At 70.7% G+C, this 56,461-nt stretch carries 51 protein-coding genes (2 of these 51 running past the window's edge); 28 read left to right on the top strand and 23 right to left on the bottom strand.

The genetic code is table 11. The features are described 5' to 3' along the window. Window positions 1–998, bottom strand: partial view of a hypothetical protein gene (locus AC3EO4_RS14110; RefSeq protein ID WP_431895857.1) — the 5' portion only. The gene continues 316 nt to the left of window position 1, outside the view; the window shows 998 of its 1,314 coding nt (coding positions 1–998); it begins with the start codon at window positions 996–998; the stop codon falls past the left edge of the window. A gap of 28 nt (window positions 999–1,026) precedes the next feature. Between AC3EO4_RS14110 and AC3EO4_RS14105 the strand changes: the two genes are divergently transcribed. The 3 genes from AC3EO4_RS14105 (at window position 1,027) to AC3EO4_RS14095 (ending at window position 3,001) form a co-directional block, all read left to right on the top strand. Further along, window positions 1,027–1,308 (top strand): hypothetical protein, encoded by a 282-nt coding sequence (locus tag AC3EO4_RS14105; protein ID WP_431895855.1) that lies wholly within the window; start codon window positions 1,027–1,029, stop codon window positions 1,306–1,308. Between the two features lie 848 nt (window positions 1,309–2,156). Beyond that, on the top strand, window positions 2,157–2,573 hold the full coding sequence (locus AC3EO4_RS14100) for an SRPBCC family protein (RefSeq protein WP_431895853.1): 417 nt from the start codon (window positions 2,157–2,159) through the stop codon (window positions 2,571–2,573). Further along, on the top strand, window positions 2,573–3,001 hold the full coding sequence (locus AC3EO4_RS14095) for a MarR family winged helix-turn-helix transcriptional regulator (RefSeq protein ID WP_431895851.1): 429 nt from the start codon (window positions 2,573–2,575) through the stop codon (window positions 2,999–3,001). The genes AC3EO4_RS14100 and AC3EO4_RS14095 overlap by 1 nt, the downstream gene beginning before the upstream one ends. 161 nt (window positions 3,002–3,162) lie before the next feature. On the opposite strand, the gene AC3EO4_RS14090 is transcribed toward AC3EO4_RS14095, so the two are convergent. The 4 genes from AC3EO4_RS14090 to AC3EO4_RS14075 form a co-directional block, all read right to left on the bottom strand. Beyond that, window positions 3,163–3,750 (bottom strand): LOG family protein, encoded by a 588-nt coding sequence (locus tag AC3EO4_RS14090; RefSeq protein WP_379583226.1) that lies wholly within the window; start codon window positions 3,748–3,750, stop codon window positions 3,163–3,165. An 11-nt stretch (window positions 3,751–3,761) separates the two neighbouring features. Further along, window positions 3,762–4,556, bottom strand: coding sequence for an LOG family protein (locus tag AC3EO4_RS14085; RefSeq protein ID WP_379583224.1), 795 nt, complete (start codon window positions 4,554–4,556; stop codon window positions 3,762–3,764). Between the two features lie 159 nt (window positions 4,557–4,715). Further along, window positions 4,716–5,777 carry a succinyl-diaminopimelate desuccinylase gene (dapE, locus tag AC3EO4_RS14080; RefSeq protein WP_431895848.1) on the bottom strand — a complete coding sequence of 354 codons (1,062 nt, stop codon included), beginning with the start codon at window positions 5,775–5,777 and terminating at the stop codon, window positions 4,716–4,718. 137 nt (window positions 5,778–5,914) lie between these two features. Beyond that, window positions 5,915–6,748, bottom strand: a complete 834-nt coding sequence (locus AC3EO4_RS14075; RefSeq protein ID WP_431895846.1) for a 2,3,4,5-tetrahydropyridine-2,6-dicarboxylate N-succinyltransferase — start codon at window positions 6,746–6,748, stop codon at window positions 5,915–5,917. A gap of 37 nt (window positions 6,749–6,785) precedes the next feature. On the opposite strand from AC3EO4_RS14075, the gene AC3EO4_RS14070 reads away from it, so the two are divergent. Continuing rightward, window positions 6,786–7,586 (top strand): hypothetical protein, encoded by an 801-nt coding sequence (locus AC3EO4_RS14070; protein WP_379583218.1) that lies wholly within the window; start codon window positions 6,786–6,788, stop codon window positions 7,584–7,586. 1 nt (window position 7,587) lies between these two features. Here the strand turns inward: AC3EO4_RS14070 and AC3EO4_RS14065 are convergent, their stop codons facing one another. Genes AC3EO4_RS14065 through fdxA form a run of 3 tightly spaced genes read right to left on the bottom strand, consistent with a single transcriptional unit; the run spans window position 7,588 to window position 9,629 of the window. Beyond that, complete coding sequence (locus AC3EO4_RS14065) at window positions 7,588–8,217, bottom strand: DUF4178 domain-containing protein (RefSeq protein ID WP_431895844.1); 630 nt, start codon at window positions 8,215–8,217, stop codon at window positions 7,588–7,590. A gap of 11 nt (window positions 8,218–8,228) precedes the next feature. Continuing rightward, window positions 8,229–9,299, bottom strand: coding sequence for a succinyldiaminopimelate transaminase (gene dapC, locus AC3EO4_RS14060; RefSeq protein WP_431895842.1), 1,071 nt, complete (start codon window positions 9,297–9,299; stop codon window positions 8,229–8,231). A 3-nt stretch (window positions 9,300–9,302) separates the two neighbouring features. Next, window positions 9,303–9,629: a ferredoxin gene (gene fdxA / locus AC3EO4_RS14055; protein ID WP_354905819.1), complete on the bottom strand. Its 327-nt coding sequence runs from the start codon at window positions 9,627–9,629 to the stop codon at window positions 9,303–9,305. Between the two features lie 57 nt (window positions 9,630–9,686). On the opposite strand from fdxA, the gene AC3EO4_RS14050 reads away from it, so the two are divergent. The 6 genes from AC3EO4_RS14050 (at window position 9,687) to AC3EO4_RS14025 (ending at window position 18,585) form a co-directional block, all read left to right on the top strand. Next, window positions 9,687–9,935 (top strand): putative acetyltransferase, encoded by a 249-nt coding sequence (locus tag AC3EO4_RS14050; protein ID WP_431895840.1) that lies wholly within the window; start codon window positions 9,687–9,689, stop codon window positions 9,933–9,935. A gap of 17 nt (window positions 9,936–9,952) precedes the next feature. Beyond that, the gene (locus AC3EO4_RS14045; protein WP_379583211.1) at window positions 9,953–10,999 is read left to right on the top strand and encodes an ABC transporter substrate-binding protein; all 1,047 of its coding nucleotides are present in this window, start codon (window positions 9,953–9,955) and stop codon (window positions 10,997–10,999) included. A gap of 106 nt (window positions 11,000–11,105) precedes the next feature. Next, entirely contained in the window at window positions 11,106–11,861 is a 756-nt protein-coding gene (locus AC3EO4_RS14040) for a class I SAM-dependent methyltransferase (protein WP_431895837.1), read from the top strand. Between the two features lie 111 nt (window positions 11,862–11,972). Continuing rightward, window positions 11,973–14,909, top strand: a complete 2,937-nt coding sequence (locus AC3EO4_RS14035; protein WP_431895835.1) for a hypothetical protein — start codon at window positions 11,973–11,975, stop codon at window positions 14,907–14,909. A 4-nt stretch (window positions 14,910–14,913) separates the two neighbouring features. Then, on the top strand, window positions 14,914–16,719 hold the full coding sequence (locus tag AC3EO4_RS14030; protein ID WP_431895833.1) for a UvrD-helicase domain-containing protein: 1,806 nt from the start codon (window positions 14,914–14,916) through the stop codon (window positions 16,717–16,719). Window positions 16,720–16,770: 51 nt separating this feature from the next. Beyond that, the gene (locus AC3EO4_RS14025; protein ID WP_379583203.1) at window positions 16,771–18,585 is read left to right on the top strand and encodes a sigma factor-like helix-turn-helix DNA-binding protein; all 1,815 of its coding nucleotides are present in this window, start codon (window positions 16,771–16,773) and stop codon (window positions 18,583–18,585) included. Between the two features lie 62 nt (window positions 18,586–18,647). Here the strand turns inward: AC3EO4_RS14025 and AC3EO4_RS14020 are convergent, their stop codons facing one another. Beyond that, window positions 18,648–19,310, bottom strand: coding sequence for a GntR family transcriptional regulator (locus AC3EO4_RS14020; RefSeq protein ID WP_431895831.1), 663 nt, complete (start codon window positions 19,308–19,310; stop codon window positions 18,648–18,650). Window positions 19,311–19,409: 99 nt separating this feature from the next. Between AC3EO4_RS14020 and AC3EO4_RS14015 the strand changes: the two genes are divergently transcribed. The 7 genes from AC3EO4_RS14015 to AC3EO4_RS13985 all read left to right on the top strand — a co-directional run bounded on the left by AC3EO4_RS14015 (window position 19,410) and on the right by AC3EO4_RS13985 (window position 28,523). Continuing rightward, window positions 19,410–20,159 carry a sulfite exporter TauE/SafE family protein gene (locus AC3EO4_RS14015; protein WP_431895829.1) on the top strand — a complete coding sequence of 250 codons (750 nt, stop codon included), beginning with the start codon at window positions 19,410–19,412 and terminating at the stop codon, window positions 20,157–20,159. A gap of 2 nt (window positions 20,160–20,161) precedes the next feature. Further along, window positions 20,162–21,574 (top strand): amidohydrolase family protein, encoded by a 1,413-nt coding sequence (locus AC3EO4_RS14010; RefSeq protein ID WP_431895827.1) that lies wholly within the window; start codon window positions 20,162–20,164, stop codon window positions 21,572–21,574. Continuing rightward, complete coding sequence (locus tag AC3EO4_RS14005) at window positions 21,571–22,818, top strand: MFS transporter (protein WP_379583195.1); 1,248 nt, start codon at window positions 21,571–21,573, stop codon at window positions 22,816–22,818. The genes AC3EO4_RS14010 and AC3EO4_RS14005 overlap by 4 nt, the downstream gene beginning before the upstream one ends. 2 nt (window positions 22,819–22,820) lie before the next feature. Further along, a complete protein-coding gene (locus tag AC3EO4_RS14000; protein ID WP_379583193.1) occupies window positions 22,821–23,543 on the top strand; it encodes a fumarylacetoacetate hydrolase family protein in 723 nt (240 codons plus the stop codon). Continuing rightward, a complete protein-coding gene (locus AC3EO4_RS13995) occupies window positions 23,521–24,432 on the top strand; it encodes a polysaccharide deacetylase family protein (RefSeq protein ID WP_431895824.1) in 912 nt (303 codons plus the stop codon). The genes AC3EO4_RS14000 and AC3EO4_RS13995 overlap by 23 nt, the downstream gene beginning before the upstream one ends. A 79-nt stretch (window positions 24,433–24,511) precedes the next feature. Continuing rightward, the gene (gene cysS / locus AC3EO4_RS13990; protein WP_431895822.1) at window positions 24,512–25,879 is read left to right on the top strand and encodes a cysteine--tRNA ligase; all 1,368 of its coding nucleotides are present in this window, start codon (window positions 24,512–24,514) and stop codon (window positions 25,877–25,879) included. 133 nt (window positions 25,880–26,012) lie between these two features. Continuing rightward, the gene (locus AC3EO4_RS13985) at window positions 26,013–28,523 is read left to right on the top strand and encodes a penicillin acylase family protein (RefSeq protein ID WP_431895820.1); all 2,511 of its coding nucleotides are present in this window, start codon (window positions 26,013–26,015) and stop codon (window positions 28,521–28,523) included. Here the strand turns inward: AC3EO4_RS13985 and AC3EO4_RS13980 are convergent. Further along, a complete protein-coding gene (locus tag AC3EO4_RS13980; protein WP_379583186.1) occupies window positions 28,513–29,448 on the bottom strand; it encodes an MBL fold metallo-hydrolase in 936 nt (311 codons plus the stop codon). The genes AC3EO4_RS13985 and AC3EO4_RS13980 overlap by 11 nt on opposite strands. Before the next feature lie 22 nt (window positions 29,449–29,470). Next, complete coding sequence (locus AC3EO4_RS13975; protein ID WP_379583184.1) at window positions 29,471–29,923, bottom strand: hypothetical protein; 453 nt, start codon at window positions 29,921–29,923, stop codon at window positions 29,471–29,473. A gap of 75 nt (window positions 29,924–29,998) precedes the next feature. On the opposite strand from AC3EO4_RS13975, the gene AC3EO4_RS13970 reads away from it, so the two are divergent. After that, a complete protein-coding gene (locus AC3EO4_RS13970; RefSeq protein WP_431895817.1) occupies window positions 29,999–30,931 on the top strand; it encodes a hypothetical protein in 933 nt (310 codons plus the stop codon). Window positions 30,932–30,943: 12 nt separating this feature from the next. Here the strand turns inward: AC3EO4_RS13970 and AC3EO4_RS13965 are convergent, their stop codons facing one another. After that, on the bottom strand, window positions 30,944–31,447 hold the full coding sequence (locus AC3EO4_RS13965; RefSeq protein WP_431895815.1) for a DUF6113 family protein: 504 nt from the start codon (window positions 31,445–31,447) through the stop codon (window positions 30,944–30,946). Window positions 31,448–31,458: 11 nt separating this feature from the next. Further along, window positions 31,459–32,364 (bottom strand): N-acetyl-1-D-myo-inositol-2-amino-2-deoxy-alpha-D-glucopyranoside deacetylase, encoded by a 906-nt coding sequence (mshB, locus tag AC3EO4_RS13960; RefSeq protein ID WP_431895813.1) that lies wholly within the window; start codon window positions 32,362–32,364, stop codon window positions 31,459–31,461. 174 nt (window positions 32,365–32,538) lie between these two features. Between mshB and AC3EO4_RS13955 the strand changes: the two genes are divergently transcribed. Further along, window positions 32,539–34,608, top strand: a complete 2,070-nt coding sequence (locus tag AC3EO4_RS13955) for a S9 family peptidase (RefSeq protein WP_379583176.1) — start codon at window positions 32,539–32,541, stop codon at window positions 34,606–34,608. Between the two features lie 60 nt (window positions 34,609–34,668). Here the strand turns inward: AC3EO4_RS13955 and AC3EO4_RS13950 are convergent, their stop codons facing one another. Further along, window positions 34,669–35,319 carry a response regulator gene (locus AC3EO4_RS13950; RefSeq protein WP_431895810.1) on the bottom strand — a complete coding sequence of 217 codons (651 nt, stop codon included), beginning with the start codon at window positions 35,317–35,319 and terminating at the stop codon, window positions 34,669–34,671. After that, window positions 35,316–36,419 (bottom strand): sensor histidine kinase, encoded by a 1,104-nt coding sequence (locus AC3EO4_RS13945; RefSeq protein WP_431895808.1) that lies wholly within the window; start codon window positions 36,417–36,419, stop codon window positions 35,316–35,318. Before AC3EO4_RS13945 ends, AC3EO4_RS13950 begins: the two co-directional genes overlap by 4 nt. Window positions 36,420–36,527: 108 nt before the next feature. Between AC3EO4_RS13945 and AC3EO4_RS13940 the strand changes: the two genes are divergently transcribed. Continuing rightward, a complete protein-coding gene (locus AC3EO4_RS13940; RefSeq protein ID WP_431895806.1) occupies window positions 36,528–37,757 on the top strand; it encodes an alpha/beta hydrolase family protein in 1,230 nt (409 codons plus the stop codon). Here AC3EO4_RS13940 and AC3EO4_RS13935 read toward each other — a convergent pair whose 3' ends face one another. The 3 genes from AC3EO4_RS13935 to AC3EO4_RS13925 all read right to left on the bottom strand — a co-directional run bounded on the left by AC3EO4_RS13935 (window position 37,758) and on the right by AC3EO4_RS13925 (window position 42,001). Further along, the gene (locus AC3EO4_RS13935; protein ID WP_431895804.1) at window positions 37,758–39,515 is read right to left on the bottom strand and encodes an ABC transporter ATP-binding protein; all 1,758 of its coding nucleotides are present in this window, start codon (window positions 39,513–39,515) and stop codon (window positions 37,758–37,760) included. A 1-nt stretch (window position 39,516) separates the two neighbouring features. Next, window positions 39,517–41,205 (bottom strand): ABC transporter ATP-binding protein, encoded by a 1,689-nt coding sequence (locus AC3EO4_RS13930; RefSeq protein WP_379583166.1) that lies wholly within the window; start codon window positions 41,203–41,205, stop codon window positions 39,517–39,519. 427 nt (window positions 41,206–41,632) lie between these two features. After that, on the bottom strand, window positions 41,633–42,001 hold the full coding sequence (locus AC3EO4_RS13925) for a nuclear transport factor 2 family protein (RefSeq protein ID WP_431895802.1): 369 nt from the start codon (window positions 41,999–42,001) through the stop codon (window positions 41,633–41,635). 118 nt (window positions 42,002–42,119) lie between these two features. On the opposite strand from AC3EO4_RS13925, the gene AC3EO4_RS13920 reads away from it, so the two are divergent. Continuing rightward, the gene (locus tag AC3EO4_RS13920) at window positions 42,120–43,838 is read left to right on the top strand and encodes a sensor histidine kinase (protein WP_431895800.1); all 1,719 of its coding nucleotides are present in this window, start codon (window positions 42,120–42,122) and stop codon (window positions 43,836–43,838) included. Between the two features lie 2 nt (window positions 43,839–43,840). Here the strand turns inward: AC3EO4_RS13920 and AC3EO4_RS13915 are convergent, their stop codons facing one another. The 4 genes from AC3EO4_RS13915 to AC3EO4_RS13900 all read right to left on the bottom strand — a co-directional run bounded on the left by AC3EO4_RS13915 (window position 43,841) and on the right by AC3EO4_RS13900 (window position 47,999). Beyond that, window positions 43,841–44,446 carry a response regulator transcription factor gene (locus AC3EO4_RS13915; protein ID WP_379583161.1) on the bottom strand — a complete coding sequence of 202 codons (606 nt, stop codon included), beginning with the start codon at window positions 44,444–44,446 and terminating at the stop codon, window positions 43,841–43,843. Window positions 44,447–44,572: 126 nt separating this feature from the next. Continuing rightward, window positions 44,573–45,313, bottom strand: a complete 741-nt coding sequence (locus AC3EO4_RS13910) for a succinate dehydrogenase/fumarate reductase iron-sulfur subunit (protein WP_379583159.1) — start codon at window positions 45,311–45,313, stop codon at window positions 44,573–44,575. Then, window positions 45,310–47,232, bottom strand: coding sequence for a fumarate reductase/succinate dehydrogenase flavoprotein subunit (locus AC3EO4_RS13905; RefSeq protein WP_379583157.1), 1,923 nt, complete (start codon window positions 47,230–47,232; stop codon window positions 45,310–45,312). Before AC3EO4_RS13905 ends, AC3EO4_RS13910 begins: the two co-directional genes overlap by 4 nt. After that, on the bottom strand, window positions 47,229–47,999 hold the full coding sequence (locus AC3EO4_RS13900) for a succinate dehydrogenase cytochrome b subunit (protein WP_379583155.1): 771 nt from the start codon (window positions 47,997–47,999) through the stop codon (window positions 47,229–47,231). Before AC3EO4_RS13900 ends, AC3EO4_RS13905 begins: the two co-directional genes overlap by 4 nt. A gap of 143 nt (window positions 48,000–48,142) precedes the next feature. Between AC3EO4_RS13900 and AC3EO4_RS13895 the strand changes: the two genes are divergently transcribed. The 7 genes from AC3EO4_RS13895 (at window position 48,143) to AC3EO4_RS13865 (ending at window position 55,758) form a co-directional block, all read left to right on the top strand. After that, a complete protein-coding gene (locus AC3EO4_RS13895; RefSeq protein WP_379583153.1) occupies window positions 48,143–49,096 on the top strand; it encodes a LysR family transcriptional regulator in 954 nt (317 codons plus the stop codon). A gap of 1 nt (window position 49,097) precedes the next feature. Next, window positions 49,098–50,225 (top strand): PP2C family protein-serine/threonine phosphatase, encoded by a 1,128-nt coding sequence (locus tag AC3EO4_RS13890; RefSeq protein ID WP_431895796.1) that lies wholly within the window; start codon window positions 49,098–49,100, stop codon window positions 50,223–50,225. Between the two features lie 5 nt (window positions 50,226–50,230). After that, the gene (locus AC3EO4_RS13885) at window positions 50,231–51,745 is read left to right on the top strand and encodes a sensor histidine kinase (RefSeq protein WP_379583149.1); all 1,515 of its coding nucleotides are present in this window, start codon (window positions 50,231–50,233) and stop codon (window positions 51,743–51,745) included. Then, the gene (locus tag AC3EO4_RS13880; RefSeq protein ID WP_379583147.1) at window positions 51,742–52,170 is read left to right on the top strand and encodes a response regulator; all 429 of its coding nucleotides are present in this window, start codon (window positions 51,742–51,744) and stop codon (window positions 52,168–52,170) included. Before AC3EO4_RS13885 ends, AC3EO4_RS13880 begins: the two co-directional genes overlap by 4 nt. Window positions 52,171–52,320: 150 nt before the next feature. Further along, a complete protein-coding gene (locus AC3EO4_RS13875) occupies window positions 52,321–53,106 on the top strand; it encodes a hypothetical protein (protein ID WP_379583145.1) in 786 nt (261 codons plus the stop codon). A gap of 25 nt (window positions 53,107–53,131) precedes the next feature. Continuing rightward, window positions 53,132–55,009, top strand: coding sequence for a fumarate reductase/succinate dehydrogenase flavoprotein subunit (locus AC3EO4_RS13870; protein WP_379583143.1), 1,878 nt, complete (start codon window positions 53,132–53,134; stop codon window positions 55,007–55,009). After that, entirely contained in the window at window positions 55,006–55,758 is a 753-nt protein-coding gene (locus AC3EO4_RS13865; RefSeq protein WP_431895792.1) for a succinate dehydrogenase/fumarate reductase iron-sulfur subunit, read from the top strand. Before AC3EO4_RS13870 ends, AC3EO4_RS13865 begins: the two co-directional genes overlap by 4 nt. 279 nt (window positions 55,759–56,037) lie before the next feature. Here the strand turns inward: AC3EO4_RS13865 and AC3EO4_RS13860 are convergent, their stop codons facing one another. Beyond that, window positions 56,038–56,461, bottom strand: partial view of a hypothetical protein gene (locus AC3EO4_RS13860; RefSeq protein WP_431895790.1) — the 3' portion only. 902 nt of this gene lie beyond the right edge of the window; 424 of the gene's 1,326 nt are visible here — the last part of the coding sequence; its start codon lies off the right edge, out of view — the gene reads right to left on this strand; its stop codon occupies window positions 56,038–56,040.

The raw sequence follows: 56,461 nt of genomic DNA, 5'->3' as shown, positions 1-56,461 counted from the left end.
GGGCCGGCGCTGCCGTCCTGGTGCTCGTCGACCTCCCTGGGGGTGGTCTTCTCGGCCTGGAGTCGTTCGGCGTCGGCAGTGTCGCCGACGGGGTGGTGACCCACGCGGGCTGCCCCCGGAGCTGCGCCGTTCGGGTCGGCCGTCGCGCCGTTCGGGTCGGACGCCGTCACACGCGAGTCGGACGCGCTGTCCGCGCCGGACGCCGTCACACGCGGGTCGGACGCCTTGGCTGCGGGGGCAGGTACCGCCACGTGCGGGTGGGGTGCCGGGCCGTCCGGGTCGGACGCCGTGGCGACGTGCGGGTCGGACGCCGTGGCGGCGTGCGGGTCGGATGCCATGGCGGCGTGCGGGTCGGATGCCATGGCGGCGTGCGGGTCGGATGCGGCCACGTGCGGTTCGGCGGCCGCGGCATGCGAGTCGAAGGCTCTGGCGTCAGGGTCAGCGGACGACTCGCCGTGTGGGTGATCCAGGACGAACTCATCGTCAGGTACAGCCGGGGCGCTGTTCTCGCGCTCGTCGAGCGGGGACGCGTTCACGACTTCCCCGTGATCACCGAATCGGGCGATCAAGGCACCTTCGGCGTGCGCGGCGGACGAGGCTGCGCCTTCGTCCTCGGGAAGCGCGACGGACGGGGCGTCGGGGCGGTGTTCGGTGCGGGGCGCGGTGCCGGGACCGGCGTACGCCTCCTGGCGCGCGTGCAACCGGCTGGCCAGCAGCTCCGCCACGCGCTGCTCCAGAACAGCGATGCGGGTGTCGCGGGCGCTGATCGCGTTGGCGGCCCGGCGCAGGGTCTCGTCGACGCTCTGCGTGTGATAGCCGACCAGGTTCACCGGCAGTTGGAGCGCCATGAAATCGACCGCCGTGAGCTGCCCGGCCTGGGGAAGGCCGAGCGGCGGAACGTCAGGCGGGAACTCGGTCAGCTCACCGCCCCTGCCAAGGGAGACCACGACGACGCAGGCGAGTATCGCCAGCGCGGCGATGGCGAGTACGACCAGCACATTGGAATCGTACTCGTACGATCGAGACATGAGGCCTGTAGTGCTGACGCCAGGCGCGCCTGAACGACCCGGTTGGACGCCTGTGCGCATCCCCGACGAGGTGCGGGAGCTCGTGCGGAGCGGGGGTATCGCGCTGGTCAGGCTGCCTGGGCAGCTCGACGCGGCGCTCGCCGCGGCGGCCGTCTTTCGATGGGCAGGCGCGGGCGTGTTCGTGACCGAGCATGCCGATCAGGTACGGCTGGCGCTGGACATGACCGACTCCCTCGCAGGGACTCGCGCCCCCGCCGTCACCCGCCGCGGCCTGGCCTGATCCCCTCCGATGGCACGCCTGCCCCCTGCGGACGGCCTCCAGCCCGCGAGCGTCGGCGCAACCTGATGACCGGCCCGACCGGCGAGCGCGAATGCCGGTCCGGTCGCCTGTGATCCCGGGCGTGTCGGCATACGTCCAACACCCCGGCGCGCGGGCAGGCCGACCGTCGTTCGACCGCGGGCTTCGTCGTCGGTTGAGGCCTGCTCGAACCCTTTCGTCCGACCGTACCGACGAGCGAACGGGCTCGGTTCCGGTGGGCCAGGCGTGCACTCCTCCGTTCGAGACCACGCCTGAACGGCCGACCACGCCGTGCGAGCGAACGACAGGCACGGGGCGAGCGTGCCGGAGGCCATCGACACGGGAGCGAGGGCACGCCGAGAGGCGATGGCGCAGGCCCAGCGCACGAGGAACCGAAGCCGCGGGAACCGGTCGCGCGAGGAACCCGGACCCACGACTGCCCGGGATACCGCTCCAGAGGCGCGGGATGCCGGGTCCGGGAGCAGGAGATCCGGGACCAGGGCAGGAGATCCAGGACCAGGGCAGGAGATCCAGGACCGGGGCAGGAGATCCGGGACCAGGGACGGGAGAACCGGGACCAGGGACGGGAGAACCGGGACCGGGGGCGGGAGATGTGAGCCGGGGGGCACGAGGGCCGGACGCACGGAGGTCCGAAGCCGCCAAGGTCCGAAGATCTGGCGGCGCGGAGGTCGAACGCGCCTGAGTGGTCGGCTGCGGAAGTCCTTCGGGGGTTGGTGCGTGGGCGGCGGTTCGAGGATTCGCGTGGACAGATAGTCTTCGCATAGATAATCTTCGCGTTGACTATCTGTCGAGAGCGGGGAGGACCCCTGATGTGGACGTACGAGCACAGCGTCGAGACCGATGCCACGCCCGAGGCGATCTGGCGCCTGTGGGCCGATGTCGAGAGGTGGAGAGCCTGGAACGCCGACATCGAGAGCATCCAGATCAGCGGTCCGTTCGCGGCGGGCGCTGAGATCGTGATGACTCCGGCCGGGCAGGACCCGGTGCACCTGCGCGTCGCCGAGGCGACTGTCGACGAGCTGTTCGTGGACGAGGCTCGTATCAACGGCCTGCTCCTGCGCACTGTCCACCGGCTTGACCGGGGCGAGCGACTCTGCACTCGGGTGGTGTACCGGATGGAGATCACGGGTGCCGCGGCCGATGAACTCGGGCCACAGATCGGCCCGGCGGTCACCGCCGACTGGCCTGCCACCATGGCCGCCCTCGTCGAGCGGGCGCGCGGCTGATGGCTCTCAGCCCTGGCGAGAGCCCAGGCTTCCTGCTCTGGCATGCCACGCTGCGTTGGCAGCGCGACATCGCCGCCGCCCTGACCCCCCTCGATCTCACGCACGTCCAGTTCGTACTGCTGGCCTGCACCTGGTGGCTCAACACCCACGGGGAGCACCCCAACCAGCTGGCTCTCGCCCGCCAGGCCGGCACCGACGTCAAGATGACCTCGCAGGTCCTGCGCGCGCTGGAGACCAAAGGACTGGTCGAGCGCGAGGTCGATCCCGCCGACACCCGCGCCAAACGGCTGCGGGTCACCGCTGCCGGCGCCGAGCTGGCACCCCGCGCGATCGCCGCCGTCGAACAGGTCGACGCGCGCTTCTTCGAGCCGGTGGCCCTCGATGACGCGGTCACCCTGCTCGCCCGCCTGGCCCATCCCGAATCCTGAGGCGCTCCACGGTGTTTCGCGGGCGCCGTCACTCCGGCACCTGACGGCTGACGGCGCCCGCACGGTTCCTACAGGAACGCCCGGCCGGCCGGGCGTGCGAGGGGCCGGAGCCATGCGGGTGACGGAGGCGAAGGAGAACGGCTGAGCCTCAGGGTCCCCGGTCAGGCGCCTGTCGACTCGCCGAGTTCCTCCACGCTCGGCGACAGTGGCCGGCCCGGGGACTCCAGGAGGGTGAACGCCTCCTCCACCGACTTCGTCCACGAGATGGCGTCGAAGACGTTCGCCCGCGTGAACCCCTCGTCGTACATGTGCTCCACGAGCGACCGCAGCGGCTCGTACAGCCCCCACGGGTCGAGGATCACCAGCGGCTTGGCGTGGACGCCGAGGACGCGGGCCGTCCAGATCTCGAACAGCTCCTCCAGCGTCCCGATGCCCCCGGGGAGCACCAGGAACGCGTCGGAGCGGGCGTCCATGACGCCCTTGCGTTCGCGCATGTCCGCGGTGATGATCAGCTCGTCCGACCCGTCGTCGGCGACCTCGATGTCGACCAGCACCTGCGGGATGACGCCGACGGTGCGCCCCCCGGCGGCGCGGGCGGCGCTGGTCACCGCGCCCATGCAGGAGACCGTGGCGCCGCCGCTCACCAGGGTGTGGCCCCGGAGGGCGAGTTCGGTGCCTACCTCCGTGGCGAGCTCCACGTACTTGGGGTCGATCTTCTGACTGGAGGCACAGAAAACGCAGATGTTCACGAAAGGGGAGTCTATTGAGGCTCTGCCGTCTGGCTCGCGACCGCCTCCAGCTCCTCCTCCCTCCGCTTGGACCGGTTGTGCTCGGACTCGACGATGATGTTCACCGCCTCGTCGACGTCGTCGGTGATCTGGATCAGGTCGAGGTCGTGAGCCGAGATCTTCCCTGTGGCCAGCAGCGACCCCTTGATCCATTCGATGAGCCCGCCCCAGAACCGCGAGCCCATGAGCACCACGGGGAACGAGGTGACCTTGTGGGTCTGCACGAGCGTGAGCGCCTCGAACAGCTCGTCCAGCGTGCCGAACCCGCCGGGCAGGGCGATGAACCCGCACGAGTACTTCACGAACATCGTCTTGCGCACGAAGAAGTAGCGGAACTCGATGCCGAGATCGACGTAGTCGTTCATGCGCTGTTCGAAGGGGAGCTCGATGCCGAGTCCGACGGAGATGCCTCCGGCGTCGGACGCGCCCTTGTTGGCCGCTTCCATGGCGCCGGGCCCGCCGCCGGTGATGACCGCGTATCCGGCCTTGGCGAGCTTGAGTCCCAACTCGACGCCCGTCTTGTACTCGGGGGAGTCGTCGGGGGTGCGCGCCGAACCGAACACGGTGACCGCGGTGGGGAGCTCGGCCAGCTGGCCGAAGCCTTCGACGAACTCGGCCTGGATGCGCAGCACCCGCCATGGATCCATGTGGACCCAGTCCGCCGGGCCCTGGCGGTCGAGAAGGCGCTGGTCGTGGGTGGAATCGGTAACCAGCTGGCCGCGGACGAGCGCGGGCCCCTGACGGCGTTCGGGACGTGTCCGTTTCATACGGATCACGCTAGCGCGCCCGACTAAAAAATCTTGAAAAAAGGAGGGAACCAGATTTCGAAGGTCCTGCGTCTAACTGCCGAGGGTGCTGCTCGGGACTGAAAGTGGCTTTCCCCGCCAAATGGCCGGCGAGGAAAGCCACTTTCACGTTGTGGGGTCCTAAGCGCCGGGTGAGAGCCAGTTCAGCATCGCGATCTCGCTGTCCCTGATCTGGCTGAGAGAGGCGTATTCGCCCTGCTGGTGGGCGAGGTTCGGGTCGCCGGGGCCGTAGTTGACGGCGGGGACGCCGAGGGCGGAGAAGCGCGCGACATCGGTCCAGCCCAGCTTGGCCCGTGGCGTACCGCCGACGGCGGCGACGAACGCGGCGGCCACCGGATGCGTCAGCCCAGGGCGTGCGGCGGGGGCGCCGTCGGTGAAGGCCACCTCGAACCCGTCGAACAGCTCGCGCACGTGCGACTCCGCCTCCGCCAGTGACAGGTCGGGAGCGAAGCGGTAGTTGACGGTGACCACGGCCTGGTCGGGGATCACGTTGCCGGCCACGCCGCCGTGGACCGTCACCGCGTTGAGCCCCTCGTGGTATTCGAGGCCGTCGACGACGGGTCGTCGGGCCTCGTAGGCGTTGAGCGTGGCCAGGATCGGCTCCACGGCGTGGATGGCGTTGACGCCGAGCCACGACCTGGCGCTGTGGGCGCGCTTGCCCCGGGTGGTGATCTCCGCGCGGAGCGTGCCCTGGCAGCCGCCCTCGATCACGCCGTCGGTCGGCTCCATGAGGACGGCGAAGTCGGCGGCCAGCCAGTCGGCGTGGTCGCGGCTCACCCTGGTCAGGCCGTTGCGCTCGGCCTCGACCTCCTCGCAGTCGTAGAAGACGTAGGTGACGTCGCGGTTCGGCTCGGGAAGGAGGGCGGCGAGCTTGAGGGCGACGGCGACGCCCGCCTTCATGTCGGAGGTGCCGCAGCCGTAGAGGAGATCGCCTTCGACCCGGCTGGGAAGGTTGCCCGCGAGGGGGACCGTGTCGAGGTGGCCGGCGATGAGCACGCGCTCGGGACGGCCGATGTTCGTGCGGGCGACGACGGTCTCGCCGGACCTGTCGACGGTCAGGTGCGGAAGCCTTCTGAGCGTCTCTTCGACCGCGTCGGCGAGCACCTTCTCGTTGCCGCTGACCGATTCGATGTCCACGATGGCGGCGGTCAGCGCGCCTACGTCCTGCGTCAAGTCCAGCATGACAACCCACCCTAATGCCGGGGTCCCACGGGGCCGCGCGGGCGCCGTCGACCTGGCGTCCCACCCTCCGGTACGGCACGCCGCACGCGAAGCAGGCCCGCCGATCCGCTGCAGCGCGCCGCACCTGAGGCAGGCGGTCAGGCGTGGACGCCGTGCTCCCTCAGCACCTCGTTCAGCGCCGCCTTGTCATGCCGCTGCCCCGCCTCCAGCCGCTTCAGCACCAGCACGCACGGCAACCCGAACGTCCCCCCTGCGAACTCCTTCGGCCTCGTCCCGCCCACCGCCACGCACCAGTCGGGGATCCGCCCGCGCCCGAGCTCCTCCCCCGTCTGCACGTCGATCACCGGCATCGAGGCGGACAGGATCGTCCCCGCCCCGACGACCGCCCCGCGTCCCACGCGCGCCCCCTCGACCAGCATCGCCCTGCTGCCGATCAGCGCGTCGTCCTCCACGACGACGGGCAGCGCGTTCGGCGGCTCGAGGACGCCGCCGATGCCCACCCCGCCGGACAGGTGGACGTTCTCCCCGATCTGCGCGCATGACCCGACGGTGACCCAGGTGTCAACCATGGTGCCGCTGCCGACGAACGCGCCGATGTTCGTGAAGGAGGGCATGAGCACCACGCCGGGCGCCAGGTAGGAACCCCAGCGGGCGATCGCGCCCGGCACGACCCTGACCCCGTCGAACGTGGTCTTCAACGGCAGCCGGTCGTGGTGCTGGAAGTCGCCCACCTGCGACCTCGCCATGCCGAGCACCTTGAAGCTGAGCAGGATGGCGCGCTTGGCCCGCTCGTCGACCACCACCTCGCCGTCGGCGGTGACGGTGGCCACGCGCGCCCTGCCGGTGTCGAGCTGGTCGATCGCGCCGACGACGACGCCCCTGGCGGCGGTGTCGGAAGGAGAAAGCTCCGCGCGGTTGGCCCACAGTTCGTCGATGGCCGCCGGCAACGGGCTCGAATGCCTGTTGGTCATGGCCACGGAGCCTATCTGTCCGGGTAGGTTTTTCAGGGTGCGGCGTAGCTTCTCCCGAGCGGTCCTGACCATCGGGATCATCGTGGTCGCGCTCGCGGTGGCGATCGCCGTGGGCGTCTATGTCCTGCTCAGAAAGGCCGACCCGCTCGCCGAGCCCGTCGAGAGCTGCGTGGTGAAGACGCCGAAGGGCGAGCTGGAGCTCGACATCGAGCAGGCGCGCATCGCGGCCACGATCGCGGCGGTGGCCGAGCGGAGGCGGCTGCCCGAGCAGGCGGTCGTGATCGCGTACGCCACGGCGATCCAGGAGTCGAAGCTCTACAACCTCTCGTACGGCGACCGCGACTCGGTGGGGGTGTTCCAGCAGCGGCCCTCGCAGGGCTGGGGCAAGAAGAAGCAGATCATGGACCCGGTCTATGCGACCAACCGCTTCTTCGCCGCGCTGGTGAAGGTGAAGGGATACCGGAAGCTGCCGGTCGCCGAGGCGGCGCAGGCCGTACAGCGATCGGCCGGGGGTTACGCCTACGCGCCGCACGAGGGCAACGCGCGGATCCTGTCGGCGGCGTTCACGGGCAGGGTGCCGCGGGCCGTTCACTGCACCTATCCCGTGAAGGCGACACCGTCGCCGTCGCGGCCCGCGGACGCGCGGCGGGAGCTGACCAGGGCCCTCGGCGCCGTCAGCGTGCCGAGCACCAGGCGCGGATGGCTGATCGCCGCCTGGTCGGTCGCGCACGCCCAGCAGTACGGCCTGCGCAGCGTCGGCTACGACGGGATCGTCTGGTCGTCGGAGGGCTGGAAGAACGGCGGCAAGGCGGGCGACCGCGACGTCGAGCTGACGTGAGTCAGGCGGCGCGGCTCACGATGGTGATCGAGCCCGGCGGCAGCGGCTGGGCGTAGCTGGCGGTCCATCCCTCGCCCTGCACGCGTTCGAACGACAGCAGCCGCCCGTCGGCGGCCCGGTAGTCGGCGAAGTCGAGCAGCCCGCGCTCGGGCCGCCCCGTCTCGCCCTCCGACCTGAAAGCGGCGGTGCCCCTGTCGATGGGGTGGAACTCCACGCCTTCCATGATCAGCATGGTTCTGGCGGGGATCATGCCCTGGGTGGGCACGTTGGTCCAGAGCAGGACCTCCAGGTGGGGCGGATCGGTGGAGACGAGGCCGTGCCGCACCTGGACGGACAGCCACACCGGCCGTCGCGAGCCGTCATCGAGCAGGTACTCGGTCCACTGCTGCCCCTGGCATGCCACGTGGACGGCACCGCGCACCTTGGCGGCCGTGCCGTGGGTCTCGATCTTGTCCCCCACCTTGATCGTGCGGGGGTCGTCGTAGTCGGAGCCGATCGTGCCCTGCCCTCCCGAGGGAAGGGGCGACACCGAGCCCGCGGCCGGGCGACCCTTGCGCATGGTGGCGAGCAGGGCGCCCAGCAGGAGGACTATCGTCACGACGCTCAGTCCGATTACGACCATGGAGGTCATGCCGCCGGATCCTACTGGAGACGACGCACCGCCGCACTGATGCGTTCGTCGGTGGCCGTCATGGCGATCCGGATGTGGCTGCTACCTGCGGCTCCGTAGAAATCACCGGGAGCGACCAAAATCCCGGTTTCGGAAAGGCGGCGTACCTGATCCCAGCAGTCGCCGCCGTCCGAGGCCCACAGGTACAGGCCGGCGGTGGAGTGATCGATGCGCCAGCCCGCCTTCTCCAGCGCGGGACGCAGCAGCAGCCGCCTGGCGGCGTAGCGCTCACGCTGCTCGTCGGCGTGGGCGTCGTCGCCCAGCGCGACCGCCATCGCCGTCTGGACCGGCTCCGGCATGATCATGCCCGCGTGTTTGCGGATCTCCAGCAGCCTGGCGACCAGGGTGGGGTCGCCCGCGACGAACCCGGCCCGGTATCCGGCCAGGTTGGAGCGCTTGGACAGCGAGTGCACGGCCAGCAGCCCCTCGTGGGAGCCGCCGCACACGTCGGGATGAAGGATCGAGATCGGCTCCGCTTCCCAGCCGAGCTCGATGTAGCACTCGTCGGAGGCGACGATCGCGCCGCGCTCGCGCGCCCAGTCCACCACCTTGCGCAGGTGCTCGGCGGGCAGCACCTTGCCCGTCGGGTTGGACGGCGAGTTGACCCAGACGAGGTCGACGTCGGCCGGGCCGAGCGCCAGCAGCCCGTCGGCCGCGATCGGCTCGGCGCCCGCGATCCTGGCCCCCACGTCGTAGGTGGGATAGGCCAGTTCGGGGATGACGACCCGCTTGGCGCCGAGCAGCGTCGGCAGCCAGGCCACGAACTCCTTCGACCCGATGAGCGGCAGCACGGCCCGCTCCTCGACGGTCACGCCGTGCCTGCGGCGCAACCAGCCCGCCGCCGCGGCGCGCAGCTCCTGCGTGCCGTACGTCAGCGGATAGCCGGGGCTGTCAGCGGCCCCGGCGAGCGCCTCCTGCACGACCCGCGGCACGGGATCGACCGGAGTGCCGACCGACAGGTCGACGATGCCGTCGGGGTGCGCCTGCGCGCGCTCCTTGTACGGCGCCAGCCGGTCCCAGGGAAAGTCCGGCAGATTGTGCACCGGTCAGTGCTCCTCGGCCTGCGGTGGCAGAGCGGCGACGACGGGGTGATCCTTGTCGATCTTGCCGACCTTCGAGGCGCCCCCGGGCGAGCCCAGGTCCTCGAAGAAGTCGACGTTGGCCTTGTAGAAGTCCTTCCACTGCTCGGGAAGGTCATCTTCGTAGAAGATCGCCTCTACGGGACAGACAGGCTCACACGCGCCGCAGTCCACGCACTCGTCAGGGTGGATGTAAAGCATGCGCTCGCCCTCGTAGATGCAATCGACGGGGCACTCCTCGATGCACGCCTTGTCCAGGACGTCCACGCAAGGCTGCGCGATGACGTACGTCACGTCGAGCTCCTTCTTAGACCGCGGTTTGCTACGCCCTAGTATTGCCGGGTCAGCCAAGTGTCGGGAACGGAGGGTGGCAAACTTGTGGCCGCTCGCCTCGTCATCGCCGTGACAAGCTCGGACATTGGGGCCAGGGTCACCACTCGAAGAAGGGTTCCGGGCGGGTTCAGCGACGCGGTAGGCGTTCTCGAATCGTGGGACGGCGGCATCCTCCGCGTCCGCAAGCGCGACGGCACTCTCGTGGAGATCCGGGAGGAGCATTTGGTGGCCGCCAAGGTCGTGCCTCCTCGACCTGGACGGATGTAACGGCGAGTATCTCTTGCGTGACTGTTCGTACCTGTGCCGCCATAGCCGCCGTTCTCATCAGCGCCGGATGTGGTGCTGCGACCACGGAAGAGAAGCCGCTCCCGCCGGTCAACGTGAAGGCCGCCTCCATGAAGGCCGGGTTCACGACGGTGGAGCGACTCGCTGAGGCCGCCAAGAAGGAGGGCGGGCTGAACGTCATCGCCCTGCCCCGTGACTGGGTCAACTACGGCGAGATCATCGACACCTTCGCCGAAAAATACGACATCAAGGTCAACCAACTCGAACCAACCGCCAGCAGCCAGCGCGCCATCGAGGCCGCGGGACTCCTCAAGCCGGACGTCTTCGATCTGAGCCTCGAGGTGGCGGTCGCCAACGCCGCGCGCTTCGCGCCGTACAAGGTGGCGGGCTGGCAGGACCTGCCCGACCACGTGAAGGACAGGGGCGGCGCCTGGTACGCCGGCTACGGCGGCTACATGTCGCTCGGCTACGACTCGCGCAAGGTCCAGGCCCCGGCCTCCTACGCCGACCTGCTCAAGCCCGGCTACACCGTGGCGCTCCCCGGCGACCCCCGGCAGAGCGCCGCCGCCTTCAACGGCGTCATGGCCGCCTCGATGGTGAACGGCGTGCCCCAGGTGAAGCGCGGTGTCGAGCTGTTCGCCAAGCTCAGGAAGGCAGGGCAGTTCATCCAGCAGAACACCGCCAACGTCTTCATCGACTGGGACTACCTCAACGCCGACCGCGCCGCCCAGCAGGGCGAGGGGTGGAAGGTCACGATCCCCAAGGACGCGCCGCTCGGCGCCTACTACGTGCAGGCGATCAACAAGGACGCTCCGCACCCCGCCGCCGCCAGGCTGTGGCAGGAGTTCCTGTTCTCCGACGAGGGCCAGAACCTGTTCCTCAAGGGGCACGCCCGTCCGGCGCGAGGCGAGGCGATGCTCATGAAGGGCACGCTCGACTCCCAGACCGCCGCCCAGCTGCCCGCGCCTCCTGGACCGCCCGTGCTGCTCACGATCCCGCAGACCGACGCGGCGAAGGCCTACGTCAACAAGGTGTGGGCCAGGTGAGACAAGTGTGCCCGGTGTGACTGATATGTCGTAGAGACATTCTGCCCCTACAGTTGTTGTCCCACTACGGGGGAGCTGATCGGTCTTGCGATACGACACACCGAGCATGACACGGTTGACCGCTCGCGCCTATGACAGCAGCTTCGGCTATGTCTCGCCGCAAGGAGCGCCGCTGGTCGACCTGCTCGATCCGCAGCCTGGCGAGCGTGTGCTCGATCTGGGCTGCGGCACGGGCGTGCTCACCGCCGAGATCGCCGCCAGGGGGGCGAGCGTGCTCGGCATCGACGGCTCGTCCGCGATGATCGAAAAGGCTCTGGCCCAGCACCCGGGCATCGACTTCATCGTGGGCGACGGCCACGACTTCAGCGTCGCGCAGGCCTATGACGCCGTCTTCTCCAACGCGGCACTCCACTGGATGAGCCGCGACCCCCGCACCGTCGTCGCCAACGTGCGCGAGGCGCTGCGGCCCGGCGGCCGGTTCGTGGCCGAGATGGGCGGTGCGGGCAACTGCGCGGAACTGACCACCGCCGTCTCCACCGCATGGCGTGAGTACGGCCTGCGCGAGCCCGAGCTGCCCTGGTACTTCCCCACGCCCGCCGAGCACTCCAGGCTCCTGGAGAAGGAGGGCTTCGTGGTCAGGCTGCTCGAGTACTTCGACCGGCCCACCCCGCTCGACGAGTGCCCGGCGGGAGCCGCCGACTGGGTCCGCATGTTCGCCGGCTCGCTCCTCGAAGGTCTGCCGACCGATATGGTCGAGCCGCTGCTCAGGCGGGTCAACGAACTGGCCGCTCCGGCGCTCCGCAGGGAGAGCGGCTGGATGGCCGACTACGTGCGGCTGCGCTTCGCCGCCGTCAGGCGCTGATACGTACTCCATGATGCACAGGGCTGTTTTGCGCGGCTATGGTCTGTTCCGTGGCGGCAAGAGTATGGCTGCGTCGCGTCAGCGGCGTGAGGGGCTGGTGAACGGAACAGGATGAACTTCTGCCTGAGCGACCTCGTTCCACCCTTGCGGTGGAGCGACGCGGCCGCGATCACGCTGCTCCACGGGCAACCACACCTGCCTGAGGCGTGGTGGCGGAGCCTGCCCATGCCCCGGGTGCTGGCCGGCATCGGACCCGAGTCCCTTGGCGAGCTGCTGACGGAGATCGCGCTCGAGCACTGGCCCGCCGCGGCCATCGGGGACGTGCTGCCCGCGCTGCACGTCCTGGACCCCGACGAGGCCGACGAGCCGCACGTGGCGATCGCCATCGACAGGGCCGGGTCGTGGCCGGGGCTGCTGGCGCTGAGCAGCCGCGAGCTGATGGACCAGCCTTTCGTGAAGGCCCGGCCGGTGCTCAACTCGCTGTTCGCCGCCGTTTTCGTACGGCTGGCGCCGGGCGAGGCGGTCGCGTCGCGATCCGAGCCCGCGGAGAAGCCGGCCGGCTCGCGGATCGCCCCCCAGCCGGCCATATCGGATCCGGCCGTATCGGATTCGGTGCCGGCTCCGGCCGTCTCGGATCCCTCGCCGTCTGCCCCGTCCGCTTCGGATTCGGGCGCATCGGTTCCGGGCGCATCGGTTCCGGGCGCATCGGTTCCGGGCGCATCGGTTCCGGGCACGTCGCTTCCGGGCGCGTCGGACGAGCCGGCCGTCGCCGGGTCGCGAGCCGAGGCACCTTCCGTTCCCGGAGCGCTCTCTCCTGAGGCTCGCGCCGTTCCCGAGGCTCCTCCGCTTCCTTCGCGCAAGCCCCGCTCGACCAAGCAGTCCTACGGGACCCCGTTCGACGCGTTCGGGACCGGAACCGCGACGACCGGCCAGGACGCCGCCTCCCCGGCTCCCGCTGCCGAGAGCAGGTCCGAGCCCCCCGCCGGTCGATGGGACGCCTTCCAAGCCTCGACGTCCGCTCAGCCCGTCGAAGGCGGCCAGGAGGCCGCTGTCTGGCCGGAGACCTCCGAGGAAGTGCCGGGCTCTGAGCGCGCGGTCGGAGCCGAGTCTTCCGAGGCCTCGCCTGAAGACCAGGCCGCGCTCAGGTCGGAGCTTCCTGGATCGTCGCTCGCGGCCGAAGCAGCTTTCGGAGCCGAATCCGCCGGGGCATCGCCGGAGGGCGAGGACGTGCTCCGATCGGCCGGATCGTCGCCCGCCGCTGAAGCCGCCTTCACGGCCGAATCCGCGGAGGCGTCGCCCGAAGACGACGACGTGCTCCTGTCCGGGTCTGCCGCGGCTGAGGGCGAGGCTGCGCTTGGGTCCGAGTCGGCGGGGGCCTCCGGCGAAGAGGAGGCCGCTCTTGGGTCCGAGGCCGCCGGGCTGTCGCCTGAAGTGGCCGCCGGGCTGTCGCCTGAAGTGGAGGGTGGGCTCCAGGCGGCGTCTTCCGGGGCGTTCGAGGCCGGGGAGTCCCTACCCGAGGAGGCGCCGCGCGGCGACCAGCCGTGGCCGGCCGATGTGCAGGAGCCCGAGGCCGGGGCGGTCGACGAGGGAGAGGCCCAGGCTGTCGAGAACGAGGTCGCCAGGGACGAGGCCGCCGGGGACAGGGTCGCCGGGGACGAGGCGGTCCGTGCCGGGGCGCAGGATGTCCTGGATGAGGGCGCCGACGAGGACCGTGAGGCGGCGAGGCACGAAGACGTTCGCGCCGAGGACGACGTCATCGGCGACGCGGATGCGGCTCGCTCGGGGCTGGATGCCGCCGACCCGGTACGCCAGGCCGGTGAACAGGCCCTCGCGGCGGCGGATTCCGTACCGGGCGGTGAGACGCCCGAAGCGCGCGGTGTGCCGGGCGGGGAGGTCGATCTGCATGCGCTGATCGAGTCCTCCTTCGCGGGGCTGGACGACAAGACGTGGGCCGTCGCGCAGAACCGGGTGTTCACCGACACTCCCTCGGCCGTCGAGCAGCTGGCCAAGCTGTTCGCGGTCGCCAAGGAGGAGATCGTCTCCGTCGAGGCCGAGCTGCGGCAGCGCCTGCTGCGGTGGCTGGCCGTCGAGGAGACCGCGCCGTACCGGGCGCATCTGGACGACCTGCGCGCCAGGCTGGGTGTGGACCCGCCGAGGGACTTGCTGATCGGGGCCGCCGACTGGCACGGCAGGGAGATCCGCGCCCTGGACGTGCCCGCCTGGCAGTTCGTGCAGGCGACGTTGGCGGCGCCCGCGCACGTCCCCGACATGCCGGGCGCGGGGGACGTGCCCGAGCCGAGCCTTCGCGGGCCGGCCGCGGAGCCGTCCGTGCCACCCGCGTCCGCCGCGCCACCAGGGTCGGCCGCGTCGGCCGCCCCTTCCGCGCCTCCGGCGCCGCAGGCGTTCGCGCAGGAGCCGCGGTTCCAGCCGCCGGGGCACGAGCCGCAGGGCGCTCCCGTTCAGGCGCCCGCCCGGTTCGAGGAGTTCGCCGCGCCCGCTCCCGCGCCGTCCGACGGCAACGGCAAGCCGTACCAGGGCTTCAAGGACGTCGCGCTGACCAAACGCTGCTTCCGCCAGCCCGACGGGCGCTGGTGGCTGCGGATCGACGTGACCGCCGAGCAGCTGGCGACCGGCGAGTGCGCGCTGCCCAGCGGGTTCGCCGCCTATCTCGGGCTGACCCCCGGCGCGAGCTGGACGGTCAGGAGCGCGGCCGGCGAGCTGTCGATGAGCTGGCACGGCAGGCCGTCCATCAGCCAGATGGGCAGGCTGCTCGCGGACGTCGGCGCGAGGGAGGGCGGGCACCTGTTCATCACGCTCTCCAAGGAGGGCGTGCTGCGGGCCAAGCATCTGCCGGTCGCCACGCCGGGCGCGAGCAAGATCTCCAAGGCGCTGCGCCTGGCGGACTACACGGGCCTGAGCAGCGCCATCGAGCACGCCGCCAGAATCATCGCCATAAGGATTGGCATGTCGGGCAACGTCAGTCTGGACGACTTGAAGACCAGGCTCCGCGAACGCGGGGACCGCGACCTGCTCGACCTGCTGGACTGAGCCCGTGGCGCGGCTCGCGATCGCCCCCGGCTTCTCGAGGGAGCTCAGCGCTCTGGCTCTGCCGGAGCGCGAGCAGGTCATGGCCGCGCTGCACGGGTTCCTGCTGGGCGTCCCCGCCCCCGAGGGGGTGGGGACGGTACGGATGGCCGACGGGCTCATGGGAGTCGTGGTACGGCAGGGCGAGGTCTCGTGGCTGCTCACCCTGCTGCCCGACGACGAGGCGGAGGCGTACGCGGGGCGGCACGCGTTCAGCGTCAATCCGCTGATCGGCGTGATCGAGCAGTGGGACGCCGAGGCGCTGGGCAGGGTCGAGCACGCGCTGCGCCGCTCGGCCGGCGAGTCCCGGCTGCTCGCCCAGGTCGACGACGCCGAACTGCTGAGCCTGGGCATCGATCTCGCGCTGCTGCCGCTGATCAGGCTGATCACCAACGAGGCCGACGTGGACGCGCTCGAGCCGCTGCTGCCGCCCACGCAGCACCTGCCGCTGGCGGTCATGGCGAGGGGCGGTTCGCTGCCGGAGGCGTGGAAGGCGCTCGACTCCCGCCGCACCTCCTGGGACTCCCCCGAACCGATCGACACCTCCGACCTGCTCGGCGCGCTGGTGCGTAGCCCTGACCTGGCGGTGTTCGCCTCCAGGGTCGAGGAGCTCGACAGGATCGTGACCGCGCCCGACTGGTGCGTGTTCCTGCACCCGCCGCAGCACCGGCTGGCCCGCGCCGGCCACTACGACCATCCCGTGCTCGTCACCGGCGGCGCGGGCACCGGCAAGACGCTCATCGCCCTGCACAGGGCGGCGCACCTGGCCGAGCACGGCAACGGCCCCGTGCTGCTGGTGACGTTCACGCAGGGGCTCGCCGCCGATCTGTCGGGGCGCCTCGACACGCTGATCGAGGACGAGTCGATCCGCAAGCGCATCGACGTGGACAACGTCGACAGGCTGGCGATCAGGATCGTGGCCGACGTCGAGGGGCGGCAGCCCGTGCTCGTCGGGCCTGGAGCGCGGTCGCTGGCCGAGTTGACGGAGGAGGCGCTGCGGTTGCTCACCAGGGCGGCGGGCGATCTGCTCGACGACGTGCTGAGCTTCGGCGAGCCAGGGCGCAAGCCGTACAGGCACGTCGTGGTGGACGAGGCGCAGGACGTCAGCCCCGCCCAGTGGCGGCTGCTGCGCGCGGCGGTGCCACGCGCGCCCGACGACCTGTTCGTGGTCGGCGACCCGCACCAGCGCATCACCGACCATCGCATCGCGCTGGAGTCGGTCGGCATCCACGCGGTGCAGCACGAGCTGGCGATCTCGTACCGGCTGCCGCACGAGGTGCTCTCCTTCGGGGTACGGCTGCGCGGCGGCGGTCCCGCGCTGGGGCTGGTCAAGAACGTTCAGGAGCTGCACGGCTTCAGGAGCACCCACCACGGCGAACGGCCGACGATCAGGGCCTACGACACGCCGGAGAACGAGCTGGCCGGGCTCGTCACCACGATCGGATCATGGCTGGACGACGGCGTGCCCGCCGCGGAGATCGCGGTGGCCGCGCGCACCACCCGCCTCGTCAAGGCCGCCAAGGAGGCGCTGACGGCCGCGGGTCACGACGTCAGGGTGACGACGCTGCACGGGTTGAAGGGCCTGGAGTTCGAGCGGGTCGCGCTGATCGGGATCGCCGAGGGCGTGATGCCGGAGCCGCTACCGAACGACCCCGCCAGCAGGGCGCGCGTGCTCCAGCGTGAGCGCGGATTGCTCTACGTCGCCTGTACGCGGGCGAGGTCCATGCTCTACGTTTCCCATGCGGGAAGAGGGAGCCCTTTTTTGTCGTCCTAATCACATAGTCTCTGAACTGCGGATATCTTTCCCTTTGCCGGTTGGACCCCAATGAATCTCAGCCTGAGTGACCTCGCGCCACCCCTGCGCTGGACCTCTCCCGTCCAGATCGCACCGCTCGCGGATGATCCTCAGCTGCCCGAAGCATGGTGGCAGTCGATCCCGCTGGACCGGGCGTGCGCCGTCATCGGCGCGCAGGCCGTCGCGGGCCGTCTCGCCGATGTGGCCGTGTCCTTCTGGGGGCATCTGCAGGTAGGCGACATCCTGCCGCTGCTGAGGTTCTCCGACCCCGCCGAGAGCGAGCTCACGCCCGAGGGGCTCGGCCGTGACGTGGTCCACAAGCTGTTCGCCGGCGTCTTCGAACGGCTGCTCGAACCCGTCGCCGAGGTCAGACCGGTCGCGCTGCCCCAGCTTGTGGACGAGCTGTTCGTGTCGGTCGACGAGCGGCAGCGCACGATCGCCCGCGACCGCGTCTACGCCGAGCACCGGGCCACGCTCGACGACCTCGCGCAGCGCTTCTCCGTGACCCGCGAGCGGATCAGGCAGATCGAGCGCGACCTGCGCGACCACGTGGAGGCATGGCTGGCCTCCCCTAACGCGGGGCCGCTGCTCGCGCACGTCACGTGGTTGCGAGGGCGGCTCGGCGCCGCCGTACCGGCCGATGACCTGGCGGACGCGGCGCCGTGGCACCGCACGGAGCTGATCACGCTCGGCATCCCGGTGTGGCGGTTCGTCAGGACGCTGCTGACCGGCTACGAGCAGGTCGACGGCTGGCTGATCGCGGGCGGAGTGGACGAGCTGCGTGAGAAGACCAGGCAGCTGTTCACCGAGGGACCCAGGGTCATGGCCGAGGCGGTCGCCATGACGGCGCAGCTCGGCATCCGCGAGGACGTCGCCGAGCGGTGGCTGGCCTCGGTGCCCCAGCTGCGGGTCTTCGACGGGCACGTCATGCTCTGGCCGCGCAGCGTGAACGAGAAGGCGGAGGCGGTGCTGGCCGTCTCGGGGCAGGCGCTCACGCCCGAGGAGATCCAGGAGCGGATCGGCGAGGACTACAGCCTCGTCGGCATCCGCAACCAGCTCACGGCCGACGCGCGTTTCCACAGGGTCGACCGCAACAAGTACGGCCTGGCGCGGTGGGGCGGCGAGGAGTACCTGGGGATCAGGGAGATGATCGCCAGGGAGATCGAGCGGGCGGGGGGCGAGGCCTCGGTCAACACCATCGTGGCCAACCTGACGTCCAGGTACGACGTGAGCGAGAGCTCGGTGCGCGCCTACTCGGGCGGTCCCGGGTTCGAGCGGTCGCAGCGCGGCTGGATCAGGGTCGCCGCGCCCGACCAGCCGGGCTACCAGCCGCGTAAGGACGTCTCCGAGACGCGACGGTGCTTCAGGTCACGCGACGGGCGCTGGTGGCACAGGGTGGACGTCAACGCCGAGCACCTTCGCGGGTCGGGGTCGCCGCTGCCGACGGGGTTCGCCGCGCATCTGGGGATGGCTCCCGGTGGCGCGCTGACCGCGTCCGCGCCTTCGGGTGACGTGGTGATCTCGTGGCACAACCAGCCGACGATGGGGTCCATCAGGAACGTGCTGGCGGAGTTCAACGCTTCCGAGGGTGACCACGTGTTCCTGACGGTCTCGGACGGCGGGGAGCTGTTGACGCGGTTCCTGCCCGCGGCCCAGCCGGCGCTGCGGCCGTTGAACAGGGCGTTGCACCTGATCGGGTACACGGCTCCGGTGGACTCCGACGCCGAGGGGCTGCGGTTGATCGGGGCCAGGGTGGGGCTGCCGGAGACGGCGACCCGCGAGGAGGTCCTGGCGCGGCTGCGCGAGCGCGGCGACCGGGACATCCTGGCCTTCCTGGGCGAGTAGCCGCTCACCCTGTGGCCCCGGGGCCGCACCGGTCCACCCGGGCCGCTCCACCCGGGCCGGCTTCAGGTGGCCGGCTTGTAGGCGCGGCCGGCCGCCTCGATGTGCGCCTTGGCGGCCCGCCTGGCGGTCTCGGGCTGGCCGGCGCGGATGCCGGCCACGATGGCCCTGTGCTGCTCGGTGATCGCGCCGGCCCAGTGCGGGTCGTCGAGGTTCGCCACGGTGGTGACCGCGATCCTGTCCCACACCCGGTGCAGGGCGTCCTCGAGGAACGGGTTGCCCGCCGCCGCCCCGATGGCGCGGTGCAGGGCCAGGTTCGCCCGTGCGGACGCGCGGGCGTCCCGTGCCTCCACGGCGGCCTCGACCTGGTCCACGGCGCTGTCCAGCGCGTCGACCTCGGCCGGGGCGAGCTGGCCCCTCGCCTGCCTGGTGGCGGCCAGCTCCGCGGCCAGCGCTTCGAGGTCGGCGCGCAGCACGAACAGGTGCTGGGCCTCGCTCGGGCTCAACGCCGCGACGGCGACCCCTCGGGCCGCGGGAATGACGAGCCCTTCGGCCAGCAGGCGGCCGAGCGCCTCACGCACCGGCGTCCTGCTGACTCCCAGGTCCGTGGCCAGAGCCGTTTCGGTGAGCCGCTGGCCTGGCGCGTACTCGCCGTCTGAGAACCGGTGGCGCAGGGCCACGTACACCGCGTGGGCACTGCCGGGCTGAGAGTCGTAAGAGGCCGCCATAGCGATCAGTATACGTTGCATACAAACCGTTGCCACGCCCATTGACATGCATTGCATGCAATGCATACTTTGGCTACGTCTCCAGGAAGGGAGGGAAGCGTGCTGGACATCGTGCAGGTGACCGTCCTGGCCACGGCAGGATTCCTGGCCGGCGCCGTGAACGGCGTCGCAGGCGGCGGATCGCTGATCTCCTTCCCTGCGCTTCTGGCCATGGGCTACTCACCCGTGGCGGCCAACGTCACGAGCGCGCTGGCCACCCTGCCCGGCTACCTGGGCGGGCTCGTCGGCTACCGCGACGAGCTGCCCGCGGTGAGGCCGCCGGTAAGGCGGCTCGCCCCGGTGAGCGTCGCAGGCGCGGCGTGCGGATCGCTGATCCTGCTCAGCGCGCCCGCGGAGCAGTTCACGTCCGTCGTCCCCTACCTGGTTCTGGCCTCGGTCGTCACGCTGGCCGCCCAGGACGTGGTGGCGCGGCGGCTCGACCGTACGCGGGGGGCGGCCGGCGGGCGAGGGCTCCTGGCCGGCCAGTTCGTGGTCTCCGTGTACGGCGGCTACTTCGCCGCGGGGCTCGGGGTCATGATGCTGGCCGTCCTGGGCACGTTCATGAGCGAGAACCTGCACCGGCTCAACGCGCTCAAGAGCGCCCTGTCGTTGGTCGTCGGTCTCGTCTCCGCGCTCTGCTTCAGCGCGTTCGGCCCGGTGGAGTGGATCCCCGTCGCCGTCATGTCGCTGGCCGGGCTCGCCGGCGGGAGGAGCGGGGTGGTGCTCGCCCGGCGCGTGCCGCCCCGCCACCTGCGCAGGCTCATCGTCGGATTCGGCCTCGTGCTGTCCATCGCACTCTTCTTGAGGTAACCATGCGCCAACGACACGACCTGCTCATCGCAGGCACCCATGTGGTCTCGATGGATCCCGCCGTCGGCGACGTTCCACAGGCCGACGTCCTCGTCCACGACGGCGAGATCATCGAGGTCGGCCCGCACGCGGGTGAGCGTGCGCCCGACGACGTCCAGGTCATCGAGGCCACCGGGACGATCACGCTGCCCGGCTTCGTGGACACCCACTGGCACCTGTGGAACTCGCTCCTGCGCGGCACGGTCGGCGACCGGCCGGGAACCGACTACTTCACCGTCAAGCGCGCGCTCGCCTCGCACTTCGAGCTGGACGACTTCTACTGGGCGGCCCGTCTCGGGCTGGCCGAGGCCGTCAACGGCGGCATCACCACCGTGCACAACTTCGACCACAACGTCCGCGGGCCCCGGGACGCCGACGCCAACATCCAGGCGCACCTGGACTCCGGCCTGCGGGGACGCTTCTCCTATGGTCCCCCCGACTCGGCGCCGTCCGACCGCACCAACGACCTGGACGATCTCGCGAGGCTGAGGGAACGCTGGAGCGACGACCACCTCGACGGGCGGCTGGACTTCGGCGTCGCCCTGCGCGGGCCGTACCGGACCCCTCCCGAGGTGTACGAGCGCGAATGGGCGACGGCGCGCTCGCTGGGCCTGCCGATCACCATGCACTGCGATCGCTGCCTGCGGGAGGAGAACTGCAGGAGCTGCGGGCTCGTCCGGCTCGAACGGCTCGGCCTGCTGGGCGAGGACGTGCAGGTCATCCACGCGGTGCACGCCGACGACCACGACATCGAGGCGCTGGCCCGCACGCGGACCCGGGTGTCGCTGAGCCCGCTCACCGAGATGAGGACGATGGGCTTCCCGCTGCTCACGGAGCTGCTCGAAGCCGGGGTCCAGGTGTCACTCTCCCTGGACACCCTGGCCATGCCCACCAGCGCGGACATCCTCGGGCACCTGCGCGCGATCATCTCGGTGGAGGCCGCGCGCACCGGCTCCCCCGTGATCACTCCGCGCAGGCTGCTCCGGCTGGCGACGATCGACGGCGCCAAGGACCTCGGACTCCACGACACCATCGGGTCGATCACCCCGGGCAAGCGAGCCGACCTCGTGATCCTCCGCTCGTCGGACGTCAACCTGGTCCCCTCGGGAGATCCGGTCGAGGCGCTGGTCTACACGGGCCAGATCGACAACATCGACACCGTCATCGCCGACGGCCGCGTTCTCAAGCGCCACGGACGGCTCGTCCCGGCCGACGACGAGATCGACCCCGTCGTCATGGCCGCGGCCCGGCGCGACGCGCTGCTGCGCAGGGCCGCCGCGGCCGGCGACTGGCACTGGCCCGCCACCCCCACCATCGACCCGTTCCACCCCGGCCCGGGTTCGTCCACGCCCGCAGACGAAGGGAGTCTGCAATGAACGCCGCCTCCATCCCCCTCTCACCCCCGTCGAGGCAAACCCTGGCGCCCGGCGTCGCGGTCGCCATGTTCGGCCTGCTACTGCTGGCCTACACCGTCAACGCCATGGACCGCATGGTCTTTCCCATCCTGCTCGTCGAGGTCCGCGCCGAGTACGGCTTCAGCCTCGAGGCCGCGGGACTGCAGGCCACCGTGTTCGCCCTCGGCATGGGCCTGGCGGGGTTGCCCGCCGGGTACCTGCAACGCAAGCTCGGACGCAAGCAGACGATCGTCGTCGGCACCGTCGTGTTCTCCATCGCGACCGCCATGACCGCGGCCTCCGCCGGATTCGCCGACATGCTGCTGTGGCGCGTGCTGTCCGGGGTCGGCGAGGCGCTCCAGCTCGCGATGATCATCGCGGTGGCGTCGAGCGCGTTCCCCGCCCGCCGCGGAGTGGCGATCGGCAGCGTCAACATGGCCTTCGCCGCGGGGTCGGTCATCGGCCCCGCGCTGGGCAGCGGCCTGCTGGAACACTTCGGCACCTGGCGGGCGCCGATGCTGGCCTACGGCGCGATCGGCATCGCGCTGGCGCTGGCCATCCTGGTGCTGGTGTCGCCACGGCTCACCGAGGCGGACCAGGTGGCCGGTGTGGCTCGGCACGTCGGCGGCGCCCGCACCCTCCTGTCCCGCAACCCTCTCGTGCTCGCCGTCATCATCGCGCTCTTCGGCCTCGCCGACTTCGCCTTCATCGGCCTGTTCGCCAGCTACCTGCGCGGACAGCTCGGCTACACCCCCGGCGGGGCCGGGTTCGTCATCGGGCTGTCCGGGCTGGCGGCGTTCGCCTCCCCGCTCGGCGGCCACCTGGCCGACCGGTTGAGCCCCAGGATCGTGCTTCCGGTGCTCAACGCCGGGGTGGCCGCGTGCGGATGCGCGCTCTTCCTCGGGCCCGCCTCGACGGCCTGGCAGGCGACCTTCTCGTTCCTGTTCGGGCTCTTCGCGAGCAGCGGCGTGTACGTGGTCGCGGCCAGCTATCTCGTCAAGTCCGTCGACGGCGAGCTGGTCGGCCGCGCGGCAGGCCTGTTCGTCACGTGCGTCTACGTCGCCGCCGGCGTGGCAGGCCTCCTCTTCAGCAGCCTGATCTCGGCCACCGGCTGGGTCACCGCGGGCATGGTGCAGATCGTCGGCCTCTCGGTCGTCGGCGGCCTCCTCGCCCTCGCTCTTCGCCCGCAAGGGTTCAGCACGACCACCTCATCCCAGGAACTCTGATCATGACCGAATCCATGCTCTGGCCGCTCGCCCCCACCACCGTTCCCGTCAGCGGAAGACCGGAGGCCTTTCCCGTCCGCCGCGTCTACTGCGTCGGGCGCAACTATCTGGACCACATCCGCGAGATGCGGGAGGGCGACGAGCGCGACGACCCGTTCTTCTTCCAGAAGCCCGCCGACGCCGTCGTCCCCGACGGCGCCTCGGTCCCCTACCCGCCCCAGACCGGCGATCTGCAGTTCGAGGGCGAGCTGGTCGTCGCCATCGGCACGGCCGGATCCTGGATCAGCGTGGAAGAGGCGTCCGCGCACGTCTTCGGGTTCGCCGCCGGCATCGACCTGACGCGGCGGGACCGGCAGCGTGACTGCCGTGACCTGGCACAACCTTGGGAGGCCGGCAAGTCCTTCGACCACTCGGCGCCCTGCGGCACGATCCTCCCCGTCGAGGAGGCCGGCTCCACCCTGTCGGGGGAGCTGCGGCTGAGCGTCAACGGCCGGCAGCGGCAGCACACGAGCCTGAAGCTGATGATCTGGGACGTCCCGGAGGTCATCAGCCACCTGTCGCGGTCCTACCGGCTGATGCCCGGCGACCTGATCTACACCGGGACGCCGGCCGGTGTCGCCCCCGTGGTGCCCGGCGACCGCATTCACGTCGAGATCACCGGCCTGCCCGCCCTGACCGTGACCATCAGCGAAGGAGAGACCCATGCGTCCCAGCGAACGGCTTGACTACGACCCCATCGAAGGCCGCCCCGCCCTCCGGCTGCCTGACGGCAAGCGCATGGTGGTCTGGGTCATCGTCAACGTGGAGACGTGGTCCGACACCGACCCCATGCCGAGAACCGTCCTCACCCCTCCTGCGGGCGGCATCCCCGCTCCCGACATCCCCAACTGGGCCTGGCACGAGTACGGCAACCGCGTCGGCTTCTGGCGCATGCTCGCGGCACTGGACCGCCAGGGGGTGACGGCCTCGCTGGCGATCAACGGCCAGGCCGTCGAGCACTATCCGCAGATCGCCGGAGCGGCGCAAGAGCGTGGCTGGGAGTTCATCGGCCACGGGTTCACGCAGAAGAACATGCAGAAGGTCGAGGACGAGCGCGCGGACATCCGGGCCACCACGCGGGCGATCGAGGCCGCGACCGGGGCCCGTCCCCGCGGCTGGCTGGGGCCTGGGCTGACCGAGACCTGGGAGACGCCCGACATCCTCGTCGAAGAGGGATACGAGTACGTGTGCGACTGGGTCCTGGACGACCAGCCGGTCGAACTGGCCACCCGCACCTCGCCCATCGTGAACATCCCCTACACCCAGGAGTGCAACGACGTCGCCATGATGCTGATCCAGCATCATCCGGCCAGGGAGTACTTCCAGCGGGCGGTCGACCAGTTCGACCAGCTCTACAAGGACTCCGCCGACTCGGCCAGGGTGATGGCGCTGGTCGTGCACCCCTACATCATGGGCGCCCCGCATCGCCTGACGTACTTCGAGCAGGCGCTCCAGCACATCCGCGCCCACCACGACGTCGAGTTCCAGACCGGTGAGCGGATTCTCGACTGGTACCTGCGGGCGCGTCCCGCGCCGTGGCCCGCCTCCGAGCAGGGCTCCCTCGTCGCGGGCTAGCCGACCTTCCTGCGCCTGAAGCCCCGGTCCCCGCGGCCGGGGCTTCAGGCGCACGAGGGGACCGGACTAGGCTCGTTTCATGTTGCGGATCTACGACACGCGCACCAGGCGGCTGGAGGACATCGCTCCGACCAGGGCCCTCAGGATGTACACCTGCGGTCCGACCGTCTACCGGTCCGCGCACGTCGGGAACCTGCGTTCCTACCTCCTGTCCGACCTCGTCCGCAGGGTGATGGAACGCCAGCGGGTCCGCATGCTCGTCTGCCAGAACATCACCGATGTCGGCCACCTCGTCGACGACGCCGAGATCGGCGAGGACAAGATAGTCCTGCAGGCCCGGGCCGAGGGACGCTCCACCCTCGACATCGCCCGCTCCTACGAGGACGCCTTCCGCCGCGACACCGCCGCCCTCAACCTGCGCCCGCCCGAGCACACCCCGCGCGCCACCGAGTCCATCGACCTCATGATCGAGCTGATCGCCAAGCTCATGGAGAAGGGCCACGCCTACGCCGTACCTGACGGGTCGGTGTTCTTCGCCGCCGAGACCTTCCCTTCGTACGGGGAGATTTCGGGAAACCGGCTTGACGCGCTCAAGCCCGGACACCGGGTGGAGGGCGTCGACCACCGTAAGCGGTTCCACGCCGACTGGGCCCTGTGGAAGCACTCCCACCGCGAGCTGGCCTGGGACACCCCCTGGGGCGGGCGCGGCTTCCCCGGCTGGCACGTCGAGTGCTCGGCCATGTCCCTGCGCTACCTCGGCGACCACATCGACATCCACACCGGCGGCATCGACCTGCGCTTCCCCCACCACGAGAACGAGCGCGCCCAGTCCGACACCGCCGCGGGACACGAGGTGGTGCGCCGGTGGGTGCACGGCGAGCACCTGCTGTTCGACGGGCGCAAGATGGCCAAGTCGACGGGCAACGTGGTGCTGCTGCAGGACGTGGCCGCCGAGGGACTCGATCCGCTGGCGGTACGGCTGGCGTTCATGGAGCACCGCTACCGCCACCAGATGAACCTCACGTGGGACACCCTGCGCGCGGCCGACCGCACCCTGCGGCGGTGGCGGGCCAGGGTCGCGGAGTGGGCCGAGTCGCCCAGCGCGCCCATGGCCGAGCAGTGGGTACGGCGCGCGGAGGCAGCCTTCGACGACGATCTCGACACACCGTCGGCCCTGCGGGCGCTGCGGGAGCTGGAGAGGGACGAGTCGGTGGCGCCCGGCTCGAAGTTCGAGTCGTTCCTGCACCTGGACCAGGTGCTCGGGCTGGACCTGTCGACGGAGATCGGGAAGGCGCGGGTGCTGCCTCCCGGCGCGGCCGAGCTGCTCGAGCAGCGGGCGCGGGCCAGGCAGGCGCGGGACTGGGACGCGGCCGACCGGCTGCGTGGCGAGCTGGCCGAACTCGGCGTGAAGGTGGCCGACACCCCCGACGGCCAGACCTGGGCCTGACCCTGCCTCTCCCGGCTTCCGCCCCCTCCTCCATCTCATGATCGCGATCTGTCCGTCACGCGACGTGATCTGAGTCGTCGCGCCGTGAAAGGGCTGCGACACTTGGTGCGAAGCAGGCCAGAGGGAGGTCTTCGTGAGGTTCAGGCCCTATGCGTGGTTGCCATGGCCGCTGCGTTGGCTCGCGAGGGCACTGAGCGTGCTCCTGGCGCTCGCCCTGGTCCTCGCGGCCGTGGGCGTGTGGATCGCGCGGCAGTCGTTTCCGCAGGTCGATGGCACGATCAAGCTGTCCGGCCTGACCGGCAAGGTAGAGGTGTACCGCGACGCGTGGGGCATCCCGCAGATCTACGCCGACACCTCCGAGGACCTGTTCATGGCCCAGGGCTACGTCCACGCCCAGGACCGCTTCTGGGAGATGGACTTCCGCCGCCACGTCACGGCGGGGCGCCTGTCGGAGCTGTTCGGAAAGGCGACGCTGACCGAGGACAAGGTCATCCGCACCATGGGCTGGCGGGAGGTGGCCGAGCAGGAGCTGGCGAATCTCACCGACCGCACCAAGCGCTACCTCGACGCGTACGCCAAGGGCGTCAACGCCTACCTCAAGGAGCATCCGAACGCCTCGGACCGCAGCCTCGAGTACTCCGTCCTGAAGCTGCAGAACTCCGGCTACACCCCGGAGCCGTGGACCCCGCTCGACTCGGTGTCATGGCTGAAGGCGATGGCGTGGGACCTGCGTTCCAACCTCGACGACGAGATCGACCGCGCGCTCGCCGCCACCAGGCTGCCGAGGGAGCGGGTCAACCAGCTCTTCCCCGGCTACCCGTTCGACAGGAACCCGGCGATCGTGACACAGGGCACCATCGCGGAGGGGCGGTTCGACCAGCGGAGCGAGCCGCGGCTGGGCGAGGGCTCGGCGGTGCTCACCGGCGCGGCCGAGGCGCTGAGCCGGGTGCCCGACCTGATGGGGACCGAGGAGCATGACGGGATCGGGTCGAACTCGTGGGTGGTCTCGGGCGAGCACACGACGTCGGGCAAGCCGCTGCTCGCCAACGATCCGCACCTGTCCGCGCAGATGCCCTCGGTTTGGTACCAGGCCGGGCTGCATTGCCGTACAAAATCGGAAAAATGCGCGTATGACGTGACTGGGTTTACGTTCTCCGGCGTGCCCGGCGTCATCATCGGACACAACGACAAGATCGCATGGGGGTTCACCAACCTGGGCCCCGACGTCGCCGACCTCTTCATGGAAAAGGTCAAGGACGACACCTACCTCTACAGGGACCAGTGGCTCCCGCTGGAGACCAAGGACGTGCAGATCAAGGTCGCCGGTGGCGAACCCGTGACGATCAAGGTGCGCAGGACCAGGCACGGGCCACTCATGAACGAGGTGATGGGCAGCGTCAAGCCGTCGGGCGAAGCCAACGCCGTCGCTTTACAGTGGACCGCGCTCACCCCCGGCACCGCCGCCGAGGCCATCTTCGATCTGAACGAGGCGGGCGACTGGCACGAGTTCCGCGCCGCCGCCTCGCTGTTCGACGTGCCCGCGCAGAACCTGGTGTACGCCGACACCGAGGGCACCATCGGCTACCAGGCGCCAGGGCGCATCCCGGTGCGCGCCAGAGGCGACGGCACCTGGCCCGTCCCAGGCTGGACCGGTGAGTACGAGTGGAAGGGCGCCATTCCCTACGACCGGCTGCCCAGCGTCTCCGATCCCGCCGACGGCTTCGTGGTCACCGCCAACAACGCGGTCATCAACCCGGACCGCTACCAGCCGCTCCTCACCAGGGACTGGTCGTACGGCTACCGCGCCAAGCGCATCGCCGACCGCGTCGAGCAGGCGACCAAGGCCGGCAAGATCGACGCCGACGCCATGAGCCGCATCCAGATGGACTCCCACAACGGCCTCGCCGAGGTCCTCGTCCCCGAACTGCTGAAGGTCGGACTCGCGGGACCCAGCGCCGACGCCCAGGCGCTGCTGCGCGGCTGGGACGGCTCGCAGGGCCTCGACTCGGCCCCCGCCGCCTACTTCAACGCGGTCTGGCGGCACCTGCTCATCGCCACCTTCAACGACGAGCTGCCGGAGGCGGCCAGGCCCACGGGCGGCGACCGGTGGTACGAGGTCGTGCGGAACCTGCTGGAGCGTCCCGACGACCCGTTCTGGGACGACGTGACGACCAGGAACCTCACCGAGACCCGCGACGACATCCTGCGCGCCGCGATGGCCGACGCCCACCACGAGCTGGCCACACTGCTCGGCCCTGACGTCAAGGCGTGGCGGTGGGGCGACCTGCACGCGCTCACGCTGACCAACCAGACCTTCGGCACGTCGGGCATCGGCCCGATCGAGTCGCTGTTCAACCGCGGCCCGTTCGGCTCGCCGGGCAACAAGGACGCGGTCAACGCCACGGGCTGGAACATCCAGAACGACTACGCCATCACCGCCGTCCCCTCGATGCGCATGGTCGTCGACCTGGCCGACATGGACAAGTCCCGCTGGATCAACCTGACCGGCGCCTCAGGCCACGCCTTCCACGACAACTACTGGGACCAGGCGCCGCTGTGGGCCGACGGGCGGACCACGCCCATGAACTCCACGCTCGACTCGATCAGGAAGGCCGCGAAGCACACGCTGACGCTCACGCCGTGAGGACGCGCGACTCCCCCACCGCCAGGTCCCAGAGGTCGGCGCGGGGCAGGCCGCGCGCCTCCCACGCCGCGCGGGCCAGCCGTACGGGCTCCAGGAGGGGTTCGCCGGACAGCACGAACGTCCCCCAGTGCATGGTCGCCATCCGCCGCGCGCCCACGTCGAGACACGCCTGTACGGCCTCCGGCGGGTTGACGTGGTTGCCCTTGGTGAACCATCGCGGCTCGTACGCGCCGACGGGCATCAGCGCCAGGTCCAGAAAGGGGAAGCGCTCGCCGATCTCGGCCAGGCGCGGGCCGTACGCGGTGTCACCGGCGAAGTAGATCGACTTGTCGATCACCCAGCCGCCCCACAGAGACTTGCAGGTGTCCCAGAGCGTGCGCCGGCTCCAGTGATGGGCGGGGACGAAGTCGAAGCTCACCTCGCCCAGCGTGGCGCTCTCCCACCAGTCGAGCTCGGTGACGTCGCGAAATCCCCGTCTGGTGAACCAGCGGCCGAGGTTGGCGGGCACGAACATCGGCGTGCTCCTCGGCAGCCGCCTGATCGTGGGGGCGTCGAGGTGGTCGTAGTGGTTGTGGCTGATCACCACGGCGTCGATCCTGGGCAGGTCGCTCCACGCGACACCGGGTGGGGTGAGGCGCTGCCGTACCCCGGGGATCTTGCGGGACCACACGGGGTCGGTGAGGATCGTCAGGCCGTTGACCCGCAGCAGGAAGGTGGCGTGACCCACCCAGGTGACCACCGTGCCCGTGGCCTGCGGTGTCCCGCCCCTGAGCACCGGGATCTGGTCGATGTCGCCGATGTTCGCCCGTAGCCCGCCGTGCCAGGTGACGCTGAGCAGCTCGCGGAAGGCCGGGAGCGGTGCGGTCAGACGGTCGGCGAAGGTGGCGGGCCGGACGGGGGCTGTCCGCTGGGTGGTCTGTGACATGGGCGCTCCCCTGGGTGACGGGTCACTCACTCACCTTCTTGATCCCCTCAGGGAGCGATCTATTCCTCCGCCACCGTGGCGATCTACGGGGGTATCCGCCGTCTTCGAGGCCCGCCAGGCGCTCAAAGGGGTTGTAGGCGGCTTGATCGCCGCAGATCAGCATGGACGCGCCGAGGGAGAGGAGATAGAGCGGGAGCATGGGCAGGCCGACGCACCAGGCCCACTGGGTCGCGTGCCGCCCCTCGTGGTCGAGGAGCCTGCCCGTGAGGTAGGACTCGGGGTGCTTGGTCACGACGACGTTCCCGACGGTGAAGGCGCCCGCGATGGGGAAGCCGTAGCGGTAGCCGTACGCGAGAATGAGGCCGTTGGGGCCGCTCTTTCTCGTCGCCCCGCCGACCGCGGAGATCAGCAGGCCGAGAGGGGTGGAAAGGTTGACGAAGTTCGCGATCCTCCGGATCCGGTGGCGCCTCTCCATGCGTCTCACCCTTGACCGAACTTGACAAATCGGAATAATGATCCCCGTCCTGAAATCTCCCCCAAGAGCAGGATCATGAGATTCATCATTCTGGCCGCCCTGGTGTGCACCATGGCGCTGGCCACCGTCGGCGGCCTCGCCGTCACCCAGACCTCCTCGGCAACCGACACCCCCACGGCTGACCGGCTGGAGTTACCCGTTTCCACCAGCCCCTCCCCCACGCCCACACCGACGTCGACCGCCGCCAAGTACACGGCGACCACCAAGGTCGTGAGCAAGAAGGGCGTCGCGTACCTCGATGTCTCCGTCACCTACGGCGGAGCGGCTCGCTTCACTGTGAAGCAGAAGGTCTGCAAGGGCAAGTCCTGCAGGACGTCCACCAGTTCGCTCCCTGTGACCACCGGCGCGGGCAAGACCTCCACGAAGCTGGGCAAGGGGACCTACAAGAAGAGCGGTAAGGCCGCGGTCTCGCTCAAGGTGCTGCCCTGGCCCACCCGTACGGTCACCGCCACCGCCACCCCCTCGGCGACGGCCACGGTGACGGCGTCGGCGGCCCCTTCGGCCACCGTGACGGTCGGCGCGACGACCACGGTCAACGCCACGACCACGGTGAGCGCCACCACGACCGTCACCGCCACCGCGACGGCGACCACCACGGTCACGACGGGCCCGACCACCACGATCACGCCCGCGCCGACCGCCACGGTCTACGTCACGTGCACCCCCGCCCCCTCGGCCGGGATCGCCCCTACGGACGGCGGCACGGGCGGCACCACGCCGGCCGCGGTACCGCCGGGGACGGTCACGCCTCCGGCTGCCACCCCGATCACCACCCCGGCCACCACCCCGGCCACGGCTCCGCTCGTGGCGACCCCCTTGGCGGCGACCCCCACCATCGTCGCCTGCCCGACCACGACACCGACCGGCGACGGCGACGGCGACGGGGCGCCCCAGCCGACCCCGACTCCGACTCCGACCCCGACGCCCACCCCTGGGACGACTCCGTAAAACCAGCGGTCGTCAGCGGCCCCCGTCGACCGTCGGCGGGGGCTGCGGCGTCACCTGACCCTGCTGGGCCACCGGGCCCTCCTGCGGCACCTGACCCTGCGGCGTCACCGGGCTGCGCGTCTCGTACCCCCTGAGCAGCCACGTGCCGCCCGACGAGGGCGAGAGCAGGACGGCGACCACCACGGCCACCATCGCCCCGTAGAGGTAGACGAACCCGGCGGAATCACCGGCGATCACCAGATCTCCCGCCGCCCGCTTCAGCGAGAACACCATCGACACCAGCAGCCACCCGATCGCCACCGCCGAAGCGCCGAGCTTGGAGCGCATCATCCGGCCCGCCCAGAAACACACTCCGAACATGGCGGGCACCCAGGCGATCGCGGCCAGCGGCCACGACGGGCCCACGTACCACGCGTGGGTGAACCCGCCCACCACTCCGAGGACGACGCCCAGCACGACCAGCATGCCGTAGGCGGCCCCCGCCAGCGCGGACTCGGCGTGGCTGCGTTGCTCCATAACGGAGGAGGTTAGTGGATGCCGGCGAACAGGTCCTTCTCAAGGGTGTGGGGCTCGCCGAGCCCGCCCGCCTCCACCGGCGCGCTCGGCGAGGTCGCGCCCATGACCCCGCTGCGCAGGATGAAGTGCTCCACCCCGAACGCCTCCTGCCCGATGTTGTTGGACAGCGCGAACCAGGGCGGGTCGACCATGATCTGCGTCGCGTGCGCGCGCATCGCGTCCAGCTTGTTGACCAGGTAGGGCCTGGCGTCCACCTCGGTCGTGATCGCGTCGTCCCGGCAGCCGAAGGGCACGTCGTCGACGTTCTCGGCGACGAAGGCGACCTCCGCCCCGTCGATCTCCTCGGCCGTCCTGAGCATGACGGACCTGGCCACGGCCGTGTAGTAGAACTTGGCGACCCGCCATGGCTCGCCCTCGCCGAAGCGCGGATCGGCGGCCAGCTCGAAGGCCCGCCACGCCACCCTGTGGGCCTGGATGTGGTCGGGGTGACCGTAGAAGCCGTTCTCGTCGTAGGTGACCATGACCTGCGGCCGCACCTCGCGAACGATCTTCACCAGCTCTCCGGCGGCCTCCTCGAGGTCGGCCTGCCAGAAGGCGTTGGGCCGGTCGTTGGCCGCGACGCCCATCATGCCGCTGTCGCGCCACCTGCCGGGACCGCCGAGGAAGCGGTGGTCGTCGACGCCCATCGCCTTGCACGCGGCGTCGAGCTCGCCGATGCGGTACGGGCCGAGCGCGTCGTCCCTGTCGGGCGCCAGGTGGGCCAGCGCCGGCGGGATGACCTCGCCTTCCTCGCCCAGCGTGCAGGTGACGAGCGTGACGCGCGCCCCTTCGGCGGCGTACTTCGCCATGGTGGCGCCGGTCCCGATCGTCTCGTCGTCGGGGTGGGCGTGGACGAGCATCAGCCGTCGATCACTCATGCCCCGAGCGTATTCCACGACCCGGTCCTCTCCCGCGCACCACCGAGGCGCGGCCGGTGCGGGGAGCCGCTCGGGGACGTCCGCCAGGCGCCCGGCGGCAGGGGCACGACGGGTCGCCCCGCGGGCCGGTACGGCCGCGCGGACCGGCCGTCTCACCTGGCAAGATGGGGGCTTATGAGTGAGAGCTTCCCGCGCCTGCACGCAAGGACCCGCCGGTTCACCCTCGGAGTGCCCAGGGGCTTCACGATCTCCCCCGACGGCGCCCGCGTCCTCTTCCTGCGCACGCAGTCCGGCACCGACCCGGTGACCTGCCTGTGGGAGCTCGACACCGCCACCCACGTCGAACGCCTGCTCGTCGACCCGCGCGCCCTCGACGCCGAGGAGGAGGACCTCCCACCGGAGGAGCGCGCCCGCCGCGAGCGCACCAGGGAGCAGGCGGGCGGCGTCGTCGCCTACGCCACCGACTCCGCCGTCACGACGGCCGCGTTCGCCCTGTCCGGCGGCCTGTACGTCACCGACGTGGCCACGGGCGCCACCCGGCGGCTGGAGACGCCGGGCGCGGTCATCGACCCCCGCGTCTCGCCCGACGGGCGGCACGTCGCCTACGTGACCGGGGGCGGCCTGCACGTCCACGACCTCGCCACCGGCGAGGACCGCGCCCTCGCCGTTCCCGAGGCCGACACCGTCACCTACGGCCTGGCCGAGTTCATCGCCGCCGAGGAGATGGACCGCTTCCGCGGCTACTGGTGGTCGCCGGGCGGCGACGCGCTCCTGGTCGAGCGGGCCGACGAGGCGCCCGTCCAGACCTGGTACATCGCCGACCCCGCCAACCCCGACCGCCCCGCCGTACCGCAGAGGTATCCGTCGGCGGGCACGGCCAACGCGAGCACCGAGCTCTACGTCATCGGCCTCGACGGCTCCCGGATCGCGGTGCCGTTCGAGGACGAGTACCTCACCACCGCCACGTGGGACGCCCACGCGCTGTCGATCGTGACCATGTCCCGCGACCAGAAGTCGCTGCGCCTGTTCGCCGTGGACCCCGCGACCGGCGCTTCCACCCTGCTGCGCGAGGACACCGACGAGGCGTGGGTCGACGTCGTGACCGGCGTGCCGGGCCACCTCGACGACGGCTCCCTGGTGTGGGTCGCCGCCGACGAGGGCGGCCGCCGGCTGTTCGTCGGCGACCGCGCCGTCACGCCGCCCACGCTGCAGGTGCGCGACGTGCTCGACGTCGACCGCGACACCGTCCTGTTCAGGGCGAGCGGCGACCCGACCGAGATCCAGCTCTGGACGTGGGACGGCCACTCCCTCATGCCCGTCTCCACCGCCTCGGGCGTCTACTCGGGGCGCCTGTCCGGCGGCGTCGGCGTGCTGACCGAGCAGTCGCTCGAGAACGAGGGCGTCTCCACCACGGTCGTCCTGCCCAGCGGCATGACCATCCCGATCCCGTCCCTGGCCGAGCGCCCCGGCCTCGACCTGCGCGTCCACCTCGGCCGCGCGGGCGCCCGCGAGCTGTCGACGGCCGTCGTCTTCCCCTCGTGGCACGAGCCGGGCTCGCGCAAGCTGCCCGTTCTCCTCGACCCGTACGGCGGGCCGCACGCCCAGCGCGTCCTCGCCGCCCAGAGCATGTACCTCACCAGCCAGTGGTTCGCCGAGCAGGGCTTCGCCGTCGTCGTCGTCGACGGCCGCGGCACGCCGGGACGCGGCCCCGCCTTCGAGCGCGCTGTCCTCAACGACCTGGCCACGCCCGTCCTCGACGACCAGATCGACGCGCTCCAGGGCGTCGCCCAGCAGTACCCCGACGACCTCGACCTGTCGAAGGTCGCGATCCGCGGCTGGTCGTTCGGCGGCTACCTGTCGGCGCTGGCCGTCCTGCGCCGCCCCGACGTCTTCCACGCGGCCGTCGCGGGCGCGCCGGTGACCGACTGGCGGCTGTACGACACGTGCTACACCGAGCGCTACCTCGGCGACCCCGCCGCCCAGCCGGAGGTGTACGACCAGTCGTCGCTCTTCGCCGACGCCGCCAAGCTGGACCGCCCGCTCCTGCTGATCCACGGCCTGGCCGACGACAACGTGGTGGCCGCCCACACCCTCCGCCTGTCCTCGGCGCTGCTGTCGGCCGGCCGCCCGCACACGGTGCTGCCGCTGTCGGGCGTCACCCACATGACGCCGCAGGAGGTCGTCGCGGAGAACCTGCTGCTGCTCCAGGTGGACTTCCTCAAGAAGTCCCTGGGCACGGCCTGAGCCACGGCCTCGCGGATCCCGCCCCGTCCCTTAGGGGTGGGATCCCGCCCGGGGCCGTGCTCAGACACCCAGGTCGGCGTCGTGGACGAGGATGGCGGCCTGGACTCTGTTGGCGAGGCCGAGCTTGGCCAGCACCCTGCTGACGTGGGCCTTCACGGTCGCCTCCGTCAGGTGGAGTTCGCGGCCCACCTCCGCGTTCGACAGGCCCCTGGCCAGGGCCCTGACCACGTCCTCCTCCCGCCCCGTCAGCGAGGCAAGCCGCCGCCTCGCCGACTCCGCCCTCGACGGCGCCCGGTCGACGAACGCCGAGATCAGCCGCTTGGTGACCGTCGGGGACAGCATCGCCTGCCCTCCCGCCACGGTCCGTACGGCCGCGGCCAGCTCGCGCGGCGGCGTGTCCTTCAGCAGGAACCCGACCGCCCCCATGCGCAGCGCCTCATGGACGTACTCGTCCAGGTCGAACGTGGTCAGCATGACCACCTTGGGGGCGTCGGGCGCGTCGAGGAGGCGGGCCGCGGCGGCGAGCCCGTCGGTGCCCGGCATCCGCACGTCCATCAGCACGACCTCGGGCCGCAGCCGCGCCGCGGCCGCGATCGCCTCGGCGCCGTCCCTGGCCTCGCCGACGACCACGATGTCGCCCGCGGCCTCCAGGATCAACCGCAGACCCGAGCGGACGAGGGCCTCGTCGTCGGCGATGAGGACGCGGATCACGCGGGAATCCTGGCACGCAGCTCGAAGCCGCCGTCCGGGCGGGGCGCGGCGTGGAGGGTGCCGCCGACCAGCTCGACCCGTTCGCGCAGCCCGACCAGCCCCCAGCCCGACTCGGGGAGGGGGACGGCCTGCCGTACGGGAGGCTGGTTGGAGACCACCACCTCCAGCGAGGACGGCAGGAAGCGCACGGCGACGTCGGCGGCGGTCTCGCCCGCGTGCTTGTGGACGTTGGTGAGCGCCTCCTGCACCACGCGGTAGGCGGTGCGCTCGGCCGTGAGACCGACGGCGCGGGCCTCGCCCTCGTCGTGCCTGGTCAGGGTGATGCCGAGGGCGCGTGACCGGTCGAGGAGCTCGTCGAGGTCGGCCAGGGTGGGCTGCGGCCCCCGGGGCACGGCCTGCGCCGGCGCCCGCAGGACGCCGAGCACGTCGCGGAGGTTGGTCAGCGCCTCCCTGCCGATGTCGCCGATGAGGGCGGCCGCCTCCGCCGTCCGCTGGTCCGAGGTGCCGACCTCGAGCGCGCCCGCGTGCATGACCATGAGCGAGACCCGGTGGGCGACGACGTCGTGCATCTCGCGGGCGATGCGGGCGCGTTCCTGGGCGCGCGCCTGCTCGGCGCGCATGACCTGCTCGCGTTCGAGGCGGTCGGCACGATCCCTGGCGGCGGCGAGCACCTCCCGCCTGGCTCTGACCCACAGGCCGAGGACCAGCGGCAGCCCGACCACCGCCACACCCATGAGCGCGGCGTTGGCGAACGTGCCGGTCATCAGCTCCCGCTCGCCGCCGAGCCATCCCGAGACCCAGGTGGACAGGCCGACCACGGCCACCGCGCCGCCCGCGCAGGCGGCGACGGTCCGCCGCTCGCGCAACGTGGTGCCGGCGAGGTAGGAGGCGACGAGCAGCGGCGGCCACATCGCGAGCGCCACGTAGGCGACGGCGCCCACGACGGCCAGCGGCCACCACGCTCGCCGCGCGTACAGCGCCGCCACGCCCGCGAGAGCGGCGATCAGCGTCGTCAGCGGCCACGGCAGGTCGGACGGCACTCCCATCTGGCCGTTGACGACGCCCAAGGAGGTCAGGAACACCACGGCGCCGAGCAACATGCTCCGAGCGTACGGCGCAGCGATCCGGACTTCTTACGACGAAAGTCGTAAATCGCGATAGACGATCGGGTCGGGCCATCCGCCGTCGCGGCGGCCAGATTGATCCGCATGAGGAACGCATTCGTTGTCGCAGCCCTGTCCACCGCCGTGCTGGCGAACGGCACGGCCGCCGCCCAAGCCGAGACCGCCCGGACCGAGACCGCCCGGACCGGGACGGCACAGGCCGGGAGCGCACGGGCAGGGACGGCACAGACCGGGACCGTCCAGACCGAGGCCCTCCGCGCTGGGACCGCCCACGCCGGGACCGCACGAGCCGGGACCGCCCCGGCCTGGACCGCCCGCGACGCCGCCAAGCCGGCACTGCCCGAGCCGACGGGCGACCGACCCGTCGGCACGACCACCCTGCACCTGGTCGACGCCTCCCGCCCGGACCCGTGGAACCCCGACGCCGGCGAGCGTGAGCTGCTGGTCTCGCTGTGGTACCCGGCCACCAAGCCTGGCGGCAGGCGCGCGCCGTACATGACGAAGGAGGAGTCCGCGGCCGTACTGAAGGGCTTCGACGTGCCGCCGGACGCGCTGGTCAGGACCAGGACGCACGCCAGGCAGACCCCTCCGCCCAAGGGCCGGCGCATGCCGCTGGTGCTGATGTCACCGGGCTTCACCTTCCCGAAGGCCACGCTGACCTCGCTGGCCGAGGACCTCGCCGCCAGGGGCTACCTGGTGGCGGCCGTCGAGCACACCTACGAGTCGGTCGCCACGACCTTCCCCGACGGCCGGACCACCACCTGCCTGGCCTGCGTGCGCGGCCAGGACGGGGCGAAGGTCGCCGGGGTGAGGGTCGCCGACCTGCGGTTCGTCCTCGACGAGCTGATCGGGCGCGGGCTCGCCGACCGGGCGAGGATCGTCGGTGTCGGCCACTCGATGGGCGGCAACAGCGCCGTGCAGTCGCTGCTGGCCGACAGCAGGGTGAAGGCGGCGGTGAACCTCGACGGGACGTTCCATCCCGTCGTGGCGGAGCTGGACAGGCCGGTGATGATGGTCGGCACCACCGACCACACGCCCGAGGGCCGTGACACCACGTGGAAGCAGTCGTGGGCCAACCTCAAGGGGTGGAAGCGGTGGATCACCGTGAAGGGGACCGACCACGCGGCCTTCGTCGACTACGCGGTGCTCAGGCCGCAACTCGGCCTTCCCGGGAGCGCGATCGAGGGCGAGCGCGCACTGAAGATCACCCGCGCCTACGTCGCCGCCTTCGTCGACCGGCAGCTGAAGGGCAAGGACGGGCCGTTGCTCGACGGCCCGTCCCAGGCCTACCCCGAGGTGCGCTTCTGGAAGTGATCAGCGCGCGGTCGGCGCGGGGGCGCCGTGCCAGCTGGCCCACAGGGCGGCGTAGGAGCCGCCCTCGGCGACCAGCTCGTCGTGCGAGCCCAGCTCGCTGATGCGCCCGTCCTCCACGACCGCCACCCGGTCGGCGTCGTGCGCGGTGTAGAGCCGGTGCGCGATCGCGATCACGGTGCGCCCGTCGAGGACGGCCGCGAGCGACCGCTCCAGGTTGCGCGCGGCACGCGGGTCGATCAGCGACGTCGCCTCGTCCAGCACCAGCGTGTGCGGATCGGCCAGCACCAGCCTCGCCAGCGCGAGCTGCTGGGCGTGCGCGGGCGAGATCGCCGTGCCGCCCGAGCCGACCATCGTGTCGAGCCCCTCGGGCAGCGAGTCCACCCACTCCATCGCGTCGACGGCCCCGAGCGCCTCCAGCACCTCGTCGGTCGACGCCGACGGCCTGGCGATCAGCAGGTTGTCGCGCAGCGAACCGCGGAAGACGTGGTGCTCCTGGGTCACCAGCGCCACGTGCCCCCGCAGGTCGTCGAGCGGCAGGTCGACCAGCGGCACGCCGCCGACCGTGACCTCGCCCGTGCGCGGGCCGTGGATGCCGGCCAGCAGCCTGCCGAGCGTCGACTTGCCCGCTCCGGAGGGGCCGACCATGGCCAGCCGCTCCCCGGGCCGCAGCGACAGCGAGACGCCGTGCAGGACGTCGTGCCCCTCGCGGTAGGCGTACCTGACGTCGGTGGCCACCAGGTGCTCGCCGCGCGGGGCGTCCGCGCCGGCCGTACGGTCGTCCGGCACGTTGGCCACGCCCAGCAGGCGCGCCATCGCGGCCCCGCCGACCTGCAGCTCGTCGATCCACATCAGGAACCTGTCGAGCGGGTCGATGAGCTGCTGCGCGTACAGGACGGCCGCGGTGACCTGGAAGATCGTCACCCAGTCGTTGATGTAGAACATCCCGCCGACCAGCAGCGCGACGACCACGGGGATCACGTAGCCCAGCTCGACGGCGGGGAACCACACCGTGCGCAGGCCCAGCGTGTAACGCTCGGCCGCCCACGAGCGCGAGATGTCGCCGTCGGTGCGGGCGTGCCGCCTGTCCTGCAGGCCGAGGGCCTCGACCGTGCGGGCGCCCTCGACCGTCTCGGCCAGTCCCTCCGTCATGTCCGCGTAGGCGGCGTTCTCACGCAGGTACCCGTCGCGCGCCCGGTTGAGGTACCACCGGGTGGAGATCCAGATGATGGGTGCGGCCAGCAGCATCGGCAGCATGAGCAGCGGGCTGACCAGCAACATCGCCCCGACGGTGATCGCCCCCGTGACGAGCGCGATCAGCGTCTCCGGCACCGCGTGGCGGACGGTCCTGGACAGCGAGTCGACGTCGCGCGACGTCCGCGTGATCAGGTCGCCGGAGCCCGCCCGCTCGACCGTGGACAGCGGCAGCGCCAGCACCCGCTCGACGAACTCCTCCCGCAGCTCGGCGAGCACCTTCTCGCCGAGCCTGGAGGAGGCCAGCACGGCGAAGCGGACCAGCGCAGACTGCAACACCAGGAACGTTCCGATGCCGACGGCCACCAGGACGCCGTTGACGTCCGCGCCCTCCTGCACGTCCTGCACCAGCCGCCCGAGCTGCCACGGTACGGCGAGCCCCGCCACCGCGGCCAGCGCGTGCAGCGCGAGGGCGAAGGTCAGCTCACGCGGGTACTTCAACGTCAGCCGCCGGGCGTAGGCACGCACCTGCGCCTGGTCGGCGACGGGAAGAATCTCCCGAGCCATGTCAGTCCTCCCCTCTCGTCACTGTCGCCGCGTAGGCGGGTTCGGTGGCGAGCAGCTCACGGTGCGCGCCCTCGGCGATCACCCTGCCGCCCTCCACATAGATCACGTGCTCGGTGCGGTCGAGCACCAGCGGGCTGGTCGTGCAGACCAGCGTCGTCCTTCCCGCGCGCGCCCTGGCCAGCCGGTCGGCGATGCGCGCCTCGCTGTGCGCGTCGACCGCGCTGGTCGGCTCGACCAGGATGAGCACCTCGGGGTCGGCGACCAGCGCCCTCGCCAGGCGCAGGCGCTGCTGCTGACCGCCGGAGAACTCCCGCCCCGCTTCGGCCACGTGGGCGTCGAGGCCGTCGGGGAGCGCCTCCACGATGTCCTCGGCGCACGCGGTGTGCAGCGCCCGCCGTACGGCCTCCTGCGAGGCGCCGCCGCGGACGTCGAGCTCGTCGCGGAGCCTGCCCGCGAACAGCCTGGCGTTGTTGTCGGCGACCAGAACCCTGGCGCGGACCTCGCTCAGCGGCAGCGACCCGAGGTCGGTGCCGCCGAAGGAGACCTCGCCGTCGGTGTAGCGGCCGAGGCGGTCGGCGATCTCGATGGCGTCCTCGGGCGTGCCGGCCGCGATGGCGGTCAGCACGCCGGGCTGGACCGAGACACCGCTCTTGACGTCGTGCAGCAGGCCGCCCTGCGAGGACTCGCCGCCGCCGGACACCTCGGGCTCGATCGCCAGGATCCTGACGACCCTGCGGGCGGCGACGTGGCCCTTGGTGAGCTTGTCGGCGGCCTCGGTGAGCGTGCGCATGGGGCCGATCAGGAAGACCGCGTAGACGTAGAACTCGACCAGCTGGCCCGTCCTGATCTGCCCGCCGATGGCGAAGGAGGCGCCGATGCCGGTGACGATCGCGATCAGCAGGCCCGGCAGGAGGATCTGCGCGCCCTCCAGCATCGACTCCACGCGCGCCACGCGGACGCCCGCGTGCCGTACCCGCTGGGACTCCTCGCGGTAGCGCTCGGAGAAGACCTGCTCGCCGCCGATGCCGCGCAGCACGCGCAGGCCGGCGACGATGTCGGCGGCCCTGGTGGACAGCTCGCCCTGGAGCTCCCTGTGCGCCTGCTGCCGCTTGTGCAGCGGTTTGAGCAGCGGTCCGACGGCGACCGCCATCAGCGGCACGCCGATGAGCACCAGCAGCCCGAGCTCCAGCGAGGTGGAGATCATGATCACGGTCACCGTGACGATCGCCACGACCGAGCCCGTGCCGCGCAGCAGGATGTCCATCGAGTTGCCGATGTGGGCGATGTCGGAGTTGCCGACGCTCACCACCTCACCCGTCGACAGCCGCTTGGGCAGCGTCGCGCCCAGCCTGGTCGCCTGCCTGGTCGTCACCTGGACGGTGCGGTAGGCGGCGGCCAGCCAGTTGTAGACGGCGAGCCTGTGGCGCATGATGCCCGCGAAGGCCTGCACGAGCCCCAGCCCGAACAGCACGGCCGACCAGGTCACCAGGGCGCTGGAGTCCTTGCCCTGGACCGCGTCGATGCCCCTGCCGAGCACATGCGGCATGAGCGCCTGGGCCAGCCACCACAGCGTGGCGTATCCGATGCCTACGGCAAGGGCGCCCGCCTGGCTGCGCGCCGTCCAGAGGAGGTAGCGCATGGGCGTGCGGAAGTCAGGGGTGCCGGGATCGGCATGGGGTAGGGAGCGCATAGCCCGTCAAGATTGACAAAGTTCCCGCTGATCAGGCAATCGGTTTTCCGTCCCCTCCAGCCACAGGGGTCACTCCCCCGCGGGCGTCCTGGTGACGGCCCTGCGCCCGCGCAGCACGACGTGAAGGGGGTATCGCAGGACCTCCGGCTCGGCGCGGGGATCGGCCGCGTAGACGACCAGATCGGCGAGCCCGCCTTCGGCCAGACCAGGAAGGCCGAGCCATCACCGTCACCGACTCGCCCGCGGGCCGGTCGAAGGTCAGGCGGTCGCCGACCACCCACAGGTCGCGCACGTCGTCTTCGGGCAGGATCGTCCCCCTGAAGTGCAGGTGCATGCCTGTTTCCTCCGATGTCATGACTCGGGAGCCGTCCCGGCCATCCTGCCCGAGAGGACCGGGCACCGCCTCCCGATCCCCGGGGGCGATCCGTCAGGAGGCGGGGACCTTGTCGAGGAAGCCGTGGACCTGGACGATGCGCCCGTCCTCGTCCAGCACCGCCACGTCGAACCCGACGACCACGGGCTCGGTCATGCCCGCCGGCGCCGCGTTCCAGGTGAACCTGACGAGGTTGTGGTGTCCGTCCACGGGACCGCCCGGGGTGAAGACGAAGCCGGGGAACATGCCCTGCGCCCCGCCGATGAGCGAGCTGATCGCCTCGTGTCCCGTCACCGCGGCCAGCGGGTCGGTGTAGCCGCCGTCCTCGGTCCAGAGGTCCGCGACCAGCTTGGCGCGGGCGTCGGCGTCCGTCTCGTTCCACGCCGCCAGGTACCGCTCGACGACACCACTGATATCAGTCATGAAATATCCCCGTTTGGGCTAGTTTTGGTACGCCTCAAGCATCTCGGGACGCCCGGGACGGTTGTAGTGCGCGGTGCGCGAGGTCGGACTGCGGTCCGCGGGGGAAAGGACGTGCGGGATGCACATGCCGCGCATGATCGTGGCCGCCTGGCTGGTCGCCTACTGGGTCGTCATGATGACCAGGAACCTGGCCATCGCCCCGACCGTGTCCCACGCCCTGGTGGTGGGTACGCTCCTCGCCCTCCAGATCGTCGTCGTCGTGGTGGCGGCCGGGGCCGCGCGCGGGGGCTGGTGGTACGTGGCGGCGCAGACGGCGCTCACCTACGGACCGCCGGCCTTCCTGTCCGGCATGTGGCACGTGGGGAGCGGCTTCATCGTGGCCACCCTCCTGCTCGCCGTCCACCACTGGATCCGCTGGCCGCTGTCGATCGTGGCGGGCGTCGTCGCCGCCGCGGTGCACACGTCGTGGTGGCCGGCCCACACCGTGGGCGACCTGGCGTGGCCGTTCGTCGCGGCCCTCAACGCGGGGCTCGCCTGCTTCATCCTCGTGCACATGGCGAGGCTGACCGGCCGGCTGCACGCCACCCGCGACGAGCTGTCGCGGGAGACCCTCGCCCAGGAACGGCTGCGCGCCGCCGTACGGCTGCGCGGCGCGCTCGGCGACCACCTGTCCGCGATCACGGCCGCGCTGGAACGGGCGAGGGACCACGACCGGGAGGCCGCCCATGAGATCCGGCGCGCCGCCGGCCTCGCCCGCGCCACGCTCGGAAAGGTGCGCGAGGTGGCCGTGGGCCACCGCGACACGTCCGTTCCCACCCGCGAGCCGCCTAGACCCCTGCTGATGTACGGCGCGCTGGTGGTCACGCTGACCATGCACGTCTGGCAGACCCAGGCGAACATCGGCCTGCAGCGGCTCGGCTACCTCCCCCTCGTGCTGGCCGTCGCCTTCCTGCAGGTCGGCGTGGTGGTGTGGCCACGCCATGTCCGATGGCTCCTGCCGCTCCAGGCCGCGCTCTCGCTGGTGCCCATGAGCTTCCTGGGCTGGGAGTGGGGCGCGATAGCCGGCTTCGTAGCCGTCTCGTTCCTGCTCAAGGTCAGACCGCCGTGGTCGTTCCTGCTCGCGGGGCTGGTCATGACGGTCATCGGCACGATGCGCATCCCCGCCGAAGCGGCGGCCGGCTACGACGCCGTCGTCGTGAGGGTCTACTGGGTCGCGGCCAGCCTGGCCATGATCATCAACCTCTACGGGGCGGCGAAGCTGGCCGACCTGGCCGCCGACCTGCACGAGAGCAGGGAGCGGCTGGTCAGGATGACCGTGCTGACAGAGAGGCTGCGGCTCTCGCGCGACGTGCACGACCTCATGGGCTTCGGCCTGTCGGCGATCGCGCTCAGGTGCGACGTCCTGCTGCGGACCGGCCACACCCGCGCCGATCTCGACGGCCTCGTCGAGCTGAGCAGGCGGGTCCGCGACGAGTCCTACGCCGTGGCGCGCTCGTCCGGCGACCTGTCCTTCCCCGAGGAGTTGGAGGCGGCACGGGCCGTACTGGAGGCCGCGGGCATCGAGGTGGACATCCAGGTGAGCGGCCATCCCCCGGCGGCGCTGGCGCCGGTGCTCAGGGAGTCGGTCACCAACCTGCTACGTCACAGCGTCGCCATGCACGTCACGATCACCTGCACGCCCTCGCGGCTGACCGTGGTCAACGACGGCGTCAGGCCCGCGGCGGACAGCGGCGGCCTCGGCCTCGCCAACCTGCGCGAACGCGTCACCTCGGCGGGCGGCAGACTCGCCACCGAGCTGGCGGGCGGCCGCTTCACGATCTCCGCCGAGCTGGCCTGACGTCAGAGCCAGCCCGCGTCTCCGGCGATGCGGACGGCGTCGAGCCTGTTGCGTGCGTTCAGCTTGGTCACCGCGGACGCGAGATAGTTGCGCACGGTCCCCTCGGACAGGAACAGATCGGCGGCGATCTTCGCGGCGTCGGCTCCGGAGGCGAGCAGCCGGAGGATCTCCGCCTCCCGCGGGGTCAGCGGGCTCTCCGGCGCTTCGAGCGCGGCCAGCGCCAGCCGCTGGTCCACCACCCGTTCGCCCGCCCGCACCTTGCGGATCGCCTCGGCCAGGTTCTCGGGCGTGGTCTCCTTCGGCAGGAATCCGCCCACACCCGCCGCCAGCGCCCGCTTCAGGTGGGCGGGTCTGGCCAGGGCGGTGAGGATCACCGTCGCGCACGCGGGAAGCCGCTCGCGCAGCGCCGCCGCGGCGGTGATCCCGTCGGTCACCGGCAGGTCGATGTCGATCACCGCCACGTCCGGACGGTGTTCCAGCGCGGCGGGCACGATCGCGTCGCCCGTCTCCACGGTGGCGACGACCTCCATGTCGGATTCGAGGGCGAGCAGCGTCGCCAGTGCCTCGAGGAGGATCCGCTGGTCCTCGGCCAACAGCACCCGGATCATTCGCCGCCAACCCCCACGTCTGCCGCCTCCATGGCGTCGCGTGCACAGCATGCCCTATCGGGCGGCGGCCCCGGAACGCCGCGAGCCGTACCCCGGGCAGGGGGTACGGCTCGCGGCGCGCGTGGACTACTTGGAGTTGGCCTTGAGGAAGTCGCCGTTCATCCTGGCGATGGTGTCGAGCGGGATCCCCTTCGGGCAGACCGCCGTGCACTCGCCGGTGTTGGTGCATCCGCCGAAGCCCTCGGCGTCCATCTGGTCCACCATCGCCTTGGCGCGGGTGATGCGCTCGGGCTGGCCCTGCGGCAGCAGCGACAGGTGAGTGATCTTCGCGGCGGTGAACAGCGAGGCCGAGCCGTTCGGGCAGGCCGCCACGCACGCGCCGCAGCCGATGCAGGTGGCCGCGTCGAAGGCGTCGTCGGCGTCCTCCTTGCGCACGGGAAGGCTGTGCGCGTCGGGGGCCGAGCCGGCGGGAACGGAGATGAAGCCGCCCGCCTGGATGATGCGGTCGAACGCCGACCTGTCGACGACCAGGTCCTTCACCACGGGGAACGGCGCGGCACGCCACGGCTCGATGGTGATGGTGGCGCCGTCCTCGAAGTGGCGCATGTGCAGCTGGCACGTGGTGGTGGCGCGCTGCTCGCCGTGCGCCACGCCGTTGATCACCATGCCGCACATGCCGCAGATGCCCTCGCGGCAGTCGTGGTCGAAGGCGATCGGGTCGTCGCCCGAGAGGATCAGCTGCTCGTTGACGACGTCGAGCATCTCCAGGAAGGACATGTCCGGCGACACGTCCTTGGCCTGGTAGGTCACCATCCGGCCGGCGTCGTCGGGACCGCTCTGGCGCCAGACCTTGAGGGTCAGGTTCACTTGTAACTCCGCTGGCTCATCTTGACGTACTCGTACTCGAGCGGTTCCTTGTGCAGCACCGGGCCCTCGGGGCCGCGCTCCCACGCCGACACGTGCGCGAAGTGCTCGTCGTCGCGCAGCGCCTCACCGTCGGCGTCCTGCGACTCGGCGCGGAAGTGGCCGCCGCACGACTCGGTGCGGACCAGGGCGTCCAGGCACATGAGCTCGGCCAGGTCGAAGAAGTCGGCGACCCGCCCTGCCTTCTCCAGCACCTGGTTGAGCTCCTCGGCGGTGCCGGAGACCTTGACGTTGCGCCAGAACTCCTCGCGCAGCGAGGGGATCAGCTCCAGCGCCTTGCGCAGCGACTCCTCGGTGCGCTCCATGCCGCAGTAGTCCCACATGATCTTGCCGAGCTCGCGGTGGAAGGAGTCGGGAGTGCGGGTGCCGTTGATCGACAGCAGCTTGTTGATCTTCTCGCGGACCTTGATCTCGGCCTCGGCGACGGCCTCCTCGTCGACCTCGCCGTAGGGACCGTTGGCCAGGTAGTCGCCGATGGTGGTCGGCAGGACGAAGTAGCCGTCGGCCAGGCCCTGCATCAGCGCGGAGGCGCCCAGCCTGTTGGCGCCGTGGTCGGAGAAGTTCGCCTCGCCGATCACGAACAGGCCGGGGATCGTGGACTGCAGGTCGTAGTCCACCCACAGGCCGCCCATCGTGTAGTGGACGGCGGGGTAGATGCGCATCGGCGTGTCGTAGGGATTCTCGCCGGTGATGCGCTCGTACATCTCGAAGAGGTTGCCGTACTTCTTCTCGACGGCGTCGCGCCCGAGGCGGTTGATCGCGTCGCGGAAGTCCAGGTAGACGCCGAGCCCGCCGGGGCCGACGCCGCGGCCCTCGTCGCAGACGTTCTTGGCGGCGCGGGAGGCGATGTCACGCGGCACCAGGTTGCCGAAGGCGGGGTAGATCCGCTCCAGGTAGTAGTCGCGCTCCTCCTCGGGGATCTCCCCCGGAGCCCGCGAGTCGCCCTTGGACAGCGGCACCCACACCCGGCCGTCGTTGCGCAGCGACTCCGACATCAGCGTCAGCTTCGACTGGTACTCGCCGGAGACCGGGATGCAGGTCGGGTGGATCTGCGTGTAGCAGGGGTTGGCGAAGTAGGCGCCCTTCTCGTGCGCCCGCCAGATCGCCGTGGTGTTGCAGCCCTTGGCGTTCGTCGACAGGTAGAAGACGTTGCCGTAGCCGCCGGTGGCCAGCACGACCGCGTCGGCCGTGTGCCGCTCGATCTCGCCGGTGACCATGTCGCGGACGATGATGCCGCGCGCCCTGCCGTCGGAGACGATCAGCTCGAGCATCTCGTGCCTGGTGAACATCTCCACGGTGCCCGCCGCCACCTGCCGCTCCAGCGCCTGGTAGGCGCCGAGCAGGAGCTGCTGGCCCGTCTGGCCGCGCGCGTAGAAGGTACGGGAGACCTGGGCGCCGCCGAAGGAGCGGGTGTCGAGCAGCCCGCCGTACTCGCGGGCGAACGGCACGCCCTGGGCGACGGCCTGGTCGATGATGTTCACCGACACCTGGGCGAGCCGGTAGACGTTCGACTCGCGGGCGCGGAAGTCGCCGCCCTTGACCGTGTCGTAGAACAGCCGGTAGATCGAGTCACCGTCGCCGCGGTAGTTCTTCGCGGCGTTGATGCCGCCCTGCGCGGCGATGGAGTGCGCGCGCCTGGGCGAGTCCTGGTAGCAGAAGGACTTGACGTTGTAGCCGAGCTCGCCGAGCGTCGCGGCGGCCGAGCCGCCCGCGAGTCCCGTGCCGACCACGATGACGTTCAGCTTGCGCTTGTTGGCCGGGTTGACCAGCTTGGCGCTGAACTTCCGCTTCTCCCACCGCTCCTCGATCGGCCCGGAGGGAGCCTTGGTGTCCCTGATGTCGGGACCCTCGGTGTAATTCACTTCACCACTCCAGTCATGACGGCGAACGGCACGGCGAGGAAGCCGATGACCAGCACGGCCGAGATCAGGCCTGCCACGGCGTTCAGCGTCCTGTAGCGGCTGCCGTTCGACCAGCCGAGCGTCTGGAACATGCTCCACAGGCCGTGGCGCAGGTGGAGACCCACCATCACGACGGCGACGACGTAGAAGACGGTCACCCACCAGCGTCCGGGCTGGAAGCCGTCGATCAGCCGCTCGGACGGGTTGGAGTCGAAGCCCGCCGGGTTGACGACGCCGAAGGTCAGGTCGAGCAGGTGCCAGATGACGAACAGCGCGATCGTGATGCCGCCGAACCGCATGATGTGCGTGGTGTAGCCCTTGGCCTGCGACTTCTTGACCGCGTACTTCACCGGGCGGGCCTTGGACGCGCGCCTGGCCAGCGTGATGGCCGCCCACATGTGCAGGACGACGCTGACGAACAGGACGACCTCGGTGAGCGTCAGCACCGTGCGGTACGGCACGAGCGGCTCGCCCATGACGCGCAGGAAGTGCGCGTACTCGTCGAAGGAGGCCTTGCTGAGGAAGATCTTGAGGTTGCCGGCCATGTGAAGGAGCAGGAACAGCACAAGGATGGCGCCCGTGACGGCCATCACGGCCTTCTTGCCGTTCGAGGAGCCCAGGAACCCGCCGGTCTTCTTGGACGTTGAAGGCTTGGCCGGTGGCTTGGGCGCCTTGGCTGGGGAGGTAACCGGCGCGGTGGCGGATCCGCGCTCAATCGTGGCTGTCACGTCTTCCGACGCTAATTACGCTGGCATTATCCGTCCAAGTCATCACGGTTCTGGTTTCGATAGCCTACGGCTATTCCTCCGGTAGAGCGCGGCATGGCACCCGCTGCCGTGCGACCAATCTCACACCCCCTACGCTGTGGAAAGTGCAGCTCCAGCAGCTTGCCTACTTCGTCGCGGTGGCGGAGACGAGGCACTTCACCCAGGCCGCTGAGCGCATGCGCGTGGCGCAGCCCTCGCTGAGCAAGCAGATCAAGGCGCTGGAGTCGGAGCTGGGGGCGCCGCTGTTCTCCCGCGCGCGGGGCAACGTCGCCCTGACCGCCGCAGGCGAGGCGCTGCTGCCGCTGGCGCGCCGGATGCTGGCCGACGCCGACACCGCCCGCCAGGAGGTGGCCGAGCTGGCGGGGCTCAGGAGGGGGCGGGTACGGCTGGGCGCCACCCCGTCGCTCTGCGCGGGACTGCTGGCCGACGCGCTGGCGCGCTTCCATCGCGAATATCCGGGCATCGAGCTGCTGGTGGAGGAGGGCGGCTCGCGTGACCTGGTTAGAGCGCTCGCCAGGGGGCAGCTCGACCTCTCAGTGATCATCATGCCGCTGCAGAGCGACGACCCAGCCCTGGTGACCGAGGAGATCCTGCGCGAGAACCTCGTGGTCGCCTCGCCTTCGCATGAGCGCGTGCGCAGGCCGTACCTGCGGATAGAGGACCTGCGCGGGCGGCCCATGGTGATGTTCAGGCGCGGCTACGACCTGCGGGAGGCGACGCTGGCAGCCTGCAGGCAGGCGGGGTTCGAGCCCAGGTTCGCGGTCGAGGGCGGCGAGATGGACGCGGTGCTGCGCTTCGTGGAGGCGGGCCTCGGGGTGGCGGTGGTGCCGTCGATGGTGCTGGACGGCCGGCCGGGCCTGACGGGTATCCCCCTCGCGCCGCCGGGGCTGCGCCGTACGATCGCCCTGGCGCACCGCAAGGACGTCGAACAGACCAGGGCGGCCCAGGCCTTCCGCGCCACCTTGCTCTTCTTCCTCGCGGAAGCGGAACATGGGGGCGAACTCCCCCAAGGCGTCGAGCTCATCAGAGGTGTACGTGACAGCACACGGCCTGCCTGAAATGCCGCCTCTGCTGCTCATCGAGGATGACGCAGGCGACGCGTTCCTGGTCGAGGAGCTGCTGCAGGAGGTGGAGAAGCCGCCGAGGATCACGTGGGTGCGCAGCATGGCCGAAGCGAAGGAACGCTTCACCCGTGACATCCAGTGCGTTCTCGTCGACCTCTCGCTGCCCGACGCGAGCGGCATGGAGGCGCTGCGCCACGTGCTGGCCATGGCGCCGGACGTGGCCGTGCTCGTGCTCACCGGGCTCAACGACGCGCACGTCGGCATCGCGGCGGTGGCAGAGGGCGCCGAGGACTACCTGGTCAAGGGGGACGTCGACGCCCGCCTGCTGGCCAGGGCCATCCGTTACGCCCTCGAACGCAAACGCGCCGACCTGGCCCACCAGCGGCTCATCCAGTCGGAACTGATCCGCAGGGAGAACACCCGCCTGGAGCACGGCCTGCTGCCCGTGCCGCTGCTCGCGCCCGGTTCTGTCGAGCACCACACCCGCTACCTCCCCGGACGGCAGCGCTCGCTGCTGGCCGGCGACTTCTACGACACCGTCCAGGGCCCCGACGGGGCGATCCACACCGTGGTCGGCGACGTGTGCGGCCACGGCCCCGACGAGGCCGCGCTCGGGGTCGCGCTCCGCATCGCCTGGCGCACGCTGACACTGGCGGGACGGCACGGCAACGACGCGCTCCGGACGCTCGACACCGTGCTCAGGCACGAGCGCAGGTCTCCCGAGATCTTCACCACGCTCTGCACCGCCACCATCGAGCCGGGCCTGCGCCACGCGACGATGCACCTCGTCGGCCATCCCCCGCCGGTCCTCATCAGAGGGGACGAGATCGACGTCGTCAGGGGCGGTCCTTCGGGGCCGCCGCTCGGCATCTTCCCCGAGATCGAGTGGAAGGCCATCGACGTGCCGCTCGGCGACGAGTGGTCGCTGCTCGTCTACACCGACGGGCTGATCGAGGCCTCGGTCGACGGCGGGCCCGACCTGCTCGGCACCGAGGGATTACTGTCGATCATCGAGGAGCAGGAGGGCATCGACCTCGACAGGCTGATCGAGCGCGTCACGGAGATCAACAGAGAGGCGCTCAGCGACGATCTCGCCGCCGTGCTGATCGCGAGGAAGGGATGAGCCGCGTGTCCGCCCTGCGCCCGCTGCCCGCCCCCAAGCCGCCCACGGGGTACGGCAGGCTGCCGATCGGACGCTGGTTCCTGTTCGCCGGCGTGGTCGGCCTGCTCGTCCTCCTGGCGGGCGCGGCGGTGACCATGGGCACGCTGAGCCAGCTGTCCGACGCGCGTCGCACGGTGATCGAGGTCGTCGACCCCGCGACGCTGGCCACGCTCGACCTGTCGGTCGCGCTGTCGGCCCAGGAGGGGGCGGCCAGAAGCTTCGGCCTGACCACCGACCCCCAGTACGTCGCCGTCTACCGGCAGGCCCGTGCCGACGAGGACGAGGCCGTCCGCCGCATCAACCGCCTCGTGCCAGGGCCCAGACTCGACGCCATCACGAAGGCGGCCGCCGCGTGGCGCGCGCAGTACGGCGAGCCCGTCATCGAAGGCACGCCGCTCACCAGGGAGAACGCCGGCGTCAACAGCGTCAGGTTCGGGGAGGTGCGCGCTGCGATCAGCGCCCAGCGCACCTACCTGGAGAACCTCCACGCCACCAGCAGCGCCCGGCTGAACGACAGGGCCAGGAGCTCCACGTTCGCGTTCGGCGTGCTGGCCGCCGTCCTCGTGGCCCTGCTCGTGCTGATCGGCTTCATCGTCAGGCACGTGGTGCTGCGTCCCGTCGCCGACCTCACCGCCCAGGTCCGCGCGGTCGCCCACGGCGACTTCGAGCATCCGCTGCGCATCGACAGGCCCGCCGAGCTGGCGGAACTGGCGGGCCACATCGACGCGATGCGCCGCAGGATCCTGGCCCAGTGGCGGCGGTCGGACGAGCAGGCCGAGGAGCTCAGGCGCTCCAACGGCGAGCTCGAGCAGTTCGCCTACGTCGCCAGCCACGACCTGCAGGAGCCGCTGCGCAAGGTGGCCAGCTTCACCCAGATGCTGGAGCAGCGGTACGGCGACCAGCTCGACGACAGGGCCAAGCAGTACATCGCCTTCGCCGTCGACGGCGCCAAGCGGATGCAGCTGCTCATCAACGACCTGCTGGACTTCTCCAGGGTCGGCAGGATCGGCGGCGAGAAGGTGCCGCTCGACGCCGGCCTGCCGATGGCCGACGCCGTCGCCAACCTCGCCACCCAGATCGAGGAGACGGGCGCCGAGGTGACCTGCGGCCCGCTGCCCGAGGTGACGGGCAACAGGAGCCAGCTCGCCCAGCTGTTCCAGAACCTCGTCGGCAACGCCGTCAAGTTCAGGGGCGACGAGCCGCCCGTCGTCCGCGTCGAGGCCCGCAGGGACGCCGAGGGCATGTGGGAGTTCTCCTGCGCCGACAACGGGATCGGGATCGAGGACAAGTACGCCGAGCGGATCTTCCTGATCTTCCAGAGGCTCCACACCCGCGACCGCTATCCCGGAACCGGCATCGGACTGGCGCTGTGCAAGAAGATCGTGGAGTATCACGGGGGCCGGATCTGGCTGGACAACCACGAAGGGCAGGGCCGCGGCACGACCGTGCGGTGGACCCTTCCGGGCAGGAGCGACCCATGAACGTGCTACTGGTCGAGGACGACCCTGGCGACGTCCTCCTGACCAGGGAGGCGTTCGAGCTCAACCAGGTGCGCAACAGCCTGTACGTCGTCAACGACGGCGAGCAGGCCATGGCCTTCCTGCGCAGACAGGGCGAGTACACGGCCATGCCCAGGCCCGACATGATGCTGCTCGACCTCAACCTGCCCCGCAAGGACGGCAGGGAGGTGCTCTCCGACGTCAAGGGCGACCCCGACCTGCGCAGCATCCCGATCGTGGTCCTCACCACCTCCGAGGCGGAGGAGGACATCCTGCACAGCTACCGCCTCCACGCCAACGCCTACGTGACCAAGCCGGTGGATCTTCACCAGTTCATCAGGGTCGTCAGGCAGATCGACGACTTCTTCGTCAGTGTGGTTAAACTTCCCCGCAGCGGGCAGGGGTGACGGGAATCACAGCCGGGCATCCAAAAAGTGAGTGATGCTTCTCACACAACCCGATGCCATCGTCGTAACGTATCCCCCACCAATGCGCGAGAGGCGAGTGATTCCACCACCCTCGTAGCACCCATTCCGCGGGAGGTGGAGAGATCCGCGATGACCCAGACGACCTCTGAACCCCAGGTCAGGAGAGAGCGCGCCAGGATCACGGTGCGCACGTTGCGCAGTGATCGGTGGTGGCTCGCGCCACTGCTGACCTTCTTGGGGCTGATGTCCTTTCTTGTCTACGGTGTGTGGGCGATCATCGACGGCAGTTACTTCGTCGACCCCTACATCGCACCGTTCTCGTCCCCGTGCCTGGCGACCTCGTGTCCGGAGGGAGCCCGCTTCCTCGGGTTCGCGCCGTTCGGGGACTGGTACACCCTGCCGCCAGGCCTGCTGATCCTCGGCCTGCCCGGCGGGTTCCGGTTCACCTGCTACTACTACCGCAAGTCCTACTACCGCTCGTTCTGGCTGTCGCCTCCGGCCTGCGCCGTCCAGGAGCCGCACGGCAAGTACACGGGCGAGGGCCGCTTCCCGCTGATCCTGCAGAACGTCCACCGCTACTTCTTCTACGCGGCGATCGTGATCGGCCTCATCCTCGCCTACGACGCGGTGCTCGCACTGGTCCACAAGCCGCTCGGGCTCGGCACCTGGATCCTGATCGCCAACGCGATCCTGATCAACCTGTACACGCTGTCGTGCCACTCCTGCAGGCACATCACCGCGGGACGGCTCAACCACTTCTCGCGCCACCCGCTGCGCTACAAGGCCTGGACGTTCGTCTCCAAGCTCAACGCCAAGCACCAGCCGCTGGCGTGGGCATCGATGTTCTCGGTGATGGGCGCGGACCTCTACGTCCGCCTCGTGGCCAAGGGCATCATCAACTTCCCGTACGCATAAGGACCCGGAACACGTGGGATCTCAAGTGGAAATCGAGCGTCACGAATACGACGTCGTCGTCATCGGCGCCGGCGGCGCGGGACTTCGGGCCGCCATCGAGGCCCGTCAGCAGGGCAAGCGCACCGCGATCGTGTGCAAGTCGCTGTTCGGCAAGGCCCACACGGTCATGGCCGAGGGCGGCGCGGCGGCGGCCATGGGCAACGTCAACCCTGACGACAACTGGATGGTGCACTTTCGCGACACCATGCGCGGCGGCAAGTTCCTGAACAACTGGCGCATGGCCGAGCTGCACGCGAAAGAGGCTCCCGACCGGGTGTGGGAGCTGGAGGCGTGGGGCGCGCTGTTCGACCGTACGAAGGACGGGAAGATCAGCCAGCGCAACTTCGGCGGCCACGAGTACCCGCGTCTCGCGCACGTGGGCGACCGTACCGGGCTGGAGCTGATCCGCACCCTGCAGCAGCGCGTCGTCGCCCTGCAGCAGGAGGACTACGAGAACCACGGCGACTACGAGGCCTACATCAAGGTGTTCGCCGAGTGCACGGTCACCCGCCTGCTGAAGGACGGCGACTCCATCGCGGGCGCGTTCGGGTACTGGCGCGAGACCGGCAACTTCGTGCTCTTCGACGCCCCCGCGGTGGTGCTCGCCACCGGCGGCATCGGCAAGTCGTACGTCGTGACCTCCAACTCCTGGGAGTACACCGGCGACGGCCACGCCCTGGCCCTGCTGGCCGGCGCGAAGCTCATCAACATGGAGTTCATCCAGTTCCACCCGACCGGCATGGTGTGGCCGCCGTCCGTGCGCGGCATCCTGGTCACCGAGTCGGTCCGCGGCGACGGCGGCGTGCTGCGCAACTCCCTCGGCGAGCGGTTCATGTTCAACTACATCCCCGAGGTGTTCAAGGACAAGTACGCCACCACCGAGGAGGAGGGCGACCGCTGGTACACCGACCAGGCCAACAACCGCCGCCCGCCGGAGCTGCTGCCGCGTGACGAGGTGGCCCGCGCGATCAACTCCGAGGTGAAGGCCGGACGCGGATCGCCCCAGGGCGGCGTCTTCCTCGACGTCTCCACCCGGCTGCCCGCCGCCGAGATCATCAAGCGGCTTCCGTCGATGCACCACCAGTTCAAGGAACTGGCCGACGTCGACATCACCGCCGAGCCGATGCAGGTGGGCCCGACCTGCCACTACATCATGGGTGGCGTCGAGGTCGACGCGGACACCGGCGCCGCCGACGTCCCAGGGCTGTTCGCCGCGGGCGAGGTCTCGGGCGGCATGCACGGCTCCAACAGGCTCGGCGGCAACTCGCTGTCCGACCTGCTGGTGTTCGGCAGGCGCGCGGGCGCGGGAGCCTCCGCCTACGTCGACTCCCTGCCCGCGCGGCCGGCCGTGTCGCAGGACAGTGTCGACAGCGCGCGAGCCGAGGCGCTCGCCCCGCTCGAGCGCTCGGGCGAGAACCCCTACGAAGTCCACCACGAGCTCCAGCGGACCATGAACGACCTGGTCGGCATCATCCGCAAGGCCAGCGAGGTCTCCGAGGCGCTGGAGGTCGTGGAGAAGCTGAAGGAGCGCGTGCACCTCGTCGGCGCGGCCGGCGGCCGGATCTACAACCCCGGCTGGCACCTCGCGCTCGACCTGCGCAACATGCTGCTGGTCTCCGAGTGCGTGGCCAAGGCCGCGCTGCTGCGCCAGGAGAGCAGGGGCGGCCACACCCGCGACGACTTCCCCGGCATGAACCCCGAGTGGCGGCGCAAGCTGCTGGTCTGCGCCGCCGCTCCCGACGGCTCGGCCGTCACCGTCGAGGAGAAGCAACAGCTCCCGATGCGTGACGACCTGCTGGCCCTGTTCGAGCCGGCCGAGCTGAAGAAGTACCTCACCGACGAAGAGTTGGACGGGATCGAATGAGTTACAAGGCGAAGTTCCGCGTCTGGCGCGGTGAGGGCGGCGAGGGCAAGCTCGAGGACTTCACCGTCGAGGTCAACGAGGGCGAGGTCGTCCTCGACATCATTCACCGCCTCCAGGCGACGCAGGCGCCCGACCTGGCCGTGCGGTGGAACTGCAAGGCCGGCAAGTGCGGCTCCTGCTCCATGGAGATCAACGGCAAGCCGAAGCTCGGCTGCATGACCCGCATGTCCACCTTCGCGGAGGACGAGACGATCACGGTCACGCCGATGCGCACCTTCCCCGTCATCAAGGACCTGGTGTGCGACGTGTCGTTCAACTACCAGAAGGCCAGGGAGGTGCAGTCCTTCACGCCGCCGGCCGACGTGCGTCCGGGCGAGTACCGGATGAAGCAGGTGGACGTCGAGCGCTCGCAGGAGTTCCGCAAGTGCATCGAGTGCTTCATGTGCAACAACGTCTGCCACGTGATCCGCGACCACGAGGAGAACAAGCCGGCCTTCTCGGGGCCGAGGTTCCTCATGCGGATCGCCGAGCTGGACATGCACCCGTACGACGTGGCCGACCGCAAGGAGGCCGCGCAGAAGGAGCACGGGCTCGGCTACTGCAACATCACCAAGTGCTGCACCGAGGTCTGCCCCGAGCACATCAAGATCACTGACAACGCGCTGATCCCGATGAAGGAGCGCGTCGTCGACCGCAAGTACGACCCGCTGGTCTGGCTCGGCAGCAAGATCTTCAAGCGCCAGAGCTGACCCCGAAGGGCCGCCCGCGATCCCCGGGCGGCCCTTCGTCTCGTTCTCGACTCGCGGCCCGCACTGGGGCCGCTCCCCCTGCCGCCGCGGGCGTCCAGGTCCGTCGGCGCGGTCATCCGCCGCGGGTGACCCATCCGGTACGGCTGCGCCGGGTCACGCGCCGACCGCCGTCGTGGGCGCGCGCCTGTCCCCGTGCGCCTCTCCGGCAGGACTTCGCTCCCCGCCGCCACGGCGACCCATCAGACGCTCACCGGGGCCCGCGGAGCGCGGCCCGGGGCGTCAGAACTCGCGGCGGTCGCGGTCCTCGCTCAACGGGAGGATCATCGTGCCGTCCTCCACCGGGGCCGCGTCGTCGAACTTCCACGGCTCGGCGTCGCCCGCCTCCTGGGCCGAGGACGCGAGGGCGGCGCCGTGCCCGGGGTGGTGCGGGTCGTCGTAGGGGGCGTCCCCACCCGGCGGGATGTCGCCGAGCGGCGGCTGGTCCGGCGGTACCAGCGGCTCGAACAGGTCGCGGTACTGCGTCTGTCCCGACATCACGTCGGGTGGCAGCGGGTCGTCCCCTGCCACCTGGAACTCGCGCGGCTGGAAGGCGTTGAACTCGCCGGGCGGCTGGTCCTGGCTCTCCACGTACTCGGGCTGGACGTACTCCGGCTGGGTGTACTCCGGCTGGGTGTACTCCGGCTCCGTGTACTCCGGGTACGTC

Source organism: Nonomuraea sp. bgisy101 (assembly GCF_057708945.1).
The sequence above is the reverse complement of the archived record's forward strand: the minus strand, read 5'-3'. Positions and strand labels throughout refer to the sequence as shown.

What these genes read in the sequence shown, in the direction of transcription:
- AC3EO4_RS14020 (WP_431895831.1), bottom strand. Translation starts at nt 19,310, where the DNA reads ATGGCGGCCTCTTACGACTCTCAGCCCGGCAGTGCCCACGCGGTGTAC.
- AC3EO4_RS14100 (WP_431895853.1), top strand. Translation starts at nt 2,157, where the DNA reads ATGTGGACGTACGAGCACAGCGTCGAGACCGATGCCACGCCCGAGGCG.
- AC3EO4_RS14105 (WP_431895855.1), top strand. Translation starts at nt 1,027, where the DNA reads ATGAGGCCTGTAGTGCTGACGCCAGGCGCGCCTGAACGACCCGGTTGG.
- AC3EO4_RS13890 (WP_431895796.1), top strand. Translation starts at nt 49,098, where the DNA reads ATGCCGCCTCTGCTGCTCATCGAGGATGACGCAGGCGACGCGTTCCTG.
- AC3EO4_RS14005 (WP_379583195.1), top strand. Translation starts at nt 21,571, where the DNA reads ATGAACGCCGCCTCCATCCCCCTCTCACCCCCGTCGAGGCAAACCCTG.
- AC3EO4_RS13940 (WP_431895806.1), top strand. Translation starts at nt 36,528, where the DNA reads ATGAGGAACGCATTCGTTGTCGCAGCCCTGTCCACCGCCGTGCTGGCG.
- AC3EO4_RS14095 (WP_431895851.1), top strand. Translation starts at nt 2,573, where the DNA reads ATGGCTCTCAGCCCTGGCGAGAGCCCAGGCTTCCTGCTCTGGCATGCC.
- AC3EO4_RS14085 (WP_379583224.1), bottom strand. Translation starts at nt 4,556, where the DNA reads ATGAAACGGACACGTCCCGAACGCCGTCAGGGGCCCGCGCTCGTCCGC.
- AC3EO4_RS13995 (WP_431895824.1), top strand. Translation starts at nt 23,521, where the DNA reads ATGCGTCCCAGCGAACGGCTTGACTACGACCCCATCGAAGGCCGCCCC.
- AC3EO4_RS13970 (WP_431895817.1), top strand. Translation starts at nt 29,999, where the DNA reads ATGAGATTCATCATTCTGGCCGCCCTGGTGTGCACCATGGCGCTGGCC.
- AC3EO4_RS13965 (WP_431895815.1), bottom strand. Translation starts at nt 31,447, where the DNA reads ATGGAGCAACGCAGCCACGCCGAGTCCGCGCTGGCGGGGGCCGCCTAC.
- AC3EO4_RS14000 (WP_379583193.1), top strand. Translation starts at nt 22,821, where the DNA reads ATGACCGAATCCATGCTCTGGCCGCTCGCCCCCACCACCGTTCCCGTC.
- AC3EO4_RS14025 (WP_379583203.1), top strand. Translation starts at nt 16,771, where the DNA reads ATGAATCTCAGCCTGAGTGACCTCGCGCCACCCCTGCGCTGGACCTCT.
- AC3EO4_RS14010 (WP_431895827.1), top strand. Translation starts at nt 20,162, where the DNA reads ATGCGCCAACGACACGACCTGCTCATCGCAGGCACCCATGTGGTCTCG.
- AC3EO4_RS13930 (WP_379583166.1), bottom strand. Translation starts at nt 41,205, where the DNA reads ATGCGCTCCCTACCCCATGCCGATCCCGGCACCCCTGACTTCCGCACG.
- AC3EO4_RS14075 (WP_431895846.1), bottom strand. Translation starts at nt 6,748, where the DNA reads ATGACCAACAGGCATTCGAGCCCGTTGCCGGCGGCCATCGACGAACTG.
- AC3EO4_RS13875 (WP_379583145.1), top strand. Translation starts at nt 52,321, where the DNA reads ATGACCCAGACGACCTCTGAACCCCAGGTCAGGAGAGAGCGCGCCAGG.
- AC3EO4_RS13955 (WP_379583176.1), top strand. Translation starts at nt 32,539, where the DNA reads ATGAGTGAGAGCTTCCCGCGCCTGCACGCAAGGACCCGCCGGTTCACC.
- AC3EO4_RS14040 (WP_431895837.1), top strand. Translation starts at nt 11,106, where the DNA reads ATGACACGGTTGACCGCTCGCGCCTATGACAGCAGCTTCGGCTATGTC.
- AC3EO4_RS13980 (WP_379583186.1), bottom strand. Translation starts at nt 29,448, where the DNA reads ATGTCACAGACCACCCAGCGGACAGCCCCCGTCCGGCCCGCCACCTTC.
- AC3EO4_RS13880 (WP_379583147.1), top strand. Translation starts at nt 51,742, where the DNA reads ATGAACGTGCTACTGGTCGAGGACGACCCTGGCGACGTCCTCCTGACC.
- AC3EO4_RS13935 (WP_431895804.1), bottom strand. Translation starts at nt 39,515, where the DNA reads ATGGCTCGGGAGATTCTTCCCGTCGCCGACCAGGCGCAGGTGCGTGCC.
- dapE (WP_431895848.1), bottom strand. Translation starts at nt 5,777, where the DNA reads ATGCTGGACTTGACGCAGGACGTAGGCGCGCTGACCGCCGCCATCGTG.
- AC3EO4_RS14065 (WP_431895844.1), bottom strand. Translation starts at nt 8,217, where the DNA reads ATGACCTCCATGGTCGTAATCGGACTGAGCGTCGTGACGATAGTCCTC.
- AC3EO4_RS13920 (WP_431895800.1), top strand. Translation starts at nt 42,120, where the DNA reads ATGCACATGCCGCGCATGATCGTGGCCGCCTGGCTGGTCGCCTACTGG.
- AC3EO4_RS13945 (WP_431895808.1), bottom strand. Translation starts at nt 36,419, where the DNA reads ATGTTGCTCGGCGCCGTGGTGTTCCTGACCTCCTTGGGCGTCGTCAAC.
- AC3EO4_RS13865 (WP_431895792.1), top strand. Translation starts at nt 55,006, where the DNA reads ATGAGTTACAAGGCGAAGTTCCGCGTCTGGCGCGGTGAGGGCGGCGAG.
- AC3EO4_RS14035 (WP_431895835.1), top strand. Translation starts at nt 11,973, where the DNA reads ATGAACTTCTGCCTGAGCGACCTCGTTCCACCCTTGCGGTGGAGCGAC.
- cysS (WP_431895822.1), top strand. Translation starts at nt 24,512, where the DNA reads ATGTTGCGGATCTACGACACGCGCACCAGGCGGCTGGAGGACATCGCT.
- AC3EO4_RS13915 (WP_379583161.1), bottom strand. Translation starts at nt 44,446, where the DNA reads ATGATCCGGGTGCTGTTGGCCGAGGACCAGCGGATCCTCCTCGAGGCA.
- mshB (WP_431895813.1), bottom strand. Translation starts at nt 32,364, where the DNA reads ATGAGTGATCGACGGCTGATGCTCGTCCACGCCCACCCCGACGACGAG.
- AC3EO4_RS13925 (WP_431895802.1), bottom strand. Translation starts at nt 42,001, where the DNA reads ATGACTGATATCAGTGGTGTCGTCGAGCGGTACCTGGCGGCGTGGAAC.
- AC3EO4_RS13975 (WP_379583184.1), bottom strand. Translation starts at nt 29,923, where the DNA reads ATGGAGAGGCGCCACCGGATCCGGAGGATCGCGAACTTCGTCAACCTT.